The sequence below is a fragment of the Mesorhizobium sp. WSM1293 genome (genome assembly GCF_000513875.1).
GTDB lineage: Bacteria > Pseudomonadota > Alphaproteobacteria > Rhizobiales > Rhizobiaceae > Mesorhizobium > Mesorhizobium ciceri.
Window position 1 is genome coordinate 1 of sequence record NZ_AZUV01000025.1, and the last position, 55414, is coordinate 55414.

Annotated in this window: 54 protein-coding genes and 1 riboswitch (1 of these 55 cut by a window edge); of the genes, 33 read left to right on the forward strand and 21 right to left on the reverse strand. The window is 64.1% G+C overall.

Annotation, left to right across the window (positions count from 1 at the left end):
• Window positions 1-160: 160 nt before the first annotated feature.
• Together groES and M729_RS0124915 are read right to left on the reverse strand one after the other, a co-directional pair.
• A complete protein-coding gene (gene groES, locus M729_RS0124910; RefSeq protein ID WP_006203049.1) occupies window positions 161-457 on the reverse strand; it encodes a co-chaperone GroES in 297 nt (98 codons plus the stop codon).
• A gap of 164 nt (window positions 458-621) precedes the next feature.
• The gene (locus M729_RS0124915) at window positions 622-1419 is read right to left on the reverse strand and encodes a class I SAM-dependent methyltransferase (protein ID WP_013532388.1); all 798 of its coding nucleotides are present in this window, start codon (window positions 1417-1419) and stop codon (window positions 622-624) included.
• On the opposite strand from M729_RS0124915, the gene M729_RS0124920 reads away from it, so the two are divergent.
• On the forward strand, window positions 1418-2386 hold the full coding sequence (locus M729_RS0124920; RefSeq protein WP_245267630.1) for a hypothetical protein: 969 nt from the start codon (window positions 1418-1420) through the stop codon (window positions 2384-2386). The two genes, M729_RS0124915 and M729_RS0124920, sit on opposite strands and share 2 nt — an antisense overlap.
• A gap of 8 nt (window positions 2387-2394) precedes the next feature.
• On the opposite strand, the gene M729_RS0124925 is transcribed toward M729_RS0124920, so the two are convergent.
• Entirely contained in the window at window positions 2395-3021 is a 627-nt protein-coding gene (locus tag M729_RS0124925; protein ID WP_027163205.1) for a TetR/AcrR family transcriptional regulator, read from the reverse strand.
• A 124-nt stretch (window positions 3022-3145) separates the two neighbouring features.
• Here M729_RS0124925 and M729_RS0124930 point away from each other — a divergent pair, with 124 nt between their 5' ends.
• The 3 genes from M729_RS0124930 to M729_RS0124940 are packed head-to-tail and all read left to right on the forward strand — an operon-like array spanning window position 3146 to window position 6761.
• The gene (locus M729_RS0124930) at window positions 3146-4333 is read left to right on the forward strand and encodes an MFS transporter (protein ID WP_027163206.1); all 1188 of its coding nucleotides are present in this window, start codon (window positions 3146-3148) and stop codon (window positions 4331-4333) included.
• Window positions 4334-4344: 11 nt separating this feature from the next.
• Entirely contained in the window at window positions 4345-5622 is a 1278-nt protein-coding gene (locus tag M729_RS0124935) for a D-arabinono-1,4-lactone oxidase (protein ID WP_027163207.1), read from the forward strand.
• Window positions 5622-6761 (forward strand): alanine racemase, encoded by a 1140-nt coding sequence (locus M729_RS0124940; RefSeq protein ID WP_027163208.1) that lies wholly within the window; start codon window positions 5622-5624, stop codon window positions 6759-6761. Before M729_RS0124935 ends, M729_RS0124940 begins: the two co-directional genes overlap by 1 nt.
• 5 nt (window positions 6762-6766) lie before the next feature.
• Here the strand turns inward: M729_RS0124940 and M729_RS0124945 are convergent, their stop codons facing one another.
• Complete coding sequence (locus tag M729_RS0124945) at window positions 6767-7600, reverse strand: AraC family transcriptional regulator (RefSeq protein ID WP_027163209.1); 834 nt, start codon at window positions 7598-7600, stop codon at window positions 6767-6769.
• Window positions 7601-7835: 235 nt separating this feature from the next.
• Window positions 7836-8043, forward strand: a riboswitch (cobalamin riboswitch).
• A gap of 164 nt (window positions 8044-8207) precedes the next feature.
• Between M729_RS0124945 and M729_RS0124950 the strand changes: the two genes are divergently transcribed.
• The 3 genes from M729_RS0124950 to M729_RS0124960 are packed head-to-tail and all read left to right on the forward strand — an operon-like array spanning window position 8208 to window position 11009.
• Complete coding sequence (locus M729_RS0124950; protein ID WP_024504856.1) at window positions 8208-8996, forward strand: ABC transporter ATP-binding protein; 789 nt, start codon at window positions 8208-8210, stop codon at window positions 8994-8996.
• A gap of 49 nt (window positions 8997-9045) precedes the next feature.
• Window positions 9046-9993: an ABC transporter substrate-binding protein gene (locus tag M729_RS0124955; RefSeq protein WP_027163210.1), complete on the forward strand. Its 948-nt coding sequence runs from the start codon at window positions 9046-9048 to the stop codon at window positions 9991-9993.
• Window positions 9994-10022: 29 nt separating this feature from the next.
• Window positions 10023-11009, forward strand: coding sequence for an iron ABC transporter permease (locus M729_RS0124960; RefSeq protein ID WP_081714386.1), 987 nt, complete (start codon window positions 10023-10025; stop codon window positions 11007-11009).
• 25 nt (window positions 11010-11034) lie between these two features.
• Here the strand turns inward: M729_RS0124960 and M729_RS0124965 are convergent, their stop codons facing one another.
• From M729_RS0124965 to M729_RS0124990, 6 genes are read right to left on the reverse strand one after another with little or no spacing between them, the layout of a single operon-like run.
• Window positions 11035-11970: a phosphatidate cytidylyltransferase gene (locus M729_RS0124965; protein ID WP_027163212.1), complete on the reverse strand. Its 936-nt coding sequence runs from the start codon at window positions 11968-11970 to the stop codon at window positions 11035-11037.
• Entirely contained in the window at window positions 11970-12632 is a 663-nt protein-coding gene (locus M729_RS0124970) for a lysophospholipid acyltransferase family protein (RefSeq protein ID WP_013532377.1), read from the reverse strand. The genes M729_RS0124965 and M729_RS0124970 overlap by 1 nt, the downstream gene beginning before the upstream one ends.
• On the reverse strand, window positions 12629-13072 hold the full coding sequence (locus tag M729_RS0124975; protein ID WP_013532376.1) for a hypothetical protein: 444 nt from the start codon (window positions 13070-13072) through the stop codon (window positions 12629-12631). The genes M729_RS0124970 and M729_RS0124975 overlap by 4 nt, the downstream gene beginning before the upstream one ends.
• The gene (locus tag M729_RS0124980) at window positions 13069-14394 is read right to left on the reverse strand and encodes a phosphatase PAP2/dual specificity phosphatase family protein (RefSeq protein ID WP_027163213.1); all 1326 of its coding nucleotides are present in this window, start codon (window positions 14392-14394) and stop codon (window positions 13069-13071) included. The genes M729_RS0124975 and M729_RS0124980 overlap by 4 nt, the downstream gene beginning before the upstream one ends.
• A 5-nt stretch (window positions 14395-14399) precedes the next feature.
• Window positions 14400-16187 (reverse strand): bifunctional alpha/beta hydrolase/class I SAM-dependent methyltransferase, encoded by a 1788-nt coding sequence (locus tag M729_RS0124985; RefSeq protein WP_198032135.1) that lies wholly within the window; start codon window positions 16185-16187, stop codon window positions 14400-14402.
• Between the two features lie 48 nt (window positions 16188-16235).
• Window positions 16236-16844: a CDP-alcohol phosphatidyltransferase family protein gene (locus M729_RS0124990; protein ID WP_027163215.1), complete on the reverse strand. Its 609-nt coding sequence runs from the start codon at window positions 16842-16844 to the stop codon at window positions 16236-16238.
• A gap of 195 nt (window positions 16845-17039) precedes the next feature.
• On the opposite strand from M729_RS0124990, the gene M729_RS0124995 reads away from it, so the two are divergent.
• From M729_RS0124995 to M729_RS0125005, 3 genes are all read left to right on the forward strand, one after another.
• Entirely contained in the window at window positions 17040-17519 is a 480-nt protein-coding gene (locus tag M729_RS0124995; RefSeq protein WP_013532372.1) for a MarR family transcriptional regulator, read from the forward strand.
• Window positions 17516-18697, forward strand: a complete 1182-nt coding sequence (locus M729_RS0125000; protein WP_013532371.1) for an HlyD family secretion protein — start codon at window positions 17516-17518, stop codon at window positions 18695-18697. Before M729_RS0124995 ends, M729_RS0125000 begins: the two co-directional genes overlap by 4 nt.
• Before the next feature lie 304 nt (window positions 18698-19001).
• Window positions 19002-20534, forward strand: coding sequence for a DHA2 family efflux MFS transporter permease subunit (locus tag M729_RS0125005; RefSeq protein ID WP_013532370.1), 1533 nt, complete (start codon window positions 19002-19004; stop codon window positions 20532-20534).
• A 49-nt stretch (window positions 20535-20583) separates the two neighbouring features.
• Here the strand turns inward: M729_RS0125005 and M729_RS0125010 are convergent, their stop codons facing one another.
• Entirely contained in the window at window positions 20584-21087 is a 504-nt protein-coding gene (locus M729_RS0125010) for a CAP domain-containing protein (RefSeq protein WP_032809319.1), read from the reverse strand.
• Between the two features lie 251 nt (window positions 21088-21338).
• On the reverse strand, window positions 21339-22562 hold the full coding sequence (locus tag M729_RS0125015; protein ID WP_027163217.1) for a TadE/TadG family type IV pilus assembly protein: 1224 nt from the start codon (window positions 22560-22562) through the stop codon (window positions 21339-21341).
• Between the two features lie 300 nt (window positions 22563-22862).
• On the opposite strand from M729_RS0125015, the gene M729_RS0125020 reads away from it, so the two are divergent.
• Window positions 22863-23687 carry a DUF2189 domain-containing protein gene (locus M729_RS0125020; RefSeq protein ID WP_013532367.1) on the forward strand — a complete coding sequence of 275 codons (825 nt, stop codon included), beginning with the start codon at window positions 22863-22865 and terminating at the stop codon, window positions 23685-23687.
• An 8-nt stretch (window positions 23688-23695) separates the two neighbouring features.
• On the opposite strand, the gene M729_RS0125025 is transcribed toward M729_RS0125020, so the two are convergent.
• Together M729_RS0125025 and M729_RS0125030 are read right to left on the reverse strand one after the other, a co-directional pair.
• Complete coding sequence (locus M729_RS0125025; protein WP_024504845.1) at window positions 23696-24328, reverse strand: LysE family translocator; 633 nt, start codon at window positions 24326-24328, stop codon at window positions 23696-23698.
• A gap of 127 nt (window positions 24329-24455) precedes the next feature.
• Window positions 24456-26441 (reverse strand): TadE/TadG family type IV pilus assembly protein, encoded by a 1986-nt coding sequence (locus tag M729_RS0125030; RefSeq protein ID WP_027163218.1) that lies wholly within the window; start codon window positions 26439-26441, stop codon window positions 24456-24458.
• A gap of 230 nt (window positions 26442-26671) precedes the next feature.
• Between M729_RS0125030 and M729_RS0125035 the strand changes: the two genes are divergently transcribed.
• Window positions 26672-27532, forward strand: a complete 861-nt coding sequence (locus tag M729_RS0125035; RefSeq protein ID WP_027163219.1) for a TIGR01459 family HAD-type hydrolase — start codon at window positions 26672-26674, stop codon at window positions 27530-27532.
• Between the two features lie 6 nt (window positions 27533-27538).
• Entirely contained in the window at window positions 27539-28519 is a 981-nt protein-coding gene (locus M729_RS0125040) for a bifunctional riboflavin kinase/FAD synthetase (RefSeq protein WP_027163220.1), read from the forward strand.
• A gap of 1 nt (window position 28520) precedes the next feature.
• Here the strand turns inward: M729_RS0125040 and M729_RS0125045 are convergent, their stop codons facing one another.
• Complete coding sequence (locus M729_RS0125045) at window positions 28521-29075, reverse strand: HdeD family acid-resistance protein (protein WP_013532362.1); 555 nt, start codon at window positions 29073-29075, stop codon at window positions 28521-28523.
• A 194-nt stretch (window positions 29076-29269) separates the two neighbouring features.
• Here M729_RS0125045 and M729_RS0125050 point away from each other — a divergent pair, with 194 nt between their 5' ends.
• The 3 genes from M729_RS0125050 to M729_RS0125060 all read left to right on the forward strand — a co-directional run bounded on the left by M729_RS0125050 (window position 29270) and on the right by M729_RS0125060 (window position 34157).
• Complete coding sequence (locus M729_RS0125050) at window positions 29270-30076, forward strand: MipA/OmpV family protein (protein WP_027163221.1); 807 nt, start codon at window positions 29270-29272, stop codon at window positions 30074-30076.
• A 234-nt stretch (window positions 30077-30310) separates the two neighbouring features.
• The gene (gene ileS, locus M729_RS0125055) at window positions 30311-33274 is read left to right on the forward strand and encodes an isoleucine--tRNA ligase (RefSeq protein WP_027163222.1); all 2964 of its coding nucleotides are present in this window, start codon (window positions 30311-30313) and stop codon (window positions 33272-33274) included.
• Window positions 33275-33485: 211 nt separating this feature from the next.
• Entirely contained in the window at window positions 33486-34157 is a 672-nt protein-coding gene (locus tag M729_RS0125060; RefSeq protein ID WP_013532359.1) for a hypothetical protein, read from the forward strand.
• Between the two features lie 36 nt (window positions 34158-34193).
• Here M729_RS0125060 and M729_RS0125065 read toward each other — a convergent pair whose 3' ends face one another.
• The gene (locus tag M729_RS0125065) at window positions 34194-34643 is read right to left on the reverse strand and encodes a nucleoside deaminase (protein WP_013532358.1); all 450 of its coding nucleotides are present in this window, start codon (window positions 34641-34643) and stop codon (window positions 34194-34196) included.
• A gap of 182 nt (window positions 34644-34825) precedes the next feature.
• Between M729_RS0125065 and M729_RS0125070 the strand changes: the two genes are divergently transcribed.
• The 5 genes from M729_RS0125070 (at window position 34826) to M729_RS0125090 (ending at window position 41362) form a co-directional block, all read left to right on the forward strand.
• Window positions 34826-36919, forward strand: coding sequence for a pseudouridine synthase (locus M729_RS0125070; protein WP_027163223.1), 2094 nt, complete (start codon window positions 34826-34828; stop codon window positions 36917-36919).
• Window positions 36916-37470, forward strand: a complete 555-nt coding sequence (rsmD, locus tag M729_RS0125075) for a 16S rRNA (guanine(966)-N(2))-methyltransferase RsmD (RefSeq protein WP_024504838.1) — start codon at window positions 36916-36918, stop codon at window positions 37468-37470. Before M729_RS0125070 ends, rsmD begins: the two co-directional genes overlap by 4 nt.
• Window positions 37471-37605: 135 nt before the next feature.
• Entirely contained in the window at window positions 37606-38994 is a 1389-nt protein-coding gene (locus M729_RS0125080) for a pitrilysin family protein (RefSeq protein WP_027163224.1), read from the forward strand.
• 74 nt (window positions 38995-39068) lie between these two features.
• Window positions 39069-40496, forward strand: a complete 1428-nt coding sequence (locus M729_RS0125085; RefSeq protein WP_084652713.1) for a pitrilysin family protein — start codon at window positions 39069-39071, stop codon at window positions 40494-40496.
• Entirely contained in the window at window positions 40493-41362 is an 870-nt protein-coding gene (locus tag M729_RS0125090) for a patatin-like phospholipase family protein (RefSeq protein WP_027163226.1), read from the forward strand. The genes M729_RS0125085 and M729_RS0125090 overlap by 4 nt, the downstream gene beginning before the upstream one ends.
• Window positions 41363-41401: 39 nt before the next feature.
• On the opposite strand, the gene M729_RS0125095 is transcribed toward M729_RS0125090, so the two are convergent.
• Window positions 41402-41944, reverse strand: a complete 543-nt coding sequence (locus M729_RS0125095; RefSeq protein WP_027163227.1) for a dihydrofolate reductase family protein — start codon at window positions 41942-41944, stop codon at window positions 41402-41404.
• 179 nt (window positions 41945-42123) lie between these two features.
• Window positions 42124-42693, reverse strand: a complete 570-nt coding sequence (gene efp / locus M729_RS0125100; RefSeq protein ID WP_013532351.1) for an elongation factor P — start codon at window positions 42691-42693, stop codon at window positions 42124-42126.
• Window positions 42694-42810: 117 nt separating this feature from the next.
• Between efp and epmA the strand changes: the two genes are divergently transcribed.
• On the forward strand, window positions 42811-43851 hold the full coding sequence (epmA, locus tag M729_RS0125105; RefSeq protein WP_027163228.1) for an EF-P lysine aminoacylase EpmA: 1041 nt from the start codon (window positions 42811-42813) through the stop codon (window positions 43849-43851).
• Between the two features lie 112 nt (window positions 43852-43963).
• On the forward strand, window positions 43964-45214 hold the full coding sequence (locus M729_RS0125110; RefSeq protein WP_027163229.1) for an FAD-dependent oxidoreductase: 1251 nt from the start codon (window positions 43964-43966) through the stop codon (window positions 45212-45214).
• A 23-nt stretch (window positions 45215-45237) separates the two neighbouring features.
• On the opposite strand, the gene M729_RS0125115 is transcribed toward M729_RS0125110, so the two are convergent.
• Entirely contained in the window at window positions 45238-45654 is a 417-nt protein-coding gene (locus M729_RS0125115) for a VOC family protein (RefSeq protein WP_027163230.1), read from the reverse strand.
• 166 nt (window positions 45655-45820) lie between these two features.
• Here M729_RS0125115 and M729_RS0125120 point away from each other — a divergent pair, with 166 nt between their 5' ends.
• The 6 genes from M729_RS0125120 to lpxK all read left to right on the forward strand — a co-directional run bounded on the left by M729_RS0125120 (window position 45821) and on the right by lpxK (window position 51440).
• Window positions 45821-47164, forward strand: a complete 1344-nt coding sequence (locus M729_RS0125120) for a TldD/PmbA family protein (protein ID WP_013532347.1) — start codon at window positions 45821-45823, stop codon at window positions 47162-47164.
• Entirely contained in the window at window positions 47151-47954 is an 804-nt protein-coding gene (locus M729_RS0125125; RefSeq protein ID WP_027163231.1) for a 3'(2'),5'-bisphosphate nucleotidase CysQ, read from the forward strand. The genes M729_RS0125120 and M729_RS0125125 overlap by 14 nt, the downstream gene beginning before the upstream one ends.
• A gap of 103 nt (window positions 47955-48057) precedes the next feature.
• Window positions 48058-48303, forward strand: a complete 246-nt coding sequence (locus M729_RS0125130; RefSeq protein ID WP_013532345.1) for a DUF4170 domain-containing protein — start codon at window positions 48058-48060, stop codon at window positions 48301-48303.
• Between the two features lie 5 nt (window positions 48304-48308).
• Window positions 48309-49100: a lysophospholipid acyltransferase family protein gene (locus M729_RS0125135; RefSeq protein WP_013532344.1), complete on the forward strand. Its 792-nt coding sequence runs from the start codon at window positions 48309-48311 to the stop codon at window positions 49098-49100.
• Entirely contained in the window at window positions 49097-50413 is a 1317-nt protein-coding gene (waaA, locus tag M729_RS0125140) for a lipid IV(A) 3-deoxy-D-manno-octulosonic acid transferase (protein ID WP_013532343.1), read from the forward strand. Before M729_RS0125135 ends, waaA begins: the two co-directional genes overlap by 4 nt.
• A 1-nt stretch (window position 50414) precedes the next feature.
• Window positions 50415-51440 carry a tetraacyldisaccharide 4'-kinase gene (lpxK, locus tag M729_RS0125145; protein WP_027163232.1) on the forward strand — a complete coding sequence of 342 codons (1026 nt, stop codon included), beginning with the start codon at window positions 50415-50417 and terminating at the stop codon, window positions 51438-51440.
• On the opposite strand, the gene M729_RS0125150 is transcribed toward lpxK, so the two are convergent.
• Window positions 51437-51670, reverse strand: coding sequence for a DUF2093 domain-containing protein (locus tag M729_RS0125150; protein ID WP_013532341.1), 234 nt, complete (start codon window positions 51668-51670; stop codon window positions 51437-51439). The two genes, lpxK and M729_RS0125150, sit on opposite strands and share 4 nt — an antisense overlap.
• A 125-nt stretch (window positions 51671-51795) precedes the next feature.
• Here M729_RS0125150 and M729_RS0125155 point away from each other — a divergent pair, with 125 nt between their 5' ends.
• Window positions 51796-52383, forward strand: a complete 588-nt coding sequence (locus tag M729_RS0125155) for a hypothetical protein (protein WP_027163233.1) — start codon at window positions 51796-51798, stop codon at window positions 52381-52383.
• 39 nt (window positions 52384-52422) lie between these two features.
• Here the strand turns inward: M729_RS0125155 and M729_RS0125160 are convergent, their stop codons facing one another.
• Complete coding sequence (locus M729_RS0125160) at window positions 52423-53349, reverse strand: LysR family transcriptional regulator (RefSeq protein WP_027163234.1); 927 nt, start codon at window positions 53347-53349, stop codon at window positions 52423-52425.
• A gap of 92 nt (window positions 53350-53441) precedes the next feature.
• Between M729_RS0125160 and M729_RS0125165 the strand changes: the two genes are divergently transcribed.
• The 3 genes from M729_RS0125165 to M729_RS0125175 all read left to right on the forward strand — a co-directional run.
• Window positions 53442-54335 carry a DMT family transporter gene (locus M729_RS0125165; protein WP_013532338.1) on the forward strand — a complete coding sequence of 298 codons (894 nt, stop codon included), beginning with the start codon at window positions 53442-53444 and terminating at the stop codon, window positions 54333-54335.
• Between the two features lie 84 nt (window positions 54336-54419).
• Window positions 54420-55295, forward strand: a complete 876-nt coding sequence (locus tag M729_RS0125170) for an alpha/beta hydrolase (protein ID WP_027163235.1) — start codon at window positions 54420-54422, stop codon at window positions 55293-55295.
• Between the two features lie 56 nt (window positions 55296-55351).
• Window positions 55352-55414, forward strand: partial view of a hypothetical protein gene (locus M729_RS0125175; RefSeq protein ID WP_027163236.1) — the 5' portion only. Its footprint extends 264 nt past the window's final position; 63 of the gene's 327 nt are visible here — the first part of the coding sequence; it begins with the start codon at window positions 55352-55354; the stop codon falls past the right edge of the window.

A 55414-nucleotide genomic window follows, 5' to 3' on the forward strand; every position in this document is an offset into this window, starting at 1 on the left:
GGGCCGAGCGTGACCTTCACCGCGTCGGCGAGGATGTTGACGCCGCGCAGCATGCGCTCGCGGGCATCACGGGAGAATTTTACGTCTTTGGCAGCCATTTTTAGCTCCTGGCAGGGGCTTCGATCGAGCCCGGGAATTCAGTTGACGGAAAGGCCTGATATCAGCCGATGATGCCCATGATGTCGGATTCCTTCATGATCAGAAGGTCTTCGCCATTGAGCTTGACTTCNGTGCCCGACCACTTGCCGAACAGGATGCGGTCGCCGGCCTTGACGTCCAGCGGGACCAGCTTGCCAGCTTCGTCACGAGCGCCGGAGCCGACAGCGATGATCTCGCCTTCCTGCGGCTTTTCCTTTGCCGTGTCGGGGATGATGATCCCGCCAGCGGTCTTGGATTCGGATTCGACCCGGCGAACGACCACGCGGTCATGAAGCGGGCGGAACTTCGACTTTGCCATTTTTTCTTCCTCGATGAGAACGGTGAGAAACAGTTCCTCCATCCGGCGGCGCCGGACATGTGGTTAGCACTCACCAAAGGCGAGTGCTAACGTGGCGCTGAAATAGGCTGGCGGCGCGCCGGAGTCAAGGCGCTCGGAGCGCCTCTTGGCGCATGATGATGAACTTACCGGTGCCTGGCCGAACCGAGCACCAGAAGCGGGCACCGTTCCGCCAGCGGATAGCTTCCGCTCGGCACGACGCGCACGTCGCCGAACCAGTTGGCTGCCTCGTTGGTCAGCGTGGCCAGCGTCGCGAAGCTGTAGCTTATGTCCGAGCCTGCATAGACGTCGATCGTGTTGATCGAGCTCATGCTCCATCCTGTTCGCGCGGCAAGAGCTTCGCGGTCCGGAAACAGTCTGCCGAATGCATCGCGGATCGTTGCCACCTTGATGGTAAAATCGCGGTCGTCGGTCGTACACGCCATCGCAATCCGCCATTTGAGCGCGTGGAAATTCTCGATCCCGCCGGCCAGAACCAGAGCTTCGATGCCGCACAGATCGTCCGCCGTTTCCGGTCGTGCGAAGACGCGGATCGCTGCGCGCCTGCCAGGCTTCAGCACCCTGGCGACCTCGCCAAACAACGAACTGCGCGCCGCCTGGGAAGCGACCGCCGACAGGCATCCGTCGCCGATGACGGCGTCGATGCTTGCGCGGTCCACGGGCAGGTTAAGCCAGTTGCCGGCGATTGCCCGTCGCGAGCCGTCGTCGCCAGCCCATACGCCGGAAATCATGGCCGCCGACTGGTCGACCGCCAACATCGACTTGCCCAGAACTGCCAATTCCGGGGTAACCCCCAAGAGAAGGACATCGGCATTTCCGAGATCAAGTTCGCGATCGAATATAGCGACGGTTTCCGCTGTCGGCCGGAGCGGCGCTTCCAGAAGTTTCCAATGGCGGTGGTAATCGTCCCAATGATTTGTCATGCAATTCCATTGGCCCCCTGCACGCCTGGATTTTGGATATCACCGGGGCTTAGTAGAGGTCGTTGGACAAGCCAAGACATTTCAAGGCATCTACAGACAGTCCAGGAGGTGGATAGTGGCGCGTATCGCCGTGATAACGCATGAGCATGACAGGTTCCTGGGCAGGCGCGATATTCTGCTGCGCAGGAGCAGCCCATACATGCTGTTCGACATTCTTGCGGAATTGAAAAGGCGCGGCCATTCGGTTCGGGTTCAGCAAGGCCTGTCGAAGCCGGTCAGCGCCGATATGGCGGTATTGCATGTCGATGCCACGGTGACGCCCACGGACTATGTCGACTATGCCCGGAGTTTTGCATTCTGCCTCAACATCGGCGCCGCCGACATATCCAAACGGCGGATCAGTGGTGCATTGATCGACAAAACCGACAGCTGGCAAGGTCAGGTGATCGTCAAAAGCAATCTCAACAATCGGGGAATCCCGGAGACGCTCCTCAACCGGCGATCCGAGCGCGCGGGCAAACAGCCGCCGTTTCCGCATTTGCCAATCTTGCACCCCTATGAGATCCACGGATCTCTCGGCGACGTTCCAGACGGCGTCTTTGATTGCGACGATCTCGTCGTGGAAAAGTTCATTCCGGAGAGAGAACCCGACGGTTTTGCTGTTCGTTTCTGGGTGTTTTGCGGAGAGCGAGAGCGCTGCACCCGCTACGTCTCCCCGAACGGCCTGGTCAAGGCATCGGAGACGATCCGGCGCGAGCCCGTCCCGGTGCCCGACGAACTGCGTGAGCGCCGGCGTGAACTCGGCTTCGACTATGGAAAATTCGATTTCGTCATGCATGAGGGCAGGGCCATCCTCCTCGATGCGAACAAGACTCCCGGCCGTCCGCAAAATCTCGTCAAGATGTTCGCGGCCGGCGCTTCGGATCTGACACACGGCTTCGAAGGCCTCGTCCATCGGGCGAAATAGGCGCGGCTCTAGAGGAACAGCCGCAGCTGCGTGTGAATGATAGACCGGTAATCCTCGATGGTCCGGCGGCTTTCCGCTTCGCCCTCGGCAAGCGCCAGGCGCACCACGCCGCCGGCGAGCTGGAAGATCAGCAGAACCATGCGTTCGAACTGCTCGCGCCTCTCGGGCTCCAGCAAGGCGATGACATGGTCGCAGAACATTTTGGCTTGGTGCCGCGTTTCGGCGAGGTCGAGGTTCTTGAGCGCCTTGTCGGCCTGGATGGCGTTCTGCAGATCCTGGATGGCCGGATCGCCGGCGACACGGCTGAGATAATCATCGAGCAGCCGGTCAGCGGCCACGATGACATCTTTCGCCTCGTGGATTTCGGCGATGATCGTCGTCAGCCGTGCCCGGCTGACCTCTGAAAACCGCTCATAGAGCATCGCCAGGATCGCCGATTTGTTGGGAAAGTAGTGGTAGACGGTGGCGATTGGCCCGCCCGCCAGCATGCCGACCTCCTTCATAGTGACGGCGTCGATACCCTTTTCCCCGATCAGCCGCATGGTCGTCGACAGGATCGCGTCGATGCGCTCGCGGCTGCGTTCCTGCTTGGGCTTGCGCCTCGGCTCGGTCGCCATTCTCTTCAATTCCGTCATGCACCGATCTTTCGCACGGTTTTTAGATTCCGGTTGACAAGAAATATGATCAAGTATCAGTTTCTGAAATACTGACAGGTTGTCAGCTTTTTTGCCGCGCGGCAAGGACGTTGGGGAGGCGCCTTTGGCTTCGACAGATATCGGCCACGCAGGCAGTGGCGACTGGCTGGTCGGCAATCCGACCGGCTGGCAGCTCGCCTCGGCCCTGTGGATCGGTTCGGTCGGCCTGCTCATCCTCGGCCTGCAGCCGGTGCTGCTCGGAGCTCTCTACACCGAAGGCCATGTCAGCGGCGACGAACTGGCGCTGGTCGCCACCGCCGAGATGATCGCCATTGCCATCGGTTCGGCCGTCGTGGCGATGCTGCTTTCGGCCCACAATATGCGCTGGAAAAGTGCCGTCCTTCTGCTGCTGCTGGCGCTGGCCAATGTGTGGACGGCCTATGCCGCGAGCGCCAACATGCTGATTGCGGCCCGCGCCCTTGCCGGGCTCGCCGAGGGCGGTCTGGTCGCCATCGCCACCGAACTGATCGCCCGCTCGCGGCGTGCCGAGCGCATCGGCGGCTATTTCGTCACCATGCAGACGCTGGCGCAATGCGCGCTCGCCCTGTTGCTGGCGCTCTATGTCATCCCGGCCGCAGGGTCGGCGGGTGGCTTCATCGTTCTTGCCGTCGTCTGCGTCGTGTCGCTGGCGGTCGCTTTCACTGTCCCAGGTGACTATGCCGACCTGCCCAAGGAAGAGAATCTGGCCAATGTGCTGACGGTTTCCTCGATGACCGCGCTGCTGTCGGTCTTCTGCTACTTCATGTTCTTCGGCGCGGTCTGGGCTTTCCTGGAGCCGCTAGGCGCGCAATACGGCATCGATGGCCGCACCGTCGGCCTGATCGTCTCGGCCAGCCTCGCGGTGCAGGTCCTGGGGGCGATGACGGCGACCGCGTTCGAGGCGCGCATCGATTATCGCCTTGCCATCGCGGCGATCGGCGTCGTGGCGCTTGTCAGTTCCCTGGTTCTTGCCAGCAGCCCCGGCCTGACGACGTTCTGGGTCGCTGCCCTGGCCATGGGCTTTATCCTGCTGTTCATCGTGCCCTACCAGATCCGTCTGGCGATCACCGCCGACGAGACGCGCACCGCCGTGCTGCTGGTGCCGGCAGCCCAACTGTTCGGCCTGGCGATCGGGCCGATTGCGGCGTCGCTGCTCATCGACGGCAAGGATTTCCGGCCGGTGCCGGAATTCGCCGCCGCCAGCGCGGTGGCAAGCGTGGCGCTGCTCGGTCTCTTCGTTCTTGTGTCACGTCGCCGTCGTGCGGTTGCCTGAGCGGGGAGCGCATGTCGAACACCTGGAGCAACTGGTCGGGCTTCGTAAGTGCCGAGCCCAAGCTGATCGCCAGCCCCGGCGATGTCGGTGAACTCGGTGATCTCGTCCGGACCGCGCCTGGCCCGGTGCGCGTGGCCGGCGCCGGTCATTCCTTCACACCGCTGGTGAAATCGCAGGGCACGATCCTGTCCCTGGAGAGACTGGAAGGGCTGGTCTCGCACGACGCGCAAAAACATCAGGCGCGGGTGCGGGCAGGGACCCGGCTCGGCCCGCTCATGCACATCCTGCAAGGCATTGGCCAGGGCCTGCCCAACATGGGCGATATCGACCGCCAGGCGATCGGCGGCGCGCTGGGCACAGCCACGCACGGCTCGGGACCGACGCTCGGCGCCTATCACACGCAGCTGGAGACGGTGCAGATCGTCGACGGGCTTGGCAAGGTCCGCGACTTCAAGCGGGCAGGGGATCGGGACATGATCCACGCCATCGGTGTTGCGCTCGGCGCTTTCGGCGTGCTCACCGAAGTGACGCTGAACAACATCGCGACCTACCGGTTGCGCCGCCGCAAATATGTGCTGCCGATCACCGAGATGCTGCGTGATTTCGAGGCGATGATGGCCGCGCATCGCTCGGCCGAATTCTACTACATTCCGTTTTCCGGCTATGCGCAGTTCATCGCCAGCGATTTCAGCGATGCCGCACCCACCACGCGGCCGCCGGAAGAGGACGAGGCGGGTTTGAGGACACTGCGCAGGCTGCGCACTTCACTTGCCTGGCTGCCATCGCTGCGTGGCCGCCTGATCCGATCGGCGGCCGCCAAATTTCCCGCCGAGGACTACGTGCAGGACTGGCTCAACGTCTATGCCAGCGACCGGCAGACCAAGTTCAACGAGATGGAATATCATTTGCCGTTCGAGGAAGGGCCGAAGGCGCTGGCCGAGATCATCGAGCTGACCGAGAAGCGCTTTCCCGAGGTCTATTTCCCGATGGAGGTGCGCTCGGTCGCGCCGGACCAGTTCTGGCTTTCGCCATTCTACAACAGGCTGACCTGCTCCATCGCCATCCACCATGACGCCGCGAACGATCCTTTGCCGTTCATGCGGGCGGCAGAGCCGATCTTTCGCAGATATGGCGGCCGGCCGCATTGGGGCAAGATGCATAGCCTCAAGGCGGCGGAGCTGAAAAAGCTCTACCCGCGCTGGGACGATGCCATGGCGGCGCGCCGCGACATCGATCCGGAAAACCGCTTCGTGTCGCCCTACATGGCCGGCCTGTTCGGCATCGAATGATGAGCACCTATTTTTCCACCCTCTCGGATGCGCTGAAGACCGCCGGCATCTTCCGACCCTGCCTGCTGCTCGACCGCGATCGGCTGGACGGAAACATTGCCCTGGTAAAAAGGAGGCTGGATCCCGGCCTGGCCGTGCGGCTGGTCGACAAATCGCTCGCCTGCCTGCCGCTGCTTGCGCATATAGGCAAGGCGCTTCGCCATGAGCGCTTCATGACCTTCCACCCGCCGATCAGCGAGGCGGTGCTGAAGGCGTTTCCGGATGCCGATCTGCTCTACGGCAAGCCGATGCCGATCGGTGCGGCAAGGGCTGCGCTGGTGAAGGGTGATGCCGACTGGTCGCGTGTCTGCTGGCTGATCGACAGCGAGGAGAGACTGGCGGAATACGGTGCTCTCGCTGACGAACTCGGCATCGGCCTGCGCATCGCTTTCGAGATCGATGTCGGGCTGCATCGCGGCGGCTTTGCTGATCCCGCGGCCTTGTCGAAGGCGTTGAGCGCGTTGCCGGCCCGGCTGCATTGCGAAGGCGTCATGGCCTACGAGGCGCATGCACCGCTCATTCCCGGCCTTTTCGGCGGACCGGCAAAGGCATTGGCGGAGGCGTCGGCGCAGGCTGCGGCGTTCGTCGCCTGTCTCGGCGCCGACCAGCGCCGTATCCTCAACATCGGCGGCAGCAAGACCGCGCTGCTTCATCGTGGCGGCGCGGCCAATGAAGTGTCGATGGGCTCGGCCTTCGTGCTGCCCAGCGACTTCGATACGCCAGGCCTCGACGGCTTCCAGCCGGCGGCTTTCATCGCCACGCCGATCCTGAAAGTGGTCGAGCCGATGCTGCCTGGCCCGCCGGCCGTCACCCGCCTGCTGCAGGCGCTCGGCCGGTTTCCGCGCAAGGGCTGCTATCTCTATGGCGGCAAGTGGATGGCCGAGCCGGTCTTCCCCCAAGGCATGAAGACGAACGGCCTGCTCGGCCTGTCCTCCAACCAGCAATTCATGGGCTTGCCCGCCGATGCGACCGCAAGGCCAGGCGACTACGCGTTTCTAAGGCCGACGCAGAGCGAGGCCGTGCTGCAGCAATTCGGGTCGATCGCCGTGTTTTCCGGCGGAAAGGTCATCGATCGCTGGCCGGCGCTGCCGATGGCGTGATCGAGCTACGCCTTCACCGGTACCCAGATCTCCAGGCCGCCATTGCCGCTGTGGGCATCGAACTCCGGTCCATAGCGCTCGAATTCCGGTGCATCCGCGATTTCGTGACCGGAGGCGGGCAGCCAGCTGTTCCAGATCGTGTTGATCGTCCGGCGGATGGATGAGATGTGCTCGCGGTGCGAGAACACCGCATATTTCTGCGCCGGCACCCGCACCCGATAGAAGTCCTTCGGCAGATCCGCAAAGCCGGACACTTCGACGCCGACGACATAGTCGAAATTGCCCGCGTCGTCGCCATTAAGGCACACGCCGTAGAAAACGCCTGAGATCTCGCCGGGGATGTTGCCGATAAAGGGTGCAAAACGCTGCCACTGCATCGGAATCCCGGCGCTGGTTTCACAGCTGTAGCGTTCGCCGAGGCCGGCGATCAGGAACGGCCGGCTGGTCTCGAAGCGCGGTGGTTCGAGATTGGTGAGGAGGGACTGGTCCATCAGGATCGGCTCCACGAGGTCGAGGTTGTTGGTCGAGCCTTGCGCGCGCACCAGTTCCGGCGTGGTGCCGAACTGATCGCGGAAGGCACGGGTGAACGCCTCATGCGAGTTGTAGCCGGCGTCGAGCGCGACGACGAGGATGTCGGGCGCTCCGCCGGCCAGCTTGCGCGCCGCCTCGGTCAGCCGGCGTGAGCGCATGTAACCCATCACCGAGCGGCCGGTTGCGGCGCCGAAGGCGCGCGTCACATGAAAACGCGACACGCCGCTGCTTTGCGCGACATCGTCAAGCGAGATCGCCTCCGGCAGATGGCTCTCGACGAACCACAGCGCTTTCTCGGTCGGGTTCATGGGGCTCCTTTTCGCATTGGCCGGATCATCTTGGCGTTTCCTGGCGCGGCCAGTTTGATCGAAATTGCGCATTCCGTGCAATCTGCGCCGATCCCATGGGCTTTCGCTTGACAGCGGGCCGCGTCATCTCCTAAGAATGTTATGTTATTACATAAAATGAGCGTGCAATGCCTGTTTCCCTTAGCTGGCCCACCACTTCGTCCGAGAAATCCATTGCGAAGCGTTTGGTGGAAATCTACGCTGAAGTGGTGATGGTCCCCGAGCCGAAAGGCGAGGGGTGAAAAGGGAACACGGTGAGGCCTGTTCAGGTCGAGGCCGTGGCTGCCCCCGCAACTGTAAGCGGCGAGCAAAATCCGTGAATGCCACTGGCCGGCAAGGCTGGGAAGGCAGGATGGCGCAACGACCCGCGAGCCAGGAGACCTGCCATCACTGAGTTGACCGGACGGGGTGTGCCGGGAGGAAACGCGAATCCCGGCCTTGTCGGCCGGTTCGCCAGCTTCCTTCCGTCGCCAGTTTTGGAAAGTGACGGAAAGTTGGACGGCTCCATCGATCATCGCATCACCATGCGCACGCTTTGCCGTCCCCGCAATCCGGCGGGCTGCAGCCGATGAGCGCAGCGCTTCTCGAAGCCCATGACCTCTGTGCCATGGCGAATGGGCGGAATCTGGTCCAGGCGGTCAGCTTCTCGGTGGCCGCTGGCGATCGCCTTGCCATCATCGGTCCCAACGGCGCCGGCAAGACGACGCTGCTGCGCATGCTGTCGGGCATGCTGCGGCCAAGTTCCGGCGAGGTGAAGCTTGGCGGACGCGGGCTGGACAGGATTTCGGCCGCCGAGCGGGCGTTGCATATCGCCGTTGTCGGCCAGACCGACCAGCCCGATCCGCGGCTGGCGGTGATCGATTATGTCGAGCTTGGCCGGGTCCCGCACGCCGGACTGAGGCGCAGGAGCGAGGAACGCGACATTGTCGTCAATGCGCTGCGCCGGACCGGCCTGCTGCCGCTGCTTGGCCGCACCGTCGGCTCGCTGTCGGGCGGCGAGCGCCAGCGCGCCCAACTGGCGCGCGCCATCGCCCAGCAGCCCAAAATCCTGTTCCTCGACGAACCGACCAACCATCTGGACCCGCGCGCCCGCGGCGAACTGCTCGACCTCGTGGCAGGCTTCGAGATGACGGTGATCGCGGTGCTGCACGATCTGGCGCTGGTAGCACCCTTCGCCACCAGGGTTGCGGTGATGAATCATGCCCGCCTGCAAGCGCTCGCCGCACCGCGCGAAGCGCTGGCCCAACAGCTGATCCGCGAGATTTTCGGCATCGATGTGCTGCGCCTGCGCCATCCGACCGAGGATCGAGAGTTGACGGTGTTCGAGGTTCCGAACCGTGCCGCGCCGCCGTCGTGATTGAAGCCGTTCCATAGTCGACCCGATCCCACCCACAAGGAGCATACCCGTGAAACGCCTCGCTTTTTCGCTTGCCGTCTCGCTGCTGACCTCGACCGCCTTCGCCTTCCCGGTAACCGTCGACAGCTGCGGCAAGCCGCTGACCTTCGACGCGCCGCCGAAGCGCGCTGTCATCCATGATCTGAACATGGCCGAGATGGCTTTCGCGCTGAAATTGCAGCCGTCAATCGTCGGCCTGACCGGCATCACCGGATGGTACAAGGTCGGTCCCGAATTCAAGGCAGAGCAGGGTTCGATCCCGGAGCTGGCGCCGAAATATCCGACGCTCGAAAACCTCGTGGCCGTGGAGCCGGATTTCTTCTTCGCCGGCTGGTACTACGGCATGAAGCCGGGTGGCGAGGTGACGCCCGACACGCTTGCCCCGCACGGCATCAAGACGCTGGTTCTGGCGGAAAGCTGCGTCCATCTCGACAAGAGGCGCCCCGCCGCCTCGATGGACCTGCTCTACGGCGACGTCGAAAAGCTGGGCAAGATCTTCGGCAAGGAGACAGAGGCGGAAAAGCTTGTCTCTGGCTGGAAGGCGCAGCTCGCCGACATCACCGCCAAGGTCGGCAGCGCCAAGGGCACGCGGGTGTTCCTCTACGATTCCGGCGAGGACAAGCCGTTCACCGCAGGCAAGTTCGCCATCCCCAGCGCCATGATCACTGCCGCCGGCGGCGACAACATCATGGCTGACATGGACACCAGCTGGGGCAACACGGATTGGGAAACGGTGGCGTCGCGCAATCCGCAATTCCTCATCCTGCTCGATTACCAGGACGGTGGCGGCTACAGGAAGCTGCTCGACTTCCTGAAGGCGCATCCGGCCATGAAGGAGACCGACGCGGTCAAGAACGAGCGCTTCGTTGCCCTCCGCTACGCCGAGCTGACGCCTGGACCCGCCAACATCGAAGCGATCGACAAGATCGCCAAGGCCATGCACCCGGAAGCATTTTGAGCTTGCGCCATCCGGCATTTGCGTTGGCCATGCTGGCGGGAGCGGCGGCGATCGCCGCTCTCGCTCTGCTGTCGATCGCCTATGGCTCGACGCTGATCCCGCTGGCCGACGTTGTAGCAGCGCTTGGCCGCGCAATCGGCTTAGGCGGGCACGACGTGTCCGGGCCGGTCGGCAAGATCGTCGTCGATCTGCGGCTGCCGCGCACGATCCTGGCCATCTGCGTCGGCGCGGGCCTCGGCGTCGTCGGCGCGCTGCTGCAGACAGTGACCCGCAACGATCTCGCCGATCCGTTCCTGTTCGGCCTGTCGTCGGGCGCCGCCGCCGGTGCTGTTTCCGTCATCACCGTCTTCGGCGACAGCTTTGGCATCTGGACGTTGCCGGTCGCGGCCTTCACCGGCGGCATATTGGCCGCCGGCGTCGTCCTGCTGCTGGTCGCGCGGGTGAGGGGCCAAGGGCCGGAGCGGCTGATCCTCGCCGGCCTTGCCGTGTCCTTCATGTTCACCGCCTTGACCAACTACCTGGTCTTTGCCGGCGACCAGCGCGCCGCCCACTCCGTGTTGTTCTGGACGATGGGCGGCCTTGGCCTGGCGCGCTGGGACAATATCTGGTTGGGCGCGCTGGGTGCGGGCACCATTCTGGCTTACGCGCTGTGGAACCACCGCCGGCTCGATGCCTTCCTGGCCGGCGAAAACGCCGCCGAAAGCCTTGGCGTGCCAGTGGCGCGCATGCGCCGAATGACGTTTCTCGTCGCCGCCTTCTCGACGGCGATCCTGGTCTCTGTCGCCGGGGTCATCGGCTTCGTCGGGCTGATGATCCCGCATCTGTCGCGGCCGCTGGCAGGCCCCTTGCATCTGCGCCTGGTTGCCAGCTGCGCCGTCTTCGGCGCGGTGCTTTTGCTGGCCAGCGATCTTCTGGCCCGAACGCTGCTGCCGCCGCAGGAACTGCCGATCGGCATCATCACCAGCTCGGTCGGTGCGTTCTTCGTCGTCACCATGCTGATCCGCAACCGGCTTTGAGCGCGTTTGGCAACCGGTCGCCGGATCACACGGTCCAGAAATAGCGCACGATGTGGAAGAACACCGGGGCGGCGAAGACCAGGCTGTCGGTGCGGTCCATCATGCCGCCATGGCCTTCGATGAGATGGCCCCAGTCCTTGACGCCCTGGTCGCGCTTGATGGCCGAGGCGACCAGCCCGCCTAGGAATCCCATCGAGCAGGCGACGAAGGCCACGGCTGCCGCCTGCAGCGGCGAGAAGGGCGTCACGAACGACAACAGCGCGCCGAGCAGGCTCGCCGACACCAATCCGCCGATCAGCCCTTCCCAGGTTTTCGACGGCGAGACGTTCGGCGAAAACCGGTGTTTACCAAACAGCTTGCCGAAGATGTACTGCAGCACGTCGCTGCCTTGCACGACGATGATCAGGAAGGCGATCAGCAGCAAGGTGCGGCCTTCGAAGCCTGGCACGTCGAGTGTCAGCAGGGCGGGGACGTGGCTGACGCAATAGACCGAGATCATCACCGCCCATTGCTGCGCGGCGATCCGCTCGAGGAAGCGTTCGGTGTCGCCATGCAGCGCCGTGATGGCCGGCATCAAGAGGAAGCAGTAGACCGGAATGAAGATGACGAAGAGCCCATACCAGGCGGTCCACACCAGCCAGTACTGAAACGGGATGATGATGCCGAACATGCCGAGCAGCACCCAATGGTCGCTGCGGCGCGTATGCGTCAGCGTCACGAATTCGCGCAGCGCGGCGAAGGAAATCAGCGCAAACAGGATGGTCATCCCGTAACGGCCGAAGAAGAAGGCGACCGTCATCAGCGCCACCATCACCCACCAGGCGTTGATGCGCTGCGTGAGATTGACAAGCGTCGAGCTCAGCGGCTTCGGCGCTCGCGCCGAAAGGATGGTGGCGACGATGCTGGCGGTGGTCAAAACCGCCAGCAGGCCGATGATCAGGATGGAGATCTCGTGGCGCATCAATCGTCTCGCTCGGGACGCGGGTTGAGCGCCAGAAGCGCGGCGTGGGCGCGCTCGAGAAAGGCGCGGCGTTCTTCGCCCGGGCCAACCGCGACAGGCGCGCCGAAAACGACGCGGCACAGCAGCGGCACCGGCAGGAACTGGCCCTTGGGCAGCACGCGCGACATGTTCTCGATCCAGCACGGGATCAGCTCGACCTCAGGCCGCGCCGTCGACAGATTGTAGAGCCCGGAGCGGAACGCCAGCAGCGGCTCGTCTGTCATGTTGCGGGTGCCCTCGGGAAACAGGATAAGCGAGTGCCCTTGGTCGAGAACCGACAGCATGATCTCGATGGGGTTTTCCTCAGGTCTCGTCCATTGCCGGTTGATGAGCACGGACGACAACATGTCCTGCGCGATGAAGCGGCGCAGCCGCGACTTCCCCCAATATTCGCCTGCGGCAACAGCATGGGTGATCGCGCGCTCCCTTTCGCTGAGACAGGCCGACAAAAGGATGAAGTCGCCATGGCTGGTGTGATTGGCGAAATAGATGCGCTGCCGCTCGGAGGGCAGGCTGCCGTTCCAGATCGGCCGCACCCCGGTCACCATCCGGGCCAGAGCCGACAGGCCGACGGAGGTTACCGTCTGCAGCAAGGTGAAGGTCTTGAGCGAAAGCTTGTTCATCGCGGCGCCCAAAACCCTGCCGCCAGAAGCGCTGCGGCGAACAGAGCCAGGGCAGCGCGCTGCTTGAACAGCAAGCGGCTTGTGCCGGCCATGCGGTCATCGAGCAAGCGTGTCGCGAACGGAGCCGGTTTCAGGCGCATGCGCGCCAACATGTCATCCACCGCGGCACCGCCGGAAGCTTCGTCGTCATGGCTCGCCATCAGTCGGAACAGCAGCGCGTCGAATGCCAGCAATGCCGACAGCGCCAGCACCGCAACCGCGCTCGCGGCGGCGATCGACAAAGCGATGGCCGCGGGCAAGGTCTCGAAGGCACCGCGCGCCGATGCGGCTAGAGGCGCAAGGACATTTGCGGCCAGCACGATTGCGGCCGGCCACGCGGCCTGTCGCATCAGCATGCCGGCGAAGCGGTCGGTGCGGTCCTGATAGGTATTGCCTGTCATGACGCCGCCCGCCCCGTAGCCTCTGCAAGATGAATCGGCCGGCCGGCGGCCGCGAGCATCTCGCGGGCGAGCGCTGGCGTCCCGGCCCTGCCGGTCGCCACCAGCCATTCGGCGACGACGCCGGCGCTGCGCTGGAAGCCGAGCGCGCAGCACACCAGGACGGTGCCGTCGCGGCGTGCATTCTCCAGCGCGCCGGCTGCCTGTTGCCGTATCGCCAGTGGCGGCGGCAACAGGTCGATCATCGGAAAGCTGATCCAGCGGCAATCGGTTGTCGCCGGCTTTTCGAGTTCGGCGGCGAGGTCGATGACCGTGCCGAAGCTGTTGGCCTCGCTTGCCGTGGGAAAGCGCCCGAGAAAGACACCTTCGGCAATCGCCACCTGGGGGGCAAGATTGCGCGTCCAGGCCCATATGTTTGCCCTGGCGCCGAGGCGATAAGGCAAGAGCAGGACACGGCTTGCAAGCGTCATGGTGCCATCGGCGGATTTCTGGAACACCTTTTCGCCTGCGCCAGCATAGGCGAAGGCGACGATGGCCAGCGCCAGCGCCGGCCAAAGCAGGAAGAGCGCGACAGCGCAAAGGAAGGCACCGAGCGCGGCACCGGCCAGCGCGAGGACGGCGCCCAGCGCGTAGAACCGCGCCAGCCGCCGCGCTTTCGCATCGTTGGTCAGCCGGAAGCCCACAAACGGCAATGCGCCGCTACGCGGAAACAGCCACAGCGCAAAGAACCCGAGCAGCGCGCCGGTCGGGATGTCGATGAAGTGATGCTGCCAGGTCGTCAGCACCGAGGCGCCGATGAGGAAGCTCCAGCCATGCCAGAGCGGCAGGAGCAACCCGCCGAGCCGGTGGCGCCAATGATCCCAGATGATCGCCAAAAGGGCGATGTGCAGCGAGGGCGCCTGGTTGAACGGCTTGTCGAAACCGCCGAGCACGGCAAACAGGAAGCCCGGCAGGCCGGTCGTCGCCGGTCGCACGAATGTAGCGGTCAGCGGGAACAGGATGAAGCAGATAACGGCGACGATTTGCGCGGTGAGATAGCGTCCGGCCAGACGGTCGACCCCTTGCCTGTCGTTGTTGAGCAGCAGCGACAGGCCGTAGAACAGGTTGATCGACCAATAGGGCACGATGGTCCAGGCGAGGAACGGGATGCCGTGCTCCCACGAGAACACGATACTGCCGACATCGTCGCGCCGCGACGCCAGCCAGTTGGCGAAGCCGTAGCTGAGATAGAAGAACGGCGCCAGGAAGGCCAGCCACAGGGCTGCCCTGACGACCACCCGGCTATAGGGTTCGGCACGCGCCACGGATGCAGGCGATGACACCATGCTGCTCAGCGGCGCCGCGCGAGCGAGACGGTGAAGATGCCCCATTGGTCGATGCGCTGGTCGAGCTTTTCGAAACCGGCGGCTTCGACGAGCTGGTCCATTTCGCCTTGCGTGCGCCGGCGCATCACCCAGGCCTCGCCGCCGCGATGCGAGGTCAGGCTGCGGGCGATCATCTCGAGCTGCGGGTGCCAAGGCTGGTTGGTGTAGAGCAACAGGCTGCCCGGCTGCATGGCGCTGGCCAATCCACCGAGCGAGCGGGCGATCATCGCATTGTCCGAGAATAGCTCGTAGAGGCCGGAAACGATGGCGAGGTCCGGCGCCGGATCGGCGTTGGCGAGCATGTCGGCATCGAAAGCGTCGGCGCGCTGGAACGTGACGTCAGCCGGCAATTGCCGCTCCGTGATCAGCTTGCGGCCAAGCTGCACGTTGAGGTCGGAATAATCCTGCAGACGCACGCTCGCCGGCTGGTCGGGGCTCTTCACGATGGCATCGAGAACATAGCGGCCGTGGCCGGCGGCGATGTCGAGAATATGCACTGGCCGGCCAGTGGTCTTGAGCGTTGCCAGGCAAGAGCCGATCAGTTCTTCGAGATGCAGCTTGCGCTGGCGGATGCCGCGCCAGCCGATGGCTTCCAGGAAGACACGGTCGACGACGCGGCCAAGGGGCGTAAGGCCGCGCGCGTCGTTTTCGTAGACATAATCCAGCGTCGAGCCGGAATCGAAGCCGGTGGCAATGCCGGTCTTCATGCCTTGGGAAACCCAGGCGCCCATGCGGATGGAGGCGCGGCTGAATGCCCAATAGAGGCCCTTGGGCGACATCAAAGCGAGCGGTGAAGCAAGCCGGTCGGCCTCGTCGCGTGTGTAGCCGGCAATGTCCGCCTGCTTCAGGTCGACCGGCGCATCCGGTGCCGCGAACTGCCTGGCCAGGAACGGCCGGATCAGGTCGAGGGCCTTTGCCCGGTCGCGTTCGCCCAGCGTGTCGTGGAAGAAGCCCGGCAGCACATGACGTTCCTTGATGCGGCTGCCGAGATTGACGAAGAACTCGTGCTGCGGGCCGTGGCGCACGACCCAGTCGCTGCCCGAAAGCAGAAGCTGCGTCGGCGCGGTGATGGCGCGGGCGTCCGCAACGATGCGGGCGGCATGCTGATAGAGTTCGATCAGGATGTTGGAACTGATCGGCCGCGTGATCAGTGGATCGCTCTCGAAAGAGGCGATGCGCACGGGATCATGGGTCAGGAATTTCGCCTTGACATAGGAATTGACGAAGAAGCGGCCCTTGATCTTCTGCCAGAGCGCTATGCCCTCCTTGGCGAAGGGCACGTAGAGTTTTACCGAGAAGGCCGGTGAGGCCAGCACCATGGCGCGCAGCTTCGGCGCATAGTCATGCACCCAGGCGGCGGCCAGAACGGCGCCGAAGGACTGCGCGATCAGCGCGATATCGCGCGTGGCGAAGCCATCCCTTTCAGCGATCTCGCGCATGAAGCAGTCGATGTCGCGCACCAGCGCCGAGAAGGACGGGGCATAGCCGCGCTCGCCGGACGAACGGCCATTGCCGCGGGCATCCCAGGCATAGAAGGCGTGGTCCGGCATCCGCAATTCATCGACGAGATGGGCCATGCGGCCGCCATGCTCGTGGCCGCGATGGAAGAGCACCACCGCGCCGTTGGCATCGGCGGAGGCCGCCGGCCAGAAGCGGTAGAAGATCTCCGTCCCGTCATGGCTGCGGAAGACCCGCTCCTGCGCTTGCCGCGCAAGGCTTTCCGTGGCCGCGGCGGCGATCGGGTCGTGCATCATGGTCTTTCCCTCTGGCGGCCCCACTGGCGGCATGGCGAGCCTCGATGCTCAGCTGGCGCTGCCAATAAGCCCGGCGCGTATCCGGTTTATGGCGGTCAGCAGCGAAAGCGTTGCCATGGCCGGAAACACAAATGGCGCGATCGATACCGGCCACAGCCCTGGGGCGCACAGCACGGCGACGACGCCGAGCGCCAGCGCCCTGTCGCTCTTGCCGAACGGCCCGGCATAGTTGCGGCCGATCTTGGCGGCGATGCCGAGCACGCCGGCAAACTCGGTCAGCACCGCCGATATTGCGAAGGCGACGACGCCCCATGCGCCAAATTCCGGAAAGACGGCAAAAGGCAAGATCAGCGCGAGGTCCGAAACGACGTCGCACAACTCGTTCAGATACATGCCGAGCGTCGAGGCTTGGCCATGCTCGCGCGCCAGCATGCCGTCCACGGCATTCAGCGCCATGCGGACGAACATCACCACGGGGATAAGCAACAGCAGCCAGCGCCATTCATGCCGGATCGCACTGGCCGCGCCGGCGGCTATCGACATCGCGGCCGCCAGGATGGTTATGCTGTTTGCGGTGACCCCGATGGCCGCCAGCCGATTGACCAGCGGCCGCAGTCGACCCTGGAAGGCCGGCTTGAGAGCGTAAAGCGTCGGCATTGCGTTGATCCCCCGATCCTGTTCAGCGGCTGTACATCAATATGCCAGACGCGACCAGCGGAGAGGCGGCGCGGCCATCATGCGTTCGCAAATCGATAACCATGATTGGCCCGGCAAAGCTGTCATGCACATTTGTCGGCTTTGTGTGCACTGCGGCACCTTGAATAGTGAGCACGCTTATTATATATCCCGCTCATGGTTTCCGATGGCATCGACAGATTGGGCTTCTTGATCCACGACGTGCAGCGCCTGATGCGCAAGCGCTTCGAGGCGAGGGCCAGTGGCTTGGGGCTTTCTTCGGCGCAATGGCGGCTTCTGGTCCGCGTTGCCAAGGAAGACGGTGTCGCGCAGGCGCGGCTGGCCGAACTTCTCGAAATCGAGCCGATCAGCGTTTCGCGCCTGGTCGACCGCATGGAGGAGGGAGGCTGGATCGAGCGTCGTTCCGACGCTGCCGATCGCCGCGTCCGCATGATCTTCCTGACGCCCAAGGCAAGCGATGCCTACGCCGTGATCAAGAGCATTGCCGGAGAAGTCTATGAGGAATCGCTGGTCGGCGTGAAACCGGAAGCCCGTCGCGTCCTCGTCGAGGGACTTGAGGCGATGGTCCGCAACCTGACCGACGACGAGACGCCGTCCATTGAAAAAGTGAAGAACACAGAGGGCGCAGCAGCATGAACGCGGTAGCCAAGATAGACGAGAAAGTGACCGAACTGGAAATGGAAGCGCCGGCGCAGCCGGCCGCGGCCCCGGCAACCGTTGCTCCCCCGGTGCAGCCGGCTCCGGCGCCGGTGAAGAAAAAGCGCCGGCTGGGCCGCTTCCTGCTCATGGTCGCGCTGCCTGCGGCATTGGCTGTTGGCGGCGGCTATGTCTGGGTTACCGGCGGCCGTTATCAGGAGACCGAGAACGCCAATCTGCAGCAGGCCAAGGTGTCGATCGCTTCCGACACGGCCGGCCGCATCGTCAAGGTCGACATCTTCGATAACCAGCTGGTCAAACAGGGTGACGAGCTGTTTGCCATCGACCCCGAGCCCTACCGGATCGCGTTGGCGCAGGCCGACGCGGCGGTGGCGGGCGCGCGTCTCAATGTCGAGCAGTTGCGCGCCGCCTATGGCCAGTCGATGGCTCAGCAGAAGTCCGATGCCAGCCAGGTCGCCTTCGCCCAGTCGCAGTTCGACCGCGCCGCCGATCTTGCCCAGAAGGGCATCAACGCCAAATCGTCGCTGGACGAAGCCAAGAACGATCTCGACAAGGCCAAGCAGCAGCTCGCCGTTGCCGAGCAAGGCATCATCAGCGCCAAGGCAGCCCTTGGCGGCAATCCCGACATCGAAACCGACAAGCATCCGACCGTGATGGCCGCGCTCGCCGCGCGCGACAAGGCCGCCTACGATCTGGCGCAGACCACGGTCAAGGCGCCGGCTGACGGCATCGTCAGCCAGGCCTCGTCGTTCAAGGTCGGCCAGTATGTCGGTTCCGGCACGCCGCTGTTTTCGCTGGTCGAGACCGGCGACACCTGGATCGATGCCAATTTCAAGGAAACGCAGCTCACCCACATGAAGCCCGGCCAGAAGGCCGAGATCGTGGTCGACACCTATCCGGGGCGCACCTTCGAGGCGACGGTCAAGGCGATCGGCGCCGGCACGGGAGCCGAGTTCTCGCTGCTGCCGGCCCAGAATGCCACCGGCAACTGGGTCAAGGTCACACAGCGCATCCCGGTTCGTCTCGAACTGACCGATGCGGACGCCAAGATGGCGTTGCGCACCGGCATGAGCGCCACCGTTACCGTCGACACCGGCGTGGCGCGTGGTCTGCCTTCGATCTTCGGTCACGCCACGGCCGGCGAGGCCGCGCAGTAACGTCAACAGAATGCCGCAGGACCAGCGGCGGAGGTGAATAGCAGGATTGGTCTGATGGGAGGAGCTGGAGGATCAGCGTTTGGGTGCTGCCGCGGTGCGGCTGGCCGAAATCTGAAATCTCCGACGCGGACCCGTCGGTCCTCATGTTTCCGGGCGGCAGGCATCCGCTCATCAGAGACTTTCAGTCGATGTAACCCCCACATCGACAATCGCGTCCCACCGCGACGAGGGTCTCTCAACGGAAGGCGTTGCCGCCCGGAAACCCCTTGTACACGTTTTTGTTACCTGCTGGAAGTTCCACGCCATGAGCACGCCCGAACCCTTCAAAGAAGTGCCGCATCGCGGCCTGATCACGGTCGCGCTCATGTTGGCGACGATCATGCAGGCGCTCGACACGACGATCGCCAACGTCGCGCTGCCGACCATGACCGGCGATCTCGGCGCCTCGCCTGACAACATCAACTGGGTGCTGACCTCCTACATCGTTGCCGCCGCCATCATGACGCCGGTCACCGGCTGGCTGGCCGATCGCTTCGGCCGCAAGGAACTGTTCCTGACGGCGGTGGTCGGCTTCACCGTGTTTTCGATGCTGTGCGGCATCGCCTGGAGCCTGGAGACCATGGTGTTCTTCCGGCTGATGCAAGGCGTGTTCGGCGCCGCGATCGTGCCTCTGTCGCAGACCTTCCTGCTCGACATCAATCCCAGGGAACGCCATGGCCAGGCGATGGCCATCTGGGGCGCCGGCATCATGCTGGGTCCGATTCTGGGCCCGACACTCGGTGGCTGGCTGACCGAGAATTTCAACTGGCGTTGGGTGTTCTTCATCAATCTGCCGGTCGGCATCGTCGCCTTTCTCGGTATGGCCGCTTATTTGCCGGCTATCGCGCGGCGCGTGCGCGGCTTCGATTTCTTCGGCTTCGCCATGATATCGCTCGGCGTCGGCGCGCTTCAGCTGCTGCTCGACCGCGGCGGCGAGGTCGACTGGTTTTCCTCGGTCGAGATCTGGATCGAACTTGGTCTTTCGCTCACCGGCTTCTGGGTGTTCATCATTCACACCATGACGGCCGAGCACCCCTTCATCGATCCCAAGATCTTCCTCGACCGCAATTTCGTGACCGGGCTGGCGTTCATCTTCGTCATGGGTGTGCTCATCCTGGCGAGCATGTCGCTGCTGCCGCCGATGCTGTCGACCATCTTCGGCTATCCGACCGTCACCATCGGCATCGTCATGGGGCCACGCGGCGTCGGCACCATGATTTCGATGCTCGTCGTCGGGCGGCTCATGAGCAGGATTGACGCCAGGATCCTCGTCGTCATCGGCTTCCTGCTGACCGCGCAGTCGCTCTACACCATGTCCAGCTTCACCCCGCAGATGGACAATTGGCTGATCATCAGCTCCGGCGTCATCCAGGGCCTGGGCATGGGGATGGTGTTCGTGCCGCTGTCGACCGTCGCCTTCGCCACGCTTGACGTGCGCTTCCGCACCGATGCCACGGCTCTGTTCAGCCTGGTGCGCAATCTTGGCTCGTCGATCGGCGTGTCGGTCGTGACGGTGTTGATGGTGCGCAACACGCAGATCAACCATGCCGAGCTTTCGGCCTTCATCAATCCGTTCAACCCCAATCTGTGGGCTGTTTCGCCGGCGGCCGCAGGCGGCGATCCAACGGCGCTCTCGCAGGTCGATCGCATGGTCAATCTCCAGGCCATGATGATCTCCTACGTCAACGACTTCAAAATACTCATGGTGATGACACTGCTTGCCATCCCGTTTGTTTTCCTGCTGCGCAAGCCGAAGCAGGCACCAGCCGGCGGCGCGCCGGCGGCGCATATGGACTAGCTTTCCATCAAATCGTCTTGGGTGTGGCGCACCGAACCGGCACGTTTTCCTATTTTCCGAGCACGAGGCTCCAGTAACGGAGCTTGCTGTCGCTGCCGTCGCGCACATAGGCAAGGCCGAAGCGTGTGAAGCGCGGGTCGAGCATGTTGCGGCGATGGCCTGGTGAATCCACCCAGATGTCGAACAGCTTCTCGAGGTCGAAACGACCCTCGGCGATGTTCTCCGCCGCGGCACCGGAAATTCGATTGTCCCTGACGCGCGAGGCGAAATCCTTGCCCCAGCCGGTGGTGTGGCTCATGCGGCGGCGCTGCGCCATGTAGCCTGCCTGCTGCAGGGCGGCCTGTTCGAGCTGCCGGTCGGGGACCAGCGGCGCGAGCCCGGCCGAGGCGCGGATGCTGGCCAGCGTGCTGGTGGCGGAGGAGGAGACCCCGGCGCCTTCACCGGTTGGCAGTGAAACGGTGCTGCAGGCGGCGAGCCCCGCCAGGGCTGCGAGGCCGGTCAGCACCATGCGCCTGTTCAGCTTCGGGTGGGTTTCGATTTTCGCTATGGTCATGCCCCTGAGATAATGGCGATCATGGCTTTTGCCGGGCAGGGCGGCGAAAATCGAAGAGGGGGCGACAGACTGACGCTGGCCGATACAACGCTGATCGGCGTGGCATGCTGGGCGGAATTTCACCAGGCGATCGACGGCGCTGCCTATCCCAGGCTGGCCGGATTGCGCCTCGCATCGAAACCGATCTGGCCGTGCGTTACCGCCATTTTTCTCAACGCTACCGCTGGCGCCGCCGCACGTCAGGTTGTCTCTCATTTCACCAGAGTGATCATCCGATCGGCATACATTGTGCGATTTCCAAGCGCCGCCGCGCAGTCCGACTTGACGGACGAGTTCCCGGTCATCTGTATCGTATTGCCGACAAGCCTGAGACAGTCGCCCTGGGCGCTCATATCAGAGTTGCCGGCGTAGGAAATGGGCGCGTCCGGCGCGTAGATGAAACCGCTGAGCACGGAATTTGCGCCACCATTCAATGTCAGGGCAGACGTATTGCCGTGATCCTGGAAAATGGTGATGCCAGCATAAGGGCCGCTCGTGGGCGGGGAAAGGTTCACCTTCTCATTGGCATTTATGTAGATCTGAGCGCTTTCCATGAGGAAAATGGTCACGCCCTGGCCAGTCAGGCTGCCGTTTCCCCCTGGCTTTATGGTGGTGCCGCGCATGATGTAGACGCCCGGATTAAGCGTGATGTTCCCCGATAATGTCTTGTCGCAATAAGTGCCGGGCGACAGCGTGTAGGTTTTGCCGTTCGGGACAGGCAAACACAATGTGTAAGGGGGAGGAACGACGTCGGCCAATGGATCAAAGGACGCGTACCTATGTTCGTGCGGCGTTCCGCAGGCGAGACTGGCGCTGGGTGGCAACAGCCCGCTGGTGCCGCCGACGGTTGAGACACAGCCGGCCGAAACCAGTGCGGAACCGCCCCTGTTGACGGAATCGGACGCGTCCGAGTTCGCCGCGATCACGCAATTGTCCATCGAGACGTTGGTCGAGCCCTGCAGGTTCACGGCGGCGGACGCATGCGGATCGAGCGCCAGCACGCAGGCCTGCGCGCCAGGTTTTATCTTGACCGAGGCCGAGCGGTAGGCCTGCCAGGGGGCCGAGGCGCTGATGAAGCTTGGGCGGCTTATGCTGGACGACAGCGAGATAAAGTAGGCGCTTGGACTGCCGCTTGCCGTTGCCGCGAAAGCGGAGACGCTGCCCAAATATTCCTGCTGGTCGGCCGCGCTCATATTGGCGGCGAAGAACTGCAGCCCAAGCTGCTGGACATCGCCAGCCGCCATATCGGGAGAGAACTTCGTGCCGATGGCGAGCCCAGCCGCGTCCAGCGAGTTCTGGAGTTGCGAGGCGTCATGGCTCGTGCCGATCAGATCGACGGCGCCGGCCAAGCCAATCATTATTGGCAGCATAGCGAAGGCGGTCGTTATGGCAAAGTTGCCGCGCTCCGAAGACCAGAAGGCTTTCAATGCGAACATAGTCCCTCGCCGAAACTCGTAAAGCTCAGGTGATACGCCAGGGATCCCTACGAGTAATTTAAGTAAATGCTAAAATGCGTAAATGCTAAAATGCAGCACAATGATTGGCCAAAACGAAGGTCTGCCAAGGTACGCCATATGAGAGGCCATACGGAGAGTTGAGCACAATGAGGAGTTGCTCCCCAGGCCATTGACCCGGCGACAATCGCAGCCAACTCTGCTATCATGCTTCTCGATCTTGAAATGGCAGCTCTGGCGGCCATCCAGGCGGTGACCGCCCCGACACACGGGAGGAAGGTTATGGCCGGCTTTCATGTCATGGCGGACGCACGTGGAATGCATGTGCAGCCGACGGTGCGCCGCATCACCACGTCGGACCTTTGGGATGCGTTGCGTCTCGGGTTCGAGGATTTCTGGGCAAAACCATCGCACTACGTGTTCCTGTGCCTGATCTATCCCATCGTCGGCCTGATCCTGACGCAGTGGACGTCCGGCGCAAATGCCATCCAGCTCATCTATCCCCTGATGTCGGGTTTCGCGCTGGTCGGGCCGTTTGCGGCGCTCGGCCTTTACGAGATCAGCCGCCGGCGCGAGCTCGGCATGAACACCTCCTGGCGGCACGCGTTTGATGTCCGGCGCTCGTCCGCGATCCCGTCGATCGCCGTCATCGGCGTCATGCTGGTGGCGCTGTTCCTGTTGTGGCTCTACACCGCGCAATCGATCTACACTGGCCTGTTCGGAGACCAGCCGCCGGCCTCGATCGGCGGCTTCATCCGCGATGTGCTGACCACCAGTAAGGGCTGGACGCTGATCCTTGCCGGTAATGCCGCGGGCTTTGTCTTTGCCGTAATCGTGCTGGCCACCACTGTGGTTGCCTTCCCGCTGCTGCTCGACCGCGACGTCGGCGCCGTCTCAGCCATCGAGACCTCGGCCCGGGCGGTGATGGCCAACCCGCTGCAAATGGCGCTGTGGGGCTTGCTGGTCGCCGTGCTTCTGGTGATCGGTTCGATCCCGCTGTTTGCCGGGCTCGCCGTCGTCATGCCGGTGCTCGGCCATGCCACCTGGCATCTCTACCGCAAGGTGGTCGAGCCGGAGCGGGCACAGCAGATAAGACGGCCGATGTAGGCTAGCTCTCAGCGCTGCGCGTCGGTCGCCATCTTCAGCGCGAGAGCCGCCAGCACGGTTCCCATCATCCAGCGCTGGATGACCAGCCACAAGGGCCGTCCGGCGAGGAAGGTGGCGATTGAACCGGCCGTCACCGCGATGACGGCATTGACGCTGAGGCTGATCGAGATCTGTGTCGCGCCGAGCACCAGGAGCTGCGACAGGACGTGACCCTTGCCGGGGCTGATGAACTGCGGCAACAGCGACAGATAGAGCACGGCCACCTTCGGATTGAGCAGATTGGTCATCAGGCCCATGGCGAAAAGCTTGCGCGGCCGGTCCCTCGGCAATTCGCGCACTTCGAATGGCGAGCGTCCGCCCGGCTTCACCGCCTGCCAGGCCAGCCACAGGAGATAGAGCACGCCGGCAAAGCGCAGCGCATCATAGGCGTAGGGCACGGCGAGCAGCAGCGCGGTGATGCCGAATGCCGCCGCCAGTACATAGAAGACAAAGCCGAGCGCCACGCCGCCAAGCGAGATGAGCCCCGCCTTCGGCCCCTGCGACAGGGAACGCGAGATCAAATAGATCATGTTGGGCCCAGGCGTCAGCACCATGCCGAGGCAGACCAGCGCGAAGGCGAGATGATTGGCTGTTTCGGGCATCTGTTCTTCCCCAGCGCGCCGCGAATGGACGCGCGATCCAGGCGGCCAAGATGTGCCTGTCCCGGGAGGCGCGCGCAAGTGCATGGCGGCGCCCGCCGTTGTTCCAGCCAGCCCCGAAGCCTGAGGATCAGCCGACGATGCGCAGGTTCGACAATTCGTTGCCGATTTCCTTGAAATCGTTCGACAAGCTGGCGCCGGTGGCATTCCAGAACAGTTTTGCCGGCTTGCTCGCGTCCGTTGGATCCTTGCGGAAGCGCGAGTTCGACGAGCAGGATTTCAGCGCCTCGATCGCCTGCTGATCGGCGGTTTTGGTCGTCGACAGGTCGAGCGCCACCGTCATCACCATGATATTGGCTGCCTTGGCGTTGTTGCAAAGCGTCGCCATCTGCTCGTTGAGCGCGTTGGTGTAGTTGCCGTTCGAATAGTCGAACTGGCCAATGGCGCTCGATGTGCCCATGAACAGGCGGCCCACCGAAGTGCCGTTGTAGCCTGGGTTGAGATAGCCGAAGGACGCATAGGTCGATTTCGAATCGGCGGGGTCGGAATGGCTGAGCGAGGACGGCGTGTAGTAGGTATTGGCGCCGTCGGTCAGCACGATGACGACCTTGTCGTTGCCTCTCTCGGTTTCCGGGCGGCCTTGCGTGAACGGCTCGCCGCTCGAAACCACCCGCCAACCCCAGGCCATGCCTTCGGGAACATTGGTGCCGCCATCGGGCTTCATCAGGTCGATCGCGGCCTTGATCGCGGTAAGCCCAGTGGTAACGCTGACATCGGTCAGCGGCGTGATCGGGTTGGTGGAGCAGCTGTAGTTCGGCCCGTTGCCGGCGGCCAGCGCCGGCGCATTGATCGGCCTCGGTTGGAAATATTTGGACATGTTGCGCAGCCGGGATTGGCCGGTGCTGCTCGTCGGGTCGTCATTCCACCAGCTGTTGATGGCGCCATAGGTCGTCGGCGCGGCCTCGTCGGGATCCTGGGTGAGCCTCCAATGGTTGCCGGGCTCGTCCGGGGCGAACATCGGCACAAACATCGTCGCCGGATCGCCGACCCCTATGCCGGTGTTCGCCGAGCCGCCGGAAGGCGCCGCGTCGTTGACATTGTAGGGATAAGGCCTGGCCTCGACGCAGCCCTGCCAACTGGCGAACGGGCCATAGGTGTCGATGTAGTCGTATTCGTCGTGGTCGCGTTTGCAGGTGTTGTTCGGGTTGTATTCGTCGCACACCACGCGCTTGCTGTTGACGACACGCTCATGGTTGGTGACGACCTTCATGTCGCGATAGAGCGAAAACCGGGTCAGCATCTGGCCTTCGTCGGTTCCCCATCCGGTGCCGCGCTTGTACCAGATGCCGTTGGTCTGCTGGGCGTATTTGTCGGCTGCGTTCAGCGTCGACCAGTCGAAATTCTCGTTCGATACCGGCGACAATCCTTCGGTATCCATCCAGGGCGCATTGCCGTTGCCGGGCCCGACATTGACCGAGGCGGCAAACGGCACGAGGCCGAACTGCACCGGCCTGTCGACCTGCTTGATCATCGCCGCCTGCTGGGCCAGCGTGTCGACCAGCTGTTTTGCCGCGGTCTTGAGAAGGTCGATGCGCGTTTGCCCCGAGCCCGTTCCGGTCTTGGTCATCGACCCGGAATTGTCGAGTACCAGGGCGACTTCAAGAGTGTTCTTCAGCCGCACTTCCGAGGTGATGTTGAAGCTGATCCTCTGGTTGGCGTCGGTTTCGGATTTGCCGACGAGCTGGCCGAAGACCGGATAGAAATAGGGCTTGTAGTCCAGCCGCGCGGTCATCTTGAGCAAGCCGCCGCCGGTGGTGTTGCTTGGCAAGGTAACGGTGAGCGTCGTATTGGCGGGATTGATCTTGTTGAGGTTGGCATTGAAGAAGTCGAGCGCATAGGCCCGCAACTGGTCGTCGGTGGCACCCTCCGTCAGCCGGCGCGCCGTGGCGAAGTTTGCGGCATCGAGCGCGTTCGAAACTGCCTGTTTTTCGCGGCTCATCTCGGTGAAGTCGACGGCCATTGCCAGGGCGCCCATCAGCGGAACCATCGCGACGACCGTCATAAGAGCATAGTTGCCGCGTTGGTCGCGGCAGAACTGACGCCAAAGTCCATGCATGTCTTGGAGCGGCCCCCGCCGGCGGATTCTCGATCGACGCCAGCTTTCCACAAAACGCTGAAGGCCGGGTTTGGCAAATCGCTCTATTGCCGGGGCAGCGCTTCACCAACCGCTAACCAATCGTGCCTGGCGAAAGCTGGTGACAGGCCGGAATGGTTCGGCTAATCCGAACCGGCTGCGGCGAACCGTCTGTCGTGGCGGTCGCAACGATCATGACTGAAGGAAACGGCATGGCGGATTCGCCTGAAATCATCGGCTCGCTCGAAGACGTGTTGAAGGCCTATTCGGCAATCCTGTGCGACGTCTGGGGCGTGGTCCATAATGGCGAAACGCATTTCCCTGTGGCAGCCTCCGCATTGGCAAGGGCTCGAGAGGCGAAAATCCCCGTCGTCCTGATCACCAATTCGCCGCGCAGAAGTGCCGATGTCGTAGCGCAGATGAACGCGATCGGTGTTCCACCGTCAGCCTACGACCGGGTGGTTACCTCAGGCGACGTGACCCGGGATCTGATCGCCGAAGGGCCGCGCAAGATTTTCCATATCGGCGCCGACCGCGACTTCACCCTCTATGAAGGTCTCGACGTCGAGCTTGTCGAGGAGTTCGAGGCGTCCGGCGTCGTCTGCACCGGCCTGTTCGACGACGAGATCGAGAAGCCCGAGGATTACACGGAGCTCCTGCGGCGGCTGCGCGCCAGGAACCTGCCTTTCATCTGCGCAAATCCCGACATCGTGGTCGAACGTGGCGAACGCATCATCTGGTGTGCCGGCGCGCTGGCGCGTGACTATGCCCAGCTCGGCGGCCGCACATTGATCGCTGGAAAACCTTACGCGCCGATCTACAATCTCGCGATGAAGGAGGTTGCCGAGATTCTTGGCCAGCCGGTCGAGCGCGGCCAGGTGCTGGCCATCGGCGACGGCATGATGACCGATGTGAAGGGCGCCGCCGACAATGGCTTCGATGTTCTTTATGTCTCCGGCGGTATCCATGCCCGCGACTATGGCGATGCCCTGCAACCGGATCCGGCAAGATTGGCGGCCTTCCTGGAAAAGCATGGCTATGGTCCGGTGGCCGTCATTCCCAGACTTCGGTAGGTGACGATGGCTGCCTTCCAGCGCATCCTGGCAACCGCGCCGCTTCCCGCCGACCTGCGCGGCGGCGTCGTGGCGATCGGCAATTTCGATGGCGTCCATCGCGGCCATCAGGCGGTGCTCGAGCGAGCCTCGGCGGAGGCAGGACTGCGCGGCGTGCCGGCCCTGGTGCTGACATTCGAACCGCATCCGCGCAAGATCTTCAGGCCTGATATCCCGTTGTTCGTGCTGACGCCGCCGCCGATGAAGGCGCGGCTGCTGTCGCTGCTGGGCTTTGCCGCACTGGTCGAACAACCGTTCACGCGCGACTTCGCCTCGCTGTCGGCGGAAGCGTTCGTGACGGATGTGCTGGAAACGAACCTCGGCATTACTCACGCCGTGACCGGGTTCGACTTCCATTTCGGCAAGGATCGTCAGGGCGGCCCGGCCTACCTGATGGCGGCCGGCGAACGTCACGGCTTCGGCGTCACGCTCGTCGACGCGTTCCGGGACGAGGGCGCCGAGGTGGTGTCGTCCAGCCGTATCCGCGGATTGCTGGGCGAGGGCGAGGTGGCTGAAGCCGCCGGACTGCTCGGTTACCGGTTCACCGTCGAAAGCGAGGTGGTCGGCGGACAGCAGCTCGGCCGCACCCTTGGCTTTCCGACTGCCAACATGAGGCTTTCGCCCGAAGCGACTCTGAAAGAAGGGATTTATGCCGTCCGCTTCCGCCGCGCCGACGGCACGCTTCACGACGGCGTCGCCAGCTTCGGCCGACGCCCGACAATCGACGACAACGGCGCGCCGCTGCTGGAAACCTTTGTCTTCGATTTCTCCGGCGACCTCTATGGCGAGGTCTGCCAGGTTTCCTTCTTCGGTTTCCTGCGTCCGGAGGTGAAGTTCGATGGGCTCGACGCGCTGGTCGCGCAGATGAAGCGCGATGAAGCCGAGGCACGCGCGCTGCTTGCCGGCGTCAGGCCGCTCTCCGACCTCGACGCTGCGATGGCATTTTAAGCTACTTCTTCAGTGCCAGGCCAACGGCGATGAAGGTCCAGCCCTGGAAGATCAGATCGATCGCCAGGAACAGACCGAGCACCCACAGGCTGTTGACCGGCCAGCCCATGGCGATGATCAGGCCCGCAAGCGCGGTGATGACACCGGCAGCGACGATCCAGCCCCAGCCGCGTTCCGGCCGATGGCTGTAGCCGACCCAGGCCCTGAGCACCCCTGACGCGACCAGCGCAATCGCCAGCAGGAATGTCAGCACCGCCGAGGCAAGCAGCGGATTGCCGAAAGCGAAGAAGCCGGCAACGGCGTACAGCAGTCCGCTGAGCAGCCAGTAGAAGAAGCGGCTCCAGGTCTTGACGCCGAACGCGTGCACGATCTCGATGATGCCCGCCATCAGCATCAGCCATCCCACGACGTAGACGGAAGCCACCGTGGCGACGAACAGGTTGGCGAAGGCAATGCCGCCGAAGATGAGCAGCAGCACACCGAGCGCGACAAACCATCCCCATTTTGTCCGTGTCTGTTCGATCGCGATTTTCAGGGCATCGCCATGCAGGGTCATTGTCGCGGTCTCCATCGAGGGCTGCGGAATACTGCGGATGGAAGGTAATCCGGGCGCGGGCCAACGTCCAGTCGATGACCGGCAGGGGGATCGCGGCAAAGCGCGAGCGTATGTCTCGGGTTTAAATCAAATTTTACCAAACGGCCGTCAAAGCTGTCATCGGTAATCGTGTGTGTCGTGTTAGTGGAGTGGCCATGAGTCCGGTCGGAAGAATCTCTCTTGTGTTGGCCGCTGCGGTGCTGGGTGGAGTGGGCGCTGCCAAGGCGGGCGAGGGCAGCTGGCTGTCCGGCGACTGGTATCTGACCGTTGGCGCCACCGGCCTGGTCGCGCCCAATTTCGAGGGCGGCAGGAAATACATGCTGAGCGCCCAACCCATCATCTCATTGGGCAAGGCCGGACCGGCGGCACGCTTTGTCTCGCGCAACGACAACATCTCGCTGGCGCTGGTCGACGATGGCGGTGTCCGCGCCGGCCTGACCGGCAAGTTCCTGTTTTCCCGCGACGACGACAACGCCGATGAGCTGAAGGGCCTCGATCCGGTGCGCTGGGGCGGCGAAGTCGGCGGCTTCTTCGAATTCTATCCGACGGACTGGCTGCGCGCCCGCGCCGAGCTGCGCCACGGCATTCGCGCTCACAACGGCTTTGTCGCCGATATCACCGCCGATGCCTTCTACGATGTGACGCCGACCGTCAGGATTTCGGGAGGACCGCGTGTTTCCTTCGCCTCGGGCAACTATTTTGACGCCTATTATGGCGTCAACGCGCAGGAGGCGGTGGCCTCGGGCCTGAGCGAATACCATCCCGGTGGCGGGCTGAAATCGACCGGCCTTGGCGGCGCCATAACTTGGAAGGTGACCGAGCCGATGACCGCCAGCCTGTTTGGCGAATATTCACGCCTGATGGGACCGGCGGCCGATTCCAGCCTGGTCAAGGAGCGTGGCGACCACAACCAGTTCACGGTCGGCGTGTCGACCACCTACCGCTTCGATTTCACGATGTAGGTGAATCGAACGAGAGACGCTTTATTCCTGCCGTGGCTTCGGCTAAAAGCCCAGCCATGACCAGCTTTTCGCGCCTTTTCGCGATCGCGATACGAATTACAGGCCCGGTGTTCCGGGTGGCCTGAGCGCCGCCGGAGCCGCCGGGAGTTTCTGCGCGCCCCTCGCGCTTTTTTCATAACATGATAGTTCACGCCCGAGCTTGTACGCCCGCCGGGCAATGCACATGGCAGACCAATGACCGACACAACTGAAACGATCGACTATTCCAAGACGCTTTATTTGCCGCAGACGGACTTCCCGATGCGCGCCGGCTTGCCGGAGAAGGAGCCGCTGCTGGTCAAGCGCTGGCAGGACATGGATCTCTACCGCAAGCTGCGCGAGAGCGCTGCCGGCCGCACGAAATACGTGCTGCATGACGGCCCGCCCTACGCCAATGGCAACATCCATATCGGCCATGCGCTGAACAAGATCCTCAAGGACGTCATCACCCGCTCGTTCCAGATGCGCGGTTACGACTCGAACTATGTGCCCGGCTGGGACTGTCACGGCCTGCCGATCGAATGGAAGATCGAGGAGCAGTACCGCGCCAAGGGCAAGAACAAGGACGAGGTGCCGGTCAACGAATTCCGCAAGGAATGCCGCGAATTCGCCGCGGGTTGGATCACGGTGCAGGGGGCCGAGTTCCAGCGCCTCGGCGTCATCGGCGACTTCAAGAACCCCTATACGACGATGGCTTTCCATGCCGAGTCGCGCATCGCCGGCGAGCTGTTGAAGTTCGCCATGTCGGGCCAGCTCTATCGCGGCTCCAAGCCGGTGATGTGGAGCGTGGTCGAGCGCACGGCGCTGGCCGAGGCTGAGATCGAATACCACGACTATGAGAGCGACACGATCTGGGTGAAGTTTCCGGTCGCCAGCCTTGTCCGCCCCATTGACGATGGCCAGACCAAGCTGACGGAGGGCGCCCTCGATCTGCTGCAGGCCCACGTCGTCATCTGGACGACGACGCCGTGGACGATCCCAGGCAACCGCGCCGTCAACTATTCGCCGCGTATAAATTATGGCCTCTACGAGGTCACGGCAGCCGAGAACGCGTTCGGCCCGCAGCCGGGCGAAAAGCTGATCTTTGCCGACGCACTGGCCGAAGACTCCTCGGCCAAGGCCAAGGTCACCTTGAATCGTCTCCGCAGCGTCTCGGCGCAAGAGCTTGGAAGCCTTACGCTTTCACATCCGCTCAAGGGCTTGGGCGGCGGCTACGAATTTGCCGTTCCGATGCTCGCCGGCGACCATGTCACCGACGATGCCGGCACCGGCTTCGTCCACACCGCGCCCGGACACGGCCGCGAGGACTTTGACGCCTGGATGGACGCGGCGGTGGATCTGCGTGCACGCGGCATCGATCCCGCCATCCCGTTCACCGTCGACGATGGCGGCTTCTTCACCAAGGACGCGCCGGGTTTCGGACCGGACCGCGAGGGTGGGCCGGCGCGCGTCATCGACGACAACGGCAAGAAGGGCAACGCCAACCAGGCCGTCATCGACGAGCTGATCAGACGCAACGCGCTGTTCGCGCGTGGCCGGCTGAAGCACAGCTATCCGCATTCATGGCGGTCCAAAAAACCGATCATCTTCCGCAACACGCCGCAATGGTTCGTCTATATGGACAAGGACCTCGGCGACGGCTCGACGTTGCGCAGCCGGGCGCTCAAGGCCATCGACGAAACCCGTTTCGTGCCCGCCGCCGGCCAGAACCGCATCCGCGCCATGATCGAGGAGCGCCCGGACTGGGTGCTGTCGCGCCAGCGCGCCTGGGGCGTGCCGATCGCCGTCTTCGCCGATGTCGACGGCAATGTGCTGAAGGACGAAGCGGTCAACCAGCGCATCATGGACGCCTTCGAGAAGGAGGGCGCCGACGCCTGGTTCGCCGCTGGCGCCAAGGAGCGTTTCCTTGGCAATCACGATGCCTCCAAATGGAAGCAGGTGATGGACATCCTCGACGTCTGGTTCGATTCGGGCTCGACGCATGTCTTCACGCTGGAGGATCGCCCTGACCTGAAATGGCCGGCCGACGTCTATCTCGAAGGCTCCGACCAGCATCGCGGCTGGTTCCATTCCTCGCTGCTGGAAAGCTGCGGCACCAGGGGCAGGGCGCCTTACGATACTGTCGTCACCCATGGTTTCACCATGGACGAGGATGGCCGCAAGATGTCGAAGTCGCTCGGCAACACCGTGGTGCCGCAGGACGTCATCAAGCAGTCGGGCGCCGATATCCTGCGTCTGTGGGTGGTGACGACCGACTACTGGGAGGACCAGCGGCTCGGCAAGAACGTGCTGCAGACCAACATCGATGCCTACCGCAAGCTGCGCAACACCATCCGCTGGATGCTCGGCACGCTCGCCCATGACGATGGCGAAGAGGTGCCGCTGGAGAAGATGCCGGAGCTGGAGCGGCTGATGCTGCACCGGCTGGCCGAGCTCGATGAGGTCGTGCGCTCGGGCTACGACGCCTTCGAATTCAAGCGCATCACCCGCATGCTGCTCGATTTCATGGTGGTCGAGCTGTCGGCGTTCTATTTCGACATCCGCAAGGACGCGCTCTACTGCGACGCGCCGTCGAGCCTGAAGCGCAAGGCTTCCGTGCAGGTGGTGCGCCATCTCTTCGATTGCCTGGTGAAATGGCTGGCGCCGATGCTGCCCTTCACCATGGAGGAGGCCTGGCTCGATCGTCATCCCGACGCGGTCTCGGTGCATCTCGACCAGTTTCCGCAAATCCCGGCGGACTGGAAGAACGAGGCGCTGGCGGAAAAGTGGCGCCAGGTGCGGCAGGTGCGGCGCGTCGTTACCGGCGCGCTGGAGATCGCGCGCGCCCAGAAGGTAATCGGATCGTCGCTGGAAGCGGTGCCGGTCGTCACCATCAACGATGCAGCGCTCGAAGCGGCGATTTCAGATGTCGACATGGCCGAGATGGCGATCACCAGCGATCTGGTCATCGCGCATGGCGAGGCACCGGCTGGTGCCTTCGCGATCGACGACGTCAGGGGTGTCGCCGTGGTGGTCGAGAAGGCCGAGGATCGCGGCCTGTTAAAATGCGCACGCTCATGGCGCTACACCGCCGATATCGGCCAGGATCCGGAATTCCCGGATGTTTCGGCCAGGGATGCGGCGGTGCTGCATGAATTGAAGGCGCTTGGCCGGCTTTGACAGGCCGGCCGGCCAGCTTGATCGGTGCACAAATGCCACGCCGGGCGGGTGAAAACCGCCCGCGCGTTGCCCTTAACGAGTGGTTGAGGTAAACACGCGAAACTCCGGAAGACAAATTGTCGCCGGATTTCCGTCGCAAGTGCTTGGACGATGGGGACCGGCCACAAGGCTGGTGGCAATCGAGAGGCTGTCTAGAGTGGGACTTTTTGGCATGACCGAGAGATATAATGCGCGCCTGGCGCTGCTGGCGCCGCTTGTCGCGTCGGGCCTCGCTTTGTCCGGCTGCATGGGCTCTCCGACCTACGGCACCGACAAGACCGCCGGCGAACAGCTGGCCGGCGATATTTCAGGCGCCTTTTCATTTGCGCCGAAGCGCAAGGAACAGATCGACTACAAACCGCGTCCGACGCTTGTAAAGCCGGCGCCCGGCCAGAAGGAAGCGCTGCCGGCCCCGCAGGACAGCATCGAGACGGCGAGCGCCGAATGGCCCGAATCGCCCGAGCAGCGCCGCGCCCGCTTGCGCGCCGATGCCACCGCCCATCAGAACGACCCGGCCTATCAGTCGGAGATCGTCGACGACGTGCAAACCGATCCGGCCTCGGTAAAAAGGGCGATGGCGGAGTCAGGCTCGAGCCACCCGCCGGCATGGACACCGGCCGATTCCGACAAAGGCCGTGCCGCCGAGATCCAGCGTCGCCTCGCCGACAGCAAGCAGGGCGATCCGAACACCCGCAAATATCTGAGCGAGCCTCCAGTGCAGTATCGTGTCGCGGCCGGCACCGCGCCGCAGAACGAGCTTGGCGAGGACGAGTACAAGAAGGAACGCCGTCTCAAGAAAGAGGCGGAAGGCAAGAAGGGCAGCGGCTGGTTCGATTGGCTGTAAAAACACCGAATTGTGTCGCCGGGCGTAGCGCCCGGTTCAGCCGCGCCGCTCCCGAAAAAATCCTTTAAGCAGCAGGCCTGCTTCGGTCTCGCCCATGCCCGGATAGATGTCGGGCGCGTGGTGGCAGGTCGGCGAGGCGAAGAAGCGCACGCCATTGACCACAGCGCCGCCCTTGTCGTCGGCGGCGCCGAAATAGAGCCGGCGCAGCCGGGCGAAGGAAATGGCGCCGGCGCACATGGCGCAAGGCTCCAGCGTCACATAGAGATCGTGCCCGGTCAGTCGCTCGGCCGACAGTTTGCGGCAGGCTTCGCGGATGACCAGCATCTCGGCATGCGCGGTCGGGTCGGCAAGTTCGCGTGTGCGGTTGCCGGCGCTGGCGACAACACCAGCGCCATTGGCGATGACGGCGCCGACCGGCACTTCGCCTCGCAAGGCGGCAGCTTCGGCCTCCTTCAGCGCCAGCGCCATGAAATCGGGCCGCTTCACGCGATTTCCACTCCGATTATCTCCTCGCCACCTGACGGTGATCCTGTTATGGAGCGCATGACCTCGAAAATCGGGACTCGGTTTTCGAAAATGATCATGCGCCACATCAAAAGTGCTACAGCGTTCGTTGCGCGCCCGAAAGGATGCGCCACGCTGTAGCAGCGCAAACGGATAAAGGCCACATGGACGACAACGACAAGAAATTCCGACCCAGGAAGGGTCCGGCCAAGAGTGGGCCGAAAGCCGCGGGACCGCGCAGCCGCGATGGCGCCGCGGGCAAGGGCGGCAAACCGTCCTTTGGCGCCAAGAAACCTTACGCACCGCGTGGCGACCGGCCGATGGCTGCCGATGGCGAGCGGCCGAAGCGCGATTTCAAGGGCGGCGACAAGCCTTTCAGCAAAGGCCCGCGTCCCGAAGGCAAGCCTTTTGAGAAACGCGAGGGGCCGCGCAAGTCTTATGCACCGCGCGGCGATCGTCCAATGGCCGCCGAAGGCGAGCGCAAACCGTATGAAAAGCGCGAGGGCCCACGCAAGCCCTACGCACCGCGCGGCGACCGCCCGGTGGCCGCCGAAGGCGAGCGCAAGCCCTATGAAAAGCGCGAGGGGCCACGCAAGCCCTACGCACCGCGCGGCGACCGCCCGGTGGCCGCCGAAGGCGAGCGCAAGCCCTACGAGAAGCGCGAAGGGCCGCGCAAACCCTACGCACCGCGGGGCGACCGGCCGGCTGGGGCGGCAGCGGGCGGCGAAAAGCGCTTCGACCGTCCCAAGCGCGATTTCAGTGACCGCGCCCCGCGTGACGCCGTCGATCGCCCAAAGCGTGACTTCAGCGATCGCCCGAAGCGGGATTTCAACGATCGGCCGCAAGGCGCGTCAGGCGGCAGCTTCAAGCCACGCCCGCGTCCCGCCGAGGCTGCGGAAGAGGCAGGCGAGCGCATCGCCAAGCGGCTGGCCCGCGCCGGCCTCGCCTCGCGCCGCGATGCCGAGGAGCTGATTGCCGCCGGCCGCGTCAAGGTCAATGGCCGCGCCCTGACTTCACCGGCCTTCAACGTGATGCCTGATGACATCATCCATCTCGACGGTATGGAAATCCCGCCGATCGAGCGCACAAGGCTGTTCCTGTTCCACAAGCCGGCCGGCGTCGTCACCACCAACCGCGATCCCGAGGGCCGCAAGACCGTCTTCGACGTGCTGCCGGCTGAATTGCCGCGGCTGATGACCATCGGCCGGCTCGACATCAACACCGAAGGCCTGCTGCTGCTCACCAATGATGGCGGCCTGTCGCGCGTGCTCGAACTGCCGGCCACCGGCTGGCTGCGCCGCTACCGCGTGCGCGTCCACGGCAAGGTCGAGGAAAGCGCGCTTGCCGGCCTGCGCGAAGGCATCGCCGTCGACGGCGTCTTTTACGGCGCCATCGAAGCGACGCTCGATCGCGAGCAAGGCACCAATGCCTGGCTGACGATCGGCCTGCGCGAGGGCAAGAACCGCGAAGTCAGGAACATCCTGGGTTCGCTCGGCCTCGACGTGACGCGGCTGATCCGTATCTCCTATGGGCCGTTCCAACTCGATGACCTCGCCGAGGGCCATGTGCTGGAGATCAAGGGCAGGGTGTTGCGCGACCAGCTTGGCGAGCGCCTGGTCGAGGAATCCGGCGCCAATTTCGACGCCGATGTCACCAAGCCATTTTCCAACAAGCCGGTGCGGCGCACCGAAGTTCGCGAGCCGGAGCCGGAGCGGCCGAAATTCACCCGCGATGGCGAGCGCCGCCCGATCGGCGAGGGCGGGTTGATCAAGAACCGCAAGCGCCGCGAAGGCAGCCGCGATGAGGCTCTGGGCAAACTGTCGACAAGCCCCGACAGAAACGCGGAGAAGAGTTTTGGCGAACGCGCCCCGCGTCCCGAACGCAGCTTTGGCGACAAGCCGCGCGGCAATTTCGGCGACAAACCGCGCGTTGGCTTCGGCGACAAGCCGCGTGGTGCTTTTGGTGGCAAGCCGGGCGGTGGCAAAAAGTCCGAGCGCGAGCAGCGGCCGATCGAGCCGCCCGGCCAGCGCAAGGCCAATGTCTGGATGGCGCCAGGCGCGCGACCGATCGGCAAGGGCAGGGCCGAAGCTGACGCCGCCAAGGCGGCTGACGCCAAGGCGCGCAAGGCCTCGTTCAAACCGACCTATGGCAAACCGGCCGGTGCAAAGCCGTTCGGCAAGCCGCGCGGCGAACGTCCGGGCGGGGCTGGCGGCGGTGAGCGTCCGCGCAACGGTCCCCGAGGCCCCAAAGCGAGATGAGAATCGTCGGTGGTGAGTTTCGCGGGCGTCCGTTGGCGACGCCGCGCTCGAGCGCCATCCGTCCGACGACCGATCGTACCCGCGAGGCGGTCTTCAACGTGCTGGCGCATCGCTTTGCCGAGCAATTGGACGGCGCACGCGTGCTCGACCTGTTCGCCGGCACCGGCGCGCTGGGGCTCGAAGCGCTGTCGCGCGGTGCCTCCTACGGTGTCTTCATCGAGGAATCGGCGGAAGGCCGTGGCCTGATCCGCGACAATGTCGAGGCCTTCGGGCTGACCGGCCGCACCAAGATCTTCCGCCGCGATGCCACCGGCCTCGGCGAGGCCGGCACGCTGGCGCCGTTCGGCCTTGTCTTCGCCGACCCGCCCTATGGCAAGGGCCTTGGCGAGCGCGCCTTGCAGTCGGCCAAAGCCGGCGGCTGGCTTCGCCCCGGCGCGCTGTGCGTGGTCGAAGAGGCCGCGGTGGCGTCCTTCGAGCCAGGCCCCGGCTTTTCGGTGCTGGACGAACGCAACTATGGCGAGACCGTCATCCGCTTCATCGAGGCGGCCTGATACGCCTCGTATCCTTGGCCGGGCATCCATGGGCCGGCCTCTTTGCCGCCGCCTTTGCCGGCAACATGATCAACAAATCACTTTGCTTGTCGCCAGCACCTTGCCTATCGTCTGTCGACAGAACCGGAGCCGTTGATGACATCCAGGATTGAATGGCTGCGGGGAACGCTGTTGGCGACCTCCTTGGCTTTTGTCATGACCAGCCCAGTGCTGGCCGAGAGCCCCGTCTTGCCCAACACGGTTCCGGCCGAGTTCAAGGTCACGGATTTCCTGCTCGACAACGGCATGGAGGTGGTCGTCATTCCCGACCACCGTGCGCCGATCGTCACCCACATGGTCTGGTACAAGATCGGCAGCGCCGACGAGCCGCCCGGCAAATCCGGCATCGCGCATTTCTTCGAACATCTGATGTTCAAGGCAACGACCAACCATGCGGCCGGCGAGTTCGACCGCGCCGTCTCCGATATCGGCGGATCCAACAACGCCTTCACCTCCTATGACTACACCGCTTTCCACGAGACGGTGGCGCCGTCGGCGCTCGAGCTGATGATGAGCTTCGAGGCTGACCGCATGCGCAACCTCATCCTCACCGACGATGTCATCAAGACCGAGCGCGACGTCATCCTCGAGGAGCGCCGCTCGCGTATCGACAACAGCCCCGAGGCTGTGCTGGACGAGGAGGTCGATGCGACGCTGTGGCAGAACCAGCCCTATCGCATTCCGGTCATCGGCTGGATGCAGGAGATGCAGCAGCTGAACCGCGTCGACGCCACCGCCTTCTACGACAAATACTACCGGCCCAATAACGCCGTGCTGATCGTCGCCGGCGATGTCGAACCGGACACGGTGCGGGCGCTGGCCGAAAAGACCTATGGCAAGGTGGCGCGCGGCCCCGATCTGCCGCCCCGCATCCGCCCGGTCGAGCCGGAGCAGAACACCAAGCGCACGGTCACGCTCTCCGACGCGCGCGTCAGCGTGCCGAGCTTTTCCACGCAATGGGTGGTGCCGTCCTATCATTCGGGAAAGCCGGGCGAGGCGGAAGCGCTCGACCTCTTGGCGGAGATCCTCGGCGGCGGCAATCGCAGCCGGCTGTACCAGGCGCTCGTCGTCCAGCAAGGTATCGCATCCAGCGCCGGCGCCTTTTTCCAGGGCACCATGCTCGACGACACCAACTTCACCGTCTACGGCGCGCCGCGCGGCGATGCCAGGATTTCCGACGTCGAAACGGCGGTCGATGCGGAGGTGGTGCGCATCGTCCGGGATGGCGTGACGCCATCGGAACTGGAAAAGGCCAAGGACCGCTATGTCAGGTCGATGATCTTTGCCCGCGACAAGCAGGATTCCATGGCCAACATCTACGGTTCGACGCTGGCCACCGGCGGCAATGTGCAGGACGTCCAGCAATGGACGGACCGCATCCGCAAGGTCACCGCAGACGAGGTCAAGGCGGTCGCCGCGCGCTATCTGGTGCTCGCCCGGTCGACGACCGGCTATCTCTTGCCGCAGCAACAGGCGGGGAATTGATGATGACGAACCAGCACCGCCGCTCTCTCCCTTCTCCCCTTGTGGGAGAAGGTGGCCGAGCGAAGCGAGGTCGGATGAGGGGTGTTCCAGCTTGGCGCCGACGGCGCTCCGTCACCCACCCCTCAACCGTCTCGGCGCTGCGCGCCGATCCACCTTCTCCCACAAGGGGAGAAGGAAGGGCGCTCGCCGCACTCACCACCCTTTTCCTCTCCATCCTCTTCCTCATCCTGCCGGCGCTCACCGCGCGGGCCATGGAGATCCAGTCCGTCACCTCGCCAAAGGGCATCACCGCCTGGTTGGTCGAGGATTATTCCGTGCCGGTCGTCGCCATCCGCTTCGTCTTTGGCGGCGGCTCGACGCAGGATCCTGTCGGCAAGGAAGGACTGGCCAATCTGATGACCGGCCTGTTCGACGAAGGCGCCGGCCCGCTCGATAGTGAAGACTTCCAGATCAAGCTCGACGATGCCGGCGCCGAGATGAGCTTCGACGAGAGCCGCGACGGCATCTACGGCTCGATGCGCATGCTGGCCGAGCAGCGCGACCAGGCCTTCGACCTGCTGCGGCTGGCGGTCAACGAGCCGCGCTTCGACCAGTTGCCGATCGACCGCATCCGTTCCCAGATCCTGTCCGGCATCATCGCCGGCGAAAACGACCCGGACACGGTGGCGCAGAACAAATGGGCGCGCGCCCTCTATGGCGACCATCCCTATTCCCGCTCCGATCAGGGCACCAAGGAAAGCATCGCCGCCATCACGTCCGATGATCTGAAAGGCCTGCACAAAGCGGTGTTCGCGCGCGGCGGTCTGCATGTCGCCGTGGTCGGCGCCATCGACGCGGAGACGCTGAAGAAGAAGCTCGACATGGTGTTCGGCGACCTGCCGCAGAACCAGGCGCTGAGGCCTGTGGCCGATATCGACCCGAAGCTGGCGCAGCATATCGAGGTCGACTACGACCTGCCGCAGACCTCCCTGCAGCTCGCCTTTCCCGGCGTGAAGCGCAAGGCGGCGGATTTCTTCCCCGCCGTGCTGATGAACGAGATCCTCGGCGGCGGCACCTTCACCTCGCGCCTGTTCCAGGAAGTGCGCGAAAAGCGCGGACTGGCCTACAGCGTCAACTCCTCGCTGATCAACCAGGACCACGCCAGCGCGTTGATCGTCAGCACCGGCACCCGGTCCGACCGTGCGGCCGAGACGCTGGGCATCGTCCGCGATGTCGTCAAGCAATTGGCCGAGCAAGGCCCGACCGAAGCGGAACTGGCGGCGACCAAGAAATACATGATCGGCGCCTACGCCATCAACAATCTGGACTCGTCCAGCGCCATCGCCTCGACATTGGTCGAGTTGCAGCTCGACGATCTCGGCATCGACTACATGCAGCGCCGCGCCGGCTACATCAACGCGGTGACGCTCGAACAGGTCAAGGCGGCGGCGAAAAAGCTGCTGACCACCGAGCCGACCATCATGATCATCGGCCCGAAACTGGCCGGAGCCGGCAAGGGATGAGCCCCACCTTCGGCATCGCCTTCGGCGGCGGCGGCGCGCGCGGGCTGGCGCATATCCATGTCATAGAGGCGCTGGACGAGCTCGGCATCAAGCCGGTGGCGATTGCCGGCTCGTCGATCGGCGCCATCATGGGCGCCGGCATGGCATCAGGCATGGCCGGCAAGGACATCCACGACTATGCCCGCTCTATCCTCGGCCGCCGCGCCGAGGTGGCCAGCCGCATGTGGCGGGCGCGGCCGGGCACGATAGCCGAAGCCATGCAGAACGGCATCCGCGTCAGCCAGTTCAATGTCGAGCGCATCCTGAAAGCCTTTCTGCCCGAGGCCATCCCCGAAACCTTTGCCGAGCTGAAAATCCCGCTGAAGGTGACGGCGACCGACTATTTCGGTCACAAGCTGGCCGTCTTCGAAGACGGCGACCTGCACTCCGCGCTGGCGGCGTCAGCGGCCATCCCTGCCGTGTTCCGTCCGGTGATGCGAGACGGCAGGCTGCTGATCGACGGCGGCATCTACAACCCCGTGCCGTTCGACCTGATCGAGAACGACGCCGACATCATCATCGGCGTCGACGTCGTCGGCGCGCCGGAAGAGGCCGACCGCAAACAGCCGACCTCCGTCGACCTGATGTTCGGCGCCACGCAATTGATGATGCAGTCGATCATCGCCAACAAGCTGAAGCAATGCCGCCCCGACATCCTGGTCCGCCCGGCAGTCTCGAGATACCGCGTCCTCGATTTCCTGAAGATCGACGCCTTGATGAACGAGACGGTGGATATCAAGGACGAGCTGAAGCGGCAGGTGGAGAAGGTGGTTGAGGCGAGGAATAGCGCCGCCATCAAGGGGAGACGGGGCAAGCAGGTCGGGTGAGGATGCATCTCCCCATTCGATCTGAAAGGCTCCAACCGATTACGACTTAGCCGCCACCGGCGCATACTCCAGCGCCACAACGCCGTTGCTGAACGGCGTCGCAGAAATCAATTCCAGCGACACCGGTTCGCCGCCTGGGAACAGCGGCTTGCCCCGGCCGACGGTGCCTGGATAACTGAGCAGCCTGACGCGATCGACCAGGCCGTGGCGCAGCAATTCCTGCGCGACGCTGAGGCTGCCATGCACATAGATGTTGCCGCCGCTGCCTTGCTTCAGGATCCTGACCGCTTCCGGCAGCGGCCCCTTCAGCAATTCGGCCGGCTTCCAGTCGAGCGCCTTCAGGCTGTTCGACGCGACATATTTCGGCAGCGCGTTGAACCGTTCGGCAAAATCTCCGGTTTCCGTCGGCCAGGAGCCGGCAAAGATCTCATAGGTCGTGCGCCCCAAAAGCATGGCGCCGCTATCGGCAAGCTCGTCCTCCTTGAACCTGTTCATCTCGTCATTCCAGGTCACGCTTGGCAGCTTCTCGACCTCGGCAATGCCATCGACGCTGATGAATTCGGTGACGATAAGTTTTCGCATGGCGTTCTCCTTCTTCGCTCAAAGGACGGACCGCGCAGGGTCATTGCGACACGCTTCGTGAAAAATATCACTGTGCGGGCGGAGGCGCCGCGTTCAAGGGGAGACAGCGGAAGAGGACAAGGGTGAGCCCTGGTGAAACGCAGGGCTGGCCGGTAAACCCGTAACCCCACCGCTCGTCTTCAGTCCTTCGCCCGCTCCACATAAGCCCCATCAGCCGTCATCACCACCACGCGGGTGCCCGGCGCGATGTGGGGGGGCACCAGGGTGCGTACGCCGTTGGACAGCACGGCCGGCTTGTAGGACGACGAGGCCGTCTGTCCCTTGGTCGTCGGCTCGGTTTCCACCACTTCGAAGGTGGCGCGCTGCGGCAGCACCAGGGAGATTGCAATGCCGTTGAACTGCGACACCTGCACGGCCATGCCTTCCAGCAGGTAAGGCGCCATGTCGCCGACCACGGCTTCCGACACCGCCACCTGGTCGTAGGTTTCCGGGTTCATGAAGTGAAAGCCTTCGCCGTCGCGGTAGAGGAAGGTGTGCTCGCGCTCTTCGACATAGGCGCGCTCGACCTGCTCGGTGGTGCGGTAGCGTTCCGAAACCTTCACCCCGTCGCCGATGCGGCGCATGTCGAGCTGCGTTACCGGCGTGCCCTTGCCTGGGTGGATGTTTTCGGCAAAGAGGATCACATAAAGCTTGCCGTCCTTGTCGACGACATTGCCTTTGCGGAGCGAACTGGCGATGACTTTCACCACGGTTTTAAATCCTGCAAGAAGAGTTGACTGGCGTTTGCCGGCTAGTGCGGCGCTGGATGGGGGCCTACCGCATCTTGGCCGCCGCCGCCAGCCCCCTTCCACCATGTTCCGAGCCGCATGACCGAAGCTTCGCCCTGGTGGACGCCTGACGTTCACGCCGACCGCCGCCCGCGGCTGATGCTGCGCAATGGCATCGCCGCCGGCCTGCGCGACTGGTTCGCCGCCCATGATTTCGTCGAGGTGCAAACGGCGGCGCTGCAGGTCTCGCCCGGCAATGAGGCGCATCTGGCGGCTTTCGCCACGGAAGCGGTCGGGCCGGACGGTGCAAGGGCGCCACTCTATCTCCACACCTCGCCGGAATTCGCCTGCAAGAAGCTGCTCGCCGCCGGTGAAACCCGGATTTTCAGCTTCGGTCCGGTCTATCGCAACCGCGAGCGCGGCCCCTTGCATCATCCCGAATTCACCATGCTCGAATGGTACAGGGTGGGCGAGGCCTATGAGAGCCTGATGCTGGATTCTGCGGCCTTTCTGGCGCTGGCCGCGACAAGGACAGGGGCGACTCTTTTCTCTTTCCGGGGCCGCGACTGCGATCCGTTTGCCGAGCCGGAACGACTGACGGTGGCGGACGCTTTCACCCGCTATTCCGGCATCGACCTGCTGGCCACGGTCGCCGCCGACGGCAGCACCGACCGCGACGCGCTGCACGCCGCCTTGACCCATGCCGGCCTGCGCACCGCGCCCGACGACAGCTGGGCCGATCTGTTCAGCCGGGTGATGGTGGAAAAGGTCGAGCCATTCCTCGGGCAGGGGCGCGCGACCATCCTGTGCGAATATCCCGTCGCCGAGGCGGCACTGGCGCGGCCGAGCCAGCGCGACCCGCGCGTCGCCGAGCGTTTCGAGCTCTATTGCTGCGGCGTCGAACTCGCCAACGGCTTTGGCGAACTGACCGACGCCGACGAGCAGCGCCGGCGCTTTGTTATCGAGATGGACGAGAAGCAGCGCATCTATGGCGAGCGCTATCCGCTGGACGAGGATTTTCTCTCAGCCCTTGCCATCATGCCGCCGGCCAGCGGCATCGCGCTCGGCTTCGACCGGCTGGCGATGCTGGCGACCGGCGCGCAAAAAATCGAGGACGTGATCTGGACGCCTGTCGCCTGAGGGCGGAAAGATCTGGCCTATTCGATTCCAGGGATCAAGACTGGACCGTGACCCCGAACCAAGAGACCACATGATCGGTACTGGATTTCAAGGTCAATCGGGAAGATCTACAGTGGCTGCTTCTGAAACGGTCGAAATCGCCATTGTCGGCGCCGGAGTTGTCGGGCTGGCGACGGCACTTCGCCTTGTCGCGGACGGCCGCGAAGTCCTGCTCATCGATCCGAACGAGCCGGGCTCAGGCGCGTCGTTCGGCAATGCCGGAACGATCGCCGAATATGCCTGCATACCGGTCGGCACTCCTGCGGTGCTGCGGGCATTGCCAAAGCTGCTGCTTGATCCCGACAGCCCGTTTTCGCTGCGCTGGCCGGCGCTGCTGCAGCTGGCGCCATGGCTCGTCCGGTTCATGCGGCAATCGCTGCCGGCGGCCACCGGGGCCAATGCGCTGGCGCTCGCCGGACTGCTGGCCGACGCCCTCCCGGCCTGGGAAGACATGGCCGGGGAAGCCGGGCTGGAGGACCAGCTGCGCCGCAATGGCTGTCTTTACCTCTATCGCCGCTTGAGCGATTTTGCCGCTGGCGCCGGCGGCCGGGCAATGCGCGCTGGGTTTGGCATCCACCAAGAGGTGCTGACTCCCGAAGAGGTGGCGGCGCTTGAGCCGGGCCTGCCGGCGACAGCAGCGCATGGCGTGTATTTTCCCGACTCGATCAATGTCACCGATCCGGCAATGGTGATGCGGCGGTTGCTGGGCGCGGTGAGTGCCCGTGGTGCATCGGTGAAGCAGGCAGAGATCACCGGGCTGCAGGTCGAGGCTGACGGTGTCCAGCTCAGCGGACCCGGCGTTCGCATCAAGGCTGGCACGGTGGTGATCGCCGCCGGTGCACGGTCGCGCGCACTGGCCGCGCAGGCCGGCGACAGGATTCCGCTCGAGACCGAGCGCGGCTATCATCTGGAATTCCAGACCGACGCGCCGCTGCTCAACCGACCTGTCTGTCCCGTCGATCTTGGTTTCTACCTGACGCCGATGGCTGGCCGCTTGCGGGTCGCCGGCACCGTCGAACTCGGCGGCCTGGTCGCGCCGCCAAATCCGCGCCGGCTGGCGCTGCTTGACCGTGGCGCCAGGCAAATTTTTCCCAGGCTCGGCTCGCCTGCCTCGCAATGGCTCGGCTTCCGGCCGTCCCTGCCGGATTCCAGGCCGGTCATCGGCGCTTCGCGCGGCAGCTCCCGCGTAATTCATGCTTTCGGGCACGGTCATCTCGGCCTGACGCTGGCTCCGATCACCGCGCGGCTGGTCGCCGACTTGATCGGCGGACGCGGCGATCCGGCTCGGCTCGCACCTTTCGCGGCGGGCCGTTTCGGCCGTTGATCGATGGATGCCCTCGATCTGAGCTAGTGCGCGAAAACCTGCTCCAGCGAGCGAAAGCCCTTGAATTCCAAGGCATTGCCCGAGGGGTCGCGGATGAACAGCGTTGCCTGTTCGCCGGGCTCGCCCTTGAAGCGGACCATCGGCCGTTCCAGCCAGTCGATGTCGTCGCGCGCCTCCAGCCGTGTCGCCAGGCGCTGCCAGTCGTCCATCAAGAGCACCGCGCCGAAATGCGGGATCGGCACGACAATGCCGTCGACCTTGCCGTCGCTGGAGGCCTGTGCGGCCTGCAGCCGCAGATGCGCCGACATCTGGTGACCGTAGAGGTCGAAGTCGACCCAGGTCGCTGACGAGCGGCCGATCGCGCAGCCCAGCACCTCGCCATAGAAAACGCGGGTTTCATCGAGATCACGGACCGGGAAGGCGAGATGGAAAGGCGTCATCGAAGTGCTCCGTGCAGGCTGCGAACCGATTTTGCGTCACAGGGTTCGCGGTTTGAACCGTCCGCCCCGCATTTTGATTGAAGCCTATGCCATTGCACAAGCCGGACCGGAACAATAGATGGGTGGGCAACGGCCGCACACCGGCCGCACCAGCAGGATTTCAGGCATGACCGACATATCAGACGCAGCAAAATTGACCGACCGCGTTGCGGCCCTGGTCGAGGCTGCCAAAAAGGCCGGCGCCGATGCCGCCGACGCGGTGGCCGTGCGCGGCCGCTCGACCGGTGTGTCGGTGCGTCTCGGCAAGGTCGAGGCTACCGAAGCTTCCGAAAGCGAGGATGTGGCGCTGCGCGTTTTCGTCGGCGGCCGGGTGGCGAGTGTCTCGGCGACGGCGGCGTCCGACCCGAAAACACTGGCCGAGCGCGCCGTGGCGATGGCGAAAGTGTCGCCGCAGGATCCCTATCAAGGGCTGGCCGATCCGGCATTGCTCGCCAAACAGACGCGCGATCTCGACCTGTTCGACGCCACCGAAGTGTCGGCAGACCAGTTGAAGGAAGCCGCATTGGCGGCGGAAGCGGCAGCGCTTGCCGTCAAGGGCGTGACCAATTCGGCCGGCGCCAGCGCCGGTGCCGGGCTGGGCGGCCTGGTGCTGGCCACCTCGCACGGCTTCCTCGGCCACTATGTCGGCTCGCGTTTTTCGCGCTCGGCCAGCGTTATCGCCGGCGAGGGCACCGGCATGGAGCGCGACTATGAATTCTCCTCGCGCCAGCATTTCGCAGATCTCGATGCGCCCGAGGACATCGGCCGCAAGGCCGGCGAGCGCGCCGTGCGCCGCATCGGCGCGCGCAAGGCGGCGACCGGGCCGGTCGACGTGGTGTTCGACCCACGCGTCGCGCGCGGCATCGCCGGCCATCTCGCCGGCGCCATCAACGGCGCCTCGGTCGCGCGCAAGACCTCGTTCCTGCGCGACATGATGGGCAAGCAGGTGGCCGCCTCCGCCATCACCGTCACCGACGAGCCGCTCCGGCGGCGTGGCCAGGCCTCGCGTCCGTTCGACGGCGAAGGCGTCGAGGGCGAAAAGCTGTTGATGGTCGAGAAGGGCGTGCTCAACCACTGGTTCCTGTCGACCTCGGCTGCAAGGGAGCTGGGCCTCGTCACCAACGGCCGCGGCGCACGCAGCGGCTCCTCCGTGACGCCATCCTCCACCAATCTCGCCATCGAACCCGGCGAGCGGTCGCCGGAAGAGCTGATCAAATCGCTCAAGACCGGCTTCTACGTCACCGAGGTGTTCGGCCAGGGCGTCGACATGGTCACCGGCGAATACAGCCGCGGCGCTTCCGGTTTTTGGATCGAGAATGGCGAACTGGCCTATCCCGTCGCCGAGGTCACCATCGCCTCGAACCTGAAGACGATGTTCCTCAACATGGTGCCGGCCGATGACCTCGACCGCAATTTCGGCACCGCGGCGCCGACGCTCCTGATCGAAGGCATGACCCTTGCCGGAGCATGACCTGAACACTGCCGGAGCCACCGAAGACTTGCCGCTGCTGCGCGATGCCGCCCGCGAGGCGGGGGTGATCGCCATGCGCTACTTCGGCAACAGCCCGCAAGTCTGGATGAAGGGCGGCACATCACCGGTCAGCGAGGCCGACCACGCGGCCGACGCCTATCTGCGCGAAACATTGCTGGCGGCGCGGCCGGATTATGGCTGGCTGTCGGAAGAGACAGTTGACGATCCGGTCCGGCTTTCGGCACGCCGCACCTTCGTCGTCGACCCGATCGACGGCACGCGCGGTTTCCTGGAAGGCCAGCGCACCTGGTGCGTCAGCGTCGCCGTCGTCGAGCATGGCCGCACGCTGGCCGGCGTGCTGGAATGCCCGGCGATGGAGGAGACCTATTGGGCGCTGCCCGGCCAGGGTTCTTTCCGCAACGGCAAGCGCATTGCGGTTCGCAAGCTGGCGGAAACGGCCGAGATTTCCGGGCTGAAGCAGTTGACCGACCTGATGCCTGCCGAATGGCAGGCGCGGCTGAAGCGGGCGCCTTACAGCCCTTCGCTCGCCTATCGGCTGGCCATGATCGCCAATGGCGCGCTGGACGCCACTTTCGTCAAGCCGAACGCGCATGACTGGGACATTGCAGCGGCCGACCTCATCCTGCGCGAGGCCGGCGGCCAGCTGCTCGACCAGCATGGCCGCGCTCCACTTTATGCCGGCGAGGTGACTCGTCACGGCGCCCTTGCTGCCGGCAGCGGTGAATTGCTGGCCGTGCTCGCCGGCGTCATCGCCGGTCTGGACACGTGAAAGCGTTTTCCTCGGCGAGATGAATTCATCTCGCCCTAAAGGTTCCAAAGTCGGCGGCTTTGGTCTAGACCTGTGACAAACTCACGATATGTGAAGGACCGACATGGCCGCGGAAGACGGAAAGAAACAGCTTTTGCATCTGGTGTTCGGTGGCGAACTGAAGAAGCTTGGCGGCACCGAATTCCGCGATCTCGACGGGCTCGACATCGTCGGCATCTATCCCGACTATCAATCCGCGCACACGGCGTGGAAAGCCAAGGCGCAAGCCAGCGTGGACAACGCTCACATGCGTTACTTCGTCGTTCATCTGCACCGGCTGCTGGACCCCGACAACAAGGCTGCCGGTTGACTTCGATGGAGCATGACCTGGCGAAAGGGCCAGCAAGCGATGCCGCGCCCACGGGCAGGGGACGCAGCCGCACGACCAAGGCCTTCTGGCGCAAGATTCGCCAACCGCTTGCGCAGTCGCGATTCGTCAAGAACGCCATCGCCAGCCTGTTCGCCCAGTTCGTCCGCTTCGTGCGCCTCACCAATCGCGTCGTCGAGGGATCGGCACGGTTTTCGGGCGGTGCCTATACCGAGTTCGAGCCTGGCATCATCGCCTTGTGGCACGGCCAGCATCTGCTGACGCCTGCCTATTATCCCAAGCGCAAGCCGCTGGTCGCCATGGTTTCGCGCAGCGCCGATGCCGAGCTCAACGCCTTGATGCTGGAAAAATTCGGCATCGAGGCGGTGCGCGGCTCGGGCGGGCGGGAAAATGCCAGGCACCTCGACAAGGGTGGGGCAAAAGCGCTTATCGCCCTGAAAAAGTCGCTCGCCGTCGGCAAGAACGTCGCCATGATCGCAGATATTCCGCACGGCACGCCGCGAGACGCAGGACTTGGTATCGTTCTCCTGGCTCGCCTCTCGGGCCGGCCGCTTGTGCCCGTCGCCATCACCACCAGCCGCCGCAAGGTGCTGGAGAAGAGCTGGGACAAGACCACCATCAACCTGCCGTTCGGCCGTTCGTCGATCGTCATCGGCCAGCCGATTTTCGTGGCGGCCGGCGCCGATGACGCCGAAATGGAGCGCAAGCGCCAGGAAGTGACGACAGCGCTCAATGCCGCGACCGCCGAGGCTTACCGTCTCGTGGATGCTCCGCGATGAGCGGCCGCTGGGCACGGGCCATGCTGTCGGCTTACCGATTCGCGGGTGCGGCAGCCTATCCGCTGGTCGGGCCCTACGTTGCCTGGCGCACCTCGCGCGGCAAGGAAGACCGCTACCGCCGCCGCGAGCGCTATGGCGTCGCCGGCCGCGCGCGCCCCGACGGGCCGGTGATCTGGATTCATGCCGCGAGCGTCGGCGAGACCATAGCCGTCGTGCCGCTGGTCGAAAGCATTCTCGACTATGGCGTCAACATCGTGCTGACGACCGGCACGGTGACCTCTGCGCAGGTCGCCGACGAGCGGCTCGGTGACCGCATCATCCATCAATATGTACCGCTCGACCTCAAGCCGGCGGTCAGCCGGTTCCTCGATCACTGGCAGCCGGATCTGGCAATCATCGCCGAATCCGAGATCTGGCCGATGACCATCCTCGAGCTTGGCGCGCGACGCGTGCCGCAGGTGCTGGTCAATGGCAGGCTGTCCGACCGCTCGTTCAAATCGTGGAAGAAACGCGCCAACATCGCCGAGGCGCTGTTCGAGAACCTGGCTCACGTCGTGGCGCAGTCGGATGTCGATGGCGAGCGGTTTCTCGCGCTCGGCGCGCGGCCGGTGACGGTGTCGGGCAACCTCAAGGTGGACACGTCGCCGCCTCCGGTCGACGAACGGGCGCTGGCGACACTGCGGCGGCAGATAGGCACGCGCCCGACCTGGGCGGCGATCTCGACCCATGACGGCGAGGAAGTGGTCGCGGCTGAAGTCCACGCGACGCTGCACAAGCGCCACCATGGTCTTCTGACCATCGTCGTTCCGCGTCATCCCGATCGCGCCGAGGCGCTTGCGGCGCAGATTTCCGGCATGGGCCTGAAGGTCGCGCGGCGCAGCAAGGGCGACAGGATCACGGCCGACACCGACATATTGCTTGGCGACACGATCGGCGAGATGGGGCTCTATCTCCGGCTGACGGAAATAGCCTTCGTCGGCCGCTCGCTGACCTCCGAGGGTGGCCAGAACCCGCTGGAGCCGGCCATGCTCGACACGGCGGTTCTCGCCGGGCGCAATGTGCAGAATTTTCGCGAGGCCTACCAGCGTCTCCTCGACAGCGGCGGCGCCAAGCTGGTGCGCGATCGCGACATGCTGGCCGGCGCCGTCAATTTCCTCCTGACCAACGAAGTGGCGCGCCACGAGATGATGGCGGCAGGCATTGCGACCGTCGACGAGATGCGCGGTGCGCTGGCGCGTACGCTGAAATCGCTTGAGCCCTACATCCAGCCGCTGGTCGTCAAGTCGCGCCTGAAGGGCGCGAACGGGCGCTAGCGTGGCCTCGGAAGCACCACCATTCTGGTGGGAAGAGCCGGACTGGCGGGTCCTGGCACTGTCGCCGCTGTCGGCCATCTATGCGGCTGCCGCCGGCCGCGGCATGCGGCGGGCCAAGCGTGAGAAGATCGAAGCGCCTGTTCTGTGCATCGGCAATTTCACGGTTGGCGGCACCGGCAAGACACCGGTGGCCATCGCGCTCGCCAAGCAGGCCAAGCGCATGCATCTGAAACCAGGCTTCCTGTCGCGCGGCCATGGCGGCTCCTTCGCCGAGCCGCACGTGGTCGATATCGACCACGACAGCGCCCGGCATGTCGGCGACGAACCGCTGCTGCTCGCCGAACACGCGCCGGTGGCGGTGACGCCGAACCGCGCCGCCGGCGCCCGGCTGCTGCTGGAACGGAATGGCTGCGATTTCCTGATCATGGACGATGGCTTCCAGAGCGCCCGCATCCACATCGACTATGCGCTGGTCGTGGTCGATGCGCGCTACGGGATCGGCAACGGCCGCGTCATTCCGGGGGGGCCGCTCAGGGCCAAAATCGTCGACCAGCTGGTTTTCACCAGCGGGTTGTTGAAAATGGGCGAGGGCACTGCCGCCGACAGCGTGGTCCGCCAGGCGGCACGCGCCGGCCGGGCGATCTTCGAGGCCCATACAGAGCCAAGCGGCAAGGCAGGGCTTGCCGGCAAGCGGTTCCTCGCCTTCGCCGGTATAGGCCATCCCGAGAAATTCTTCGACACGGTGCACGAGGCCGGCGGCGAGCTGGCGTTGACGCGGCCGTTTCCGGACCATCATTTCTATGCCGAGGACGAACTTGCCGAGCTGGCGGCGACCGCACGCACTGAGGGGCTGGTGCTCATCACCACCGCCAAGGACGCCGCCCGGCTGCGCCACGGCGCCTCACAGGACTTTCTCGACCGGCTCGAGGTGCTGGAGATCGACACGGTCTTCGAACTCGATCACGTTCCCGAGCGCATCATCGACGAGACGCTCGATGCCTGGCGCCAGCGCAAGCTGAAGGGTTAACTGCGCTTACGCAGCTCCGGATGCATCTCGATTTCACGGCGCAGCGAGGCGGTGGCGCTGATATAGGGCTCTTGCCTTGCGACGCTCCAGTACTTCAACTCGTCGAGCGGAATGCTTTCGCCTGTCACCGCGCAGCGCACGAACGCGCCGGGGCTGGTAACCTGGAAGTCGCCATCCAGGTAGCGGATGCGGGCTTCCTTGCCGCCGGGGCCTTCGAAACGGTTCATCATGCGGGGACGCCAGGGTTCATGAGGATTTCATCGCCATAAATTCCCGGCGAGGTCAAGCATGAGACAAGCCTGAGACAATGCTGAACGCTTATTGTGAAGCGGAAAAATGTCGTTGGTGGGCCGCAATGGACGTTTCCTCCACTCGTCTTCCCGCCCTGCTTAGGGAAGTGATGACGCCGCAAGCTGTGCCCTCGGGGCAGGCTGATCCAGTGATGACGGCACTGGTCAAGGCGCTGGTCCAACCGCCGGCGCCGTCTCTGCTCGCGCAGCAGACAGCGCCGGCGCTGTTGATTTTGCCGGCGGCGCCGATGGCCGTCAAATCGCAGCAGATCGCATCCGCTGGCATCGTCGAGGCCTATCTTGCCCAGCTTGAGACGGGCGAAGAGGCGGCATTGGCAACAGTCGTGGCGAGAAAGGCAAAACCCGAAGCCGAAACGCTGCGAGCCTTCTTGCCGCCTTCGACAACCGCCAATGACAATGCCTCCGCCAGGGTTGCGGGGCTGTCATTGCTTTCGCTTATCCCGCCGCAGGCTCCAATCCCGCGCAACGCTGCCGCCCTGGGTACGCCGGCGGGCAGGTACAGGCCGGCCAATCAATCCCATGGTGCGGTGCCGAACCCTGAGCAGTTGCTGGTGAAAATTGGCTTTGTTTCGATAATGGCCGGTTTGCTGGGAGCGGTGATCCTTGGGTTCGTTTTGTTGTTGCTTCGCTGAGCTTCGAATCGGCCGGTTTTCCATATAGGTCCGGAAGGCCTATCGCTCGGCTTCGATAAACGCCTCGATCTTTTCCTGGGCCAGCCCGGCCTCTGCTGCGATGCGGCGGGCGAGGTCGGCGGCGGCGGCACGCGGCCGCCCCATCGGCCGGTCGAGCCAGTAGGATACCGGGTTGAGGGCTGTGCGCTCATCGACGGGAGTGATGCGGCCCGATTGTAATTGATGTCCGGTCAGCGGCGGGCGGGCCAGCGCGATGCCGAGCCCATAGGCGGCGGCGTCGAGCACCAGATTGTAGTCCTCGAAGCGGCGGTCCTGCGGGCGCGGGCGGTAATCCATGCCTTGCGCGGCAAACCAGGCGCGCCAGGCCGACGCGTCGGAATCGTTGATCAGCGGATATTTGAGCAGCCGGGCAGGGTCGCCGCGGCCGATCTCGCGGGCAAGCTCGGGTGACGCGACAGGGAAGACATGTTCCTCGAAAAGCTGCACCGAGATGCGGCCCGGAATGCCGCCGCGTCCACAACGGATCGAGAGGTCGATGCCTTCATCGGCAAGGTCGGCCTGGCGGATGTCGACATCGAGCACGATGCGCAGCTTCGAGGGATTGTTTTCCAGCGCTGCCATGCGCGGCATCAGCCACAGTCCGCTGACCGAGGGGATCGAGGTCAGCCGCACCACCGCCGTGCCACGGGGCTCGACCCAGCGGTCGGAATGGGTCGATATCAGCGCAAAGGCTTCCGCCGTGCGCAGATGCAGCCTGTTGCCTTCGATCGTCAGCGAGACGCCGCGCGCACCACGGTCGAAGACTTTCAATCCCAGCCAGTCCTCGAGCTTGGCGATCTGCCGGCTGACGGCGCCATGGGTGATATTGAGCTTTTCGGCGGCCGCCGAAAAGCTACCTGTTCGCGCCGCCGCATCGAAGGCGCGCAGCGTTTCGAGCGGCACCATTGTGTCCGAGCTGTGATCCATAGTCACAGGTGATCCTCGATTTCGTCGTTTGTCAACCGGGGTGAAAAGGCGTTTTCTGCCTTTCAGGACCGAAGAAATACGAGGGCGGTGAGATGAGCGAGATAACGGGCACGTTGAATTCGACACAGCGAATGGACACCACGGCAGCCATCGCGGTGGCGCTGACGGTGGTCGGTTGGGCCTCCGCCTTTCCCGCTATCCGAGCCGGTCTCGCCGCCTTCGGCCCACTGGAATTGGGTGCGTTGCGCTTTGCCATCGCCGCTGTGCCGGCGGCGATCTTCCTGGCCGTCAAGCGCCCGGCGCTGCCAAGGCTCGACGAAGCGTGGCGCCTGGTCTTTGGCGGCGCCATCTTCGTCGCGCTCTACACCGTTATGCTCAATTTCGGCGAACTGACCGTCTCGGCCGGTGCCGCCGGCTTCATCATCAATGTCAGCCCGATCTTCACCGCCATCATGGCGATGGCATTGCTGGGCGAGCGCTTTTCAGGCGTGGCCTGGATCGGTACGGTGATTTCCTTCGCCGGCATAGGCATCATCGCCATGGCCGACGGGCATGGCCTGTCGTTCAACACCGGTGCTCTGTTGGTGCTTGGTTCGGCCTTGTGCTCGGCCGTCAACACCATCGTCCAGAAGCCGCTGTTTGCCCGCCATCATCCATTGACCATTTCGGCTTCGAACATGGTGCTCGGCGCACTATGCCTGGCGCCCTTCCTGCCGTCGGCCTTTTCGCAGGCGGCGGTCGCCGACACAGCAGGCCTCGGCGCCGTCATCTTTCTCGGCATCGTGCCCAGCCTCATCGCCTATGCCGCCTGGGCGACCGCGCTGTCGCGTCTGCCGGCGGCACGTGCCTCCAACTTCCTCTATCTGGTCTCGCCGATGTCCGCGCTGATCGGCTTCTTCTGGCTGGGCGAAGTTCCCACGCTGCTCGGCATAATCGGCGGCGCGCTGGCGCTGGGCGGTGTCATCGTGGTGAATTTGAAGAGATGAATATTGCCGACCGTCCGCTTCCGCCATTCGGAACGATCCCTCGATCAAACGCGTTTAGCCGAGGTTTGTTCGACGGAGGTCCGAATGCCGGGTGCAACCACGCACCGACGCATGCAACTGGATGATCTATCCATTTTTTATCGCGAGGCAGGGCCGTTAGAAGCACCTGTCTTGCTCTTGCCGCACGGCTATCCCTGCTCTTCGTTCCAATTCCGCCGACTGATGCCGGCGCTCGCCGACCGCTGGCGGACGATTGCATTCGACTGGCCTGGCTTCGGATACAGCGGCACACCCGATCCGGTCACCTTCGGCTATGATTTCGACGCCTATTGCGACGTGCTTTCCAAGCTTGCCGATGAATTCGGTCTCCAACGCTACGCCTTGTGGCTGCATGATTATGGCTCGCAGATAGGACTCCGGCATGCGATCTCACACCCGGAGCGGATCAGCGCCCTGATCATCCAGAACGGCGACATCTACGAGGACGTGCTTGGACCCAAATACGCCACGATCAAGGCCTGGTGGACCGACAAGACGCACGGCAAGCACCGTCCGCTCGAGGCCGCGGTAAGTGAGGACGGGTTCCGGGCCGAGTTCATCGGGGAAGTGGCTGACGACGTCGCCATGCGCGTGCCGCCCGATCTCTGGAGCCTTCACTGGCCACTGATGAACACGCCGGTTCGTCGGCAGATCGCCGTCGGTCTGATGGAGAAGCTGGAAGCCAATCTCACCTGGTTTCCGCGCTACCAGGCTTATTTGCGTGAACACCATCCACCCACGCTGATCCTTTGGGGGCCTGAGGATGGCTATATGCCCGCGGCGTCGGCAAGGGCCTATCATCGCGATCTGCCCGATGCGGAACTGCATCTGATCGAAGGGGCGGGTCATTGGCTGCTCGAGACACATTTCGACGATGCGCTGCCGCTGGTCCGCGATTTCCTGGCTGGTGTTCACGGCTGATCACAGCCGGCGTCACTATGCCCAGTTTGCTGTCCGCCTGACTGAAGGAGAACCTCATGCCGACCAAACCGACCATCGCGCGCATCTGGCGCGGTCGCACCCGCCGCGACATCGCCGAC

What these genes read in the sequence shown, in the direction of transcription:
- M729_RS0124920 (WP_245267630.1), top strand. Translation starts at nt 1,418, where the DNA reads ATGCAATTCCATTGGCCCCCTGCACGCCTGGATTTTGGATATCACCGG.
- M729_RS0124915 (WP_013532388.1), bottom strand. Translation starts at nt 1,419, where the DNA reads ATGACAAATCATTGGGACGATTACCACCGCCATTGGAAACTTCTGGAA.
- M729_RS0124925 (WP_027163205.1), bottom strand. Translation starts at nt 3,021, where the DNA reads ATGACGGAATTGAAGAGAATGGCGACCGAGCCGAGGCGCAAGCCCAAG.
- M729_RS0124935 (WP_027163207.1), top strand. Translation starts at nt 4,345, where the DNA reads ATGTCGAACACCTGGAGCAACTGGTCGGGCTTCGTAAGTGCCGAGCCC.
- M729_RS0124940 (WP_027163208.1), top strand. Translation starts at nt 5,622, where the DNA reads ATGAGCACCTATTTTTCCACCCTCTCGGATGCGCTGAAGACCGCCGGC.
- M729_RS0124945 (WP_027163209.1), bottom strand. Translation starts at nt 7,600, where the DNA reads ATGAACCCGACCGAGAAAGCGCTGTGGTTCGTCGAGAGCCATCTGCCG.
- M729_RS0124950 (WP_024504856.1), top strand. Translation starts at nt 8,208, where the DNA reads ATGAGCGCAGCGCTTCTCGAAGCCCATGACCTCTGTGCCATGGCGAAT.
- M729_RS0124960 (WP_081714386.1), top strand. Translation starts at nt 10,023, where the DNA reads ATGCTGGCGGGAGCGGCGGCGATCGCCGCTCTCGCTCTGCTGTCGATC.
- M729_RS0124965 (WP_027163212.1), bottom strand. Translation starts at nt 11,970, where the DNA reads ATGCGCCACGAGATCTCCATCCTGATCATCGGCCTGCTGGCGGTTTTG.
- M729_RS0124970 (WP_013532377.1), bottom strand. Translation starts at nt 12,632, where the DNA reads ATGAACAAGCTTTCGCTCAAGACCTTCACCTTGCTGCAGACGGTAACC.
- M729_RS0124975 (WP_013532376.1), bottom strand. Translation starts at nt 13,072, where the DNA reads ATGACAGGCAATACCTATCAGGACCGCACCGACCGCTTCGCCGGCATG.
- M729_RS0124980 (WP_027163213.1), bottom strand. Translation starts at nt 14,394, where the DNA reads ATGGTGTCATCGCCTGCATCCGTGGCGCGTGCCGAACCCTATAGCCGG.
- M729_RS0124985 (WP_198032135.1), bottom strand. Translation starts at nt 16,187, where the DNA reads ATGATGCACGACCCGATCGCCGCCGCGGCCACGGAAAGCCTTGCGCGG.
- M729_RS0124990 (WP_027163215.1), bottom strand. Translation starts at nt 16,844, where the DNA reads ATGCCGACGCTTTACGCTCTCAAGCCGGCCTTCCAGGGTCGACTGCGG.
- M729_RS0124995 (WP_013532372.1), top strand. Translation starts at nt 17,040, where the DNA reads ATGGTTTCCGATGGCATCGACAGATTGGGCTTCTTGATCCACGACGTG.
- M729_RS0125000 (WP_013532371.1), top strand. Translation starts at nt 17,516, where the DNA reads ATGAACGCGGTAGCCAAGATAGACGAGAAAGTGACCGAACTGGAAATG.
- M729_RS0125005 (WP_013532370.1), top strand. Translation starts at nt 19,002, where the DNA reads ATGAGCACGCCCGAACCCTTCAAAGAAGTGCCGCATCGCGGCCTGATC.
- M729_RS0125010 (WP_032809319.1), bottom strand. Translation starts at nt 21,087, where the DNA reads ATGACCATAGCGAAAATCGAAACCCACCCGAAGCTGAACAGGCGCATG.
- M729_RS0125015 (WP_027163217.1), bottom strand. Translation starts at nt 22,562, where the DNA reads ATGTTCGCATTGAAAGCCTTCTGGTCTTCGGAGCGCGGCAACTTTGCC.
- M729_RS0125020 (WP_013532367.1), top strand. Translation starts at nt 22,863, where the DNA reads ATGGCCGGCTTTCATGTCATGGCGGACGCACGTGGAATGCATGTGCAG.
- M729_RS0125025 (WP_024504845.1), bottom strand. Translation starts at nt 24,328, where the DNA reads ATGCCCGAAACAGCCAATCATCTCGCCTTCGCGCTGGTCTGCCTCGGC.
- M729_RS0125030 (WP_027163218.1), bottom strand. Translation starts at nt 26,441, where the DNA reads ATGCATGGACTTTGGCGTCAGTTCTGCCGCGACCAACGCGGCAACTAT.
- M729_RS0125035 (WP_027163219.1), top strand. Translation starts at nt 26,672, where the DNA reads ATGGCGGATTCGCCTGAAATCATCGGCTCGCTCGAAGACGTGTTGAAG.
- M729_RS0125040 (WP_027163220.1), top strand. Translation starts at nt 27,539, where the DNA reads ATGGCTGCCTTCCAGCGCATCCTGGCAACCGCGCCGCTTCCCGCCGAC.
- M729_RS0125045 (WP_013532362.1), bottom strand. Translation starts at nt 29,075, where the DNA reads ATGACCCTGCATGGCGATGCCCTGAAAATCGCGATCGAACAGACACGG.
- M729_RS0125050 (WP_027163221.1), top strand. Translation starts at nt 29,270, where the DNA reads ATGAGTCCGGTCGGAAGAATCTCTCTTGTGTTGGCCGCTGCGGTGCTG.
- ileS (WP_027163222.1), top strand. Translation starts at nt 30,311, where the DNA reads ATGACCGACACAACTGAAACGATCGACTATTCCAAGACGCTTTATTTG.
- M729_RS0125060 (WP_013532359.1), top strand. Translation starts at nt 33,486, where the DNA reads ATGACCGAGAGATATAATGCGCGCCTGGCGCTGCTGGCGCCGCTTGTC.
- M729_RS0125070 (WP_027163223.1), top strand. Translation starts at nt 34,826, where the DNA reads ATGGACGACAACGACAAGAAATTCCGACCCAGGAAGGGTCCGGCCAAG.
- rsmD (WP_024504838.1), top strand. Translation starts at nt 36,916, where the DNA reads ATGAGAATCGTCGGTGGTGAGTTTCGCGGGCGTCCGTTGGCGACGCCG.
- M729_RS0125080 (WP_027163224.1), top strand. Translation starts at nt 37,606, where the DNA reads ATGACATCCAGGATTGAATGGCTGCGGGGAACGCTGTTGGCGACCTCC.
- M729_RS0125085 (WP_084652713.1), top strand. Translation starts at nt 39,069, where the DNA reads ATGAGGGGTGTTCCAGCTTGGCGCCGACGGCGCTCCGTCACCCACCCC.
- M729_RS0125090 (WP_027163226.1), top strand. Translation starts at nt 40,493, where the DNA reads ATGAGCCCCACCTTCGGCATCGCCTTCGGCGGCGGCGGCGCGCGCGGG.
- M729_RS0125095 (WP_027163227.1), bottom strand. Translation starts at nt 41,944, where the DNA reads ATGCGAAAACTTATCGTCACCGAATTCATCAGCGTCGATGGCATTGCC.
- epmA (WP_027163228.1), top strand. Translation starts at nt 42,811, where the DNA reads ATGACCGAAGCTTCGCCCTGGTGGACGCCTGACGTTCACGCCGACCGC.
- M729_RS0125115 (WP_027163230.1), bottom strand. Translation starts at nt 45,654, where the DNA reads ATGACGCCTTTCCATCTCGCCTTCCCGGTCCGTGATCTCGATGAAACC.
- M729_RS0125120 (WP_013532347.1), top strand. Translation starts at nt 45,821, where the DNA reads ATGACCGACATATCAGACGCAGCAAAATTGACCGACCGCGTTGCGGCC.
- M729_RS0125130 (WP_013532345.1), top strand. Translation starts at nt 48,058, where the DNA reads ATGGCCGCGGAAGACGGAAAGAAACAGCTTTTGCATCTGGTGTTCGGT.
- M729_RS0125135 (WP_013532344.1), top strand. Translation starts at nt 48,309, where the DNA reads ATGGAGCATGACCTGGCGAAAGGGCCAGCAAGCGATGCCGCGCCCACG.
- waaA (WP_013532343.1), top strand. Translation starts at nt 49,097, where the DNA reads ATGAGCGGCCGCTGGGCACGGGCCATGCTGTCGGCTTACCGATTCGCG.
- M729_RS0125150 (WP_013532341.1), bottom strand. Translation starts at nt 51,670, where the DNA reads ATGATGAACCGTTTCGAAGGCCCCGGCGGCAAGGAAGCCCGCATCCGC.
- M729_RS0125155 (WP_027163233.1), top strand. Translation starts at nt 51,796, where the DNA reads ATGGACGTTTCCTCCACTCGTCTTCCCGCCCTGCTTAGGGAAGTGATG.
- M729_RS0125160 (WP_027163234.1), bottom strand. Translation starts at nt 53,349, where the DNA reads ATGGATCACAGCTCGGACACAATGGTGCCGCTCGAAACGCTGCGCGCC.
- M729_RS0125165 (WP_013532338.1), top strand. Translation starts at nt 53,442, where the DNA reads ATGAGCGAGATAACGGGCACGTTGAATTCGACACAGCGAATGGACACC.
- M729_RS0125170 (WP_027163235.1), top strand. Translation starts at nt 54,420, where the DNA reads ATGCCGGGTGCAACCACGCACCGACGCATGCAACTGGATGATCTATCC.